The organism is Bradyrhizobium sp. HKCCYLRH3099 (genome assembly GCF_051167855.1).
Classification (GTDB): Bacteria; Pseudomonadota; Alphaproteobacteria; order Rhizobiales; family Xanthobacteraceae; genus Bradyrhizobium.
In genome coordinates this window covers 56,329-112,422 of sequence record NZ_JBNPTW010000015.1, presented here as the reverse complement: position 1 = coordinate 112,422, position 56,094 = coordinate 56,329, and the positions used below count along the sequence as shown (strand labels likewise).

The window sequence follows — 56,094 nt, the reverse complement described above, 5'->3', positions numbered from 1 at the left end:
TAGCTTTGCTGCCACGGTTTGAGCGTCTGGATGTCCCAGCGTCCCCGCTCGATCCGGCAGGCCGAGCCCTGCAGCCACCGCTCGGTCTTGCCGTTGACATAGCTCGCCAGGAAATCCCGGCAAACGCGGCCCTTCTCACCGGTGTAGGACTGCGCGATCGGCGTCACCGAGCCGCGGGCGCCAGTCTGCGGATTCTGCCAGGGCTGGCTGGAATCCTTCGTCCCCTTGGTCAGCACATCCGACGCCGCGTTCCGGGCAAAGGCGAGATCGCCCTCGGTCGGCTCGCGCTCGGGCGGCGGGCTGATCGCGCCGGTGACCTCGGCGTCCTCCATCTTGGCGAACGCCGTATCGGGCCGCGACAGGCTGCAGCCGCCGCCGCACAAGCCGATTAGAATGAGTGTCAAAGCGGTGCCGGCATGACCGATCGCGGATAGGCCAAGCCGGACCGATGCCCTATATAGGACCGGACCAGACTCGACTTGCACGCGCTTGGCCGCGGGTGAACGCAAAACTCGGACTCCCCAAAGACATGACCGACCCCACGAGCATCAAACACCAGACAACCTTAACATCCGGTACATCGGCGGATTTCACCGAGGCCGGCGAGCCGTTTGCCCTGTTTGCCGCGTGGTTTGCCGAGGCCACCAAGAGCGAGCCGAACGATCCGAATGCGATGGCGCTGTCGACGGTCGACGACAGCGGCCTGCCGGACGTGCGCATGGTGCTGATGAAGGGCTATGACGAAGACGGCTTCGTCTTCTACAGCCACAAGGCCAGCCAGAAGGGCCAGGAGCTTGCCGCCAATCCGAAGGCTGCACTGCTGTTTCATTGGAAGTCGCTGCGCCGGCAGGTGCGCATCCGCGGACTGGTGACGCCGGTGACTGACGCGGAGGCGGATGCCTATTTCGCCACCCGGCCGAAACAGGCGCAGCTTGGCGCCTGGGCCAGCAAGCAGTCGCAGCCGCTGGAGAGCCGGTTCGCGTTCGAGCAGGCGATCGCCAAGGTCGCGACCCAATACATCATCGGCGACGTGCCGCGCCCGCCGGGCTGGAGCGGCTGGCGGATCACGCCGCTGCGGATGGAGTTCTGGCACGACCGGCCCTTCCGCCTGCACGATCGCATCGAATTCCGCCGCGAGGCCGGCGGCCAGCCGTGGTCCAAGGTGAGGATGTATCCGTAAGCGCGTTGCGACCGCGCCGCCTCGTCACGTCCGCCTCGACGCCAAGCTCGATCTCGGTGCGCAGGAATCGCGCACCGAACATGCAACCCATGTGGTAAGCTGATCCCCCAGGGATCGTGAGAGACCCAATCCATGCCGAACTCCACCAACCAGCCGCGGCGCACGATGCTGCTGACCGGCGCCAGTCGCGGCATCGGCCACGCGACGGTGATCCGCTTCTCGTCCGCGGGCTGGCGCGTGCTCACCTGCTCGCGGCATCCGTTTCCCGAGGAATGCCCGTGGGGAGCTGGCCCCGAGGACCACGTCCAGGTCGACCTCTCCGATCCGCAGGACACCCTGCGCGCGATCGACGAGATCAAGCAGCGCATCGATGGCGGCGAACTGCACGCACTGGTCAACAACGCCGCGATCTCGCCGAAGGGATCGGGCGGCGCGCGGCTCGGCACCGTCGACACCGACCTCGACACCTGGAATCACGTCTTCCGCGTCAACTTCTTCGCGCCGATCATGATGGCGCGCGGCCTGATCAAGGAGCTGAAGGCCGCCAAGGGGTCCGTCGTCAACGTCACCTCGATCGCCGGCTCGCGCGTGCATCCGTTCGCCGGCGCCGCCTATGCGACGTCGAAGGCCGCGCTCGCGGCGCTGACCCGCGAGATGGCGTCAGATTTCGGCCGCGTCGGCGTGCGCGTCAACTCGATCGCGCCGGGCGAGATCGACACCTCGATCCTGTCGCCCGGCACCGAGAAGATCGTGCAGGAGCAGATCCCGATGCAGCGTCTCGGCACGCCCGACGAGGTCGCCAAGATCATCTACGTGCTGTGCACGGAGACCAGCTCCTACGTCAACGGCGCAGAGATCCACATCAACGGCGGCCAGCACGTCTGACCAGATCGGCCACGGGGCGCGCCGCCTCCCGGCGTGGTTCACGGCGGCTTGCTTCGCTCGACGATTCCAGGATGGATCCGCGAAGGCGCGATTAACGCCGCTGGCAAGCAGCGCCCGATCCGTCGGCGCCACAAACGAAAAGCGCTCCCATGAGGGAGCGCTCACCTTGTTTCGCATGTCGGTTCGTTCGCTCGGCAGGACCTGCCGGAGGGCCGGCTGGTCGAACGATCCGTTCAGCCTTTCCGTTCAGCCCTCGCACACCAGGCCGCGCAGGATCTGCGCGGCACGCCAGCGCAGGCGGTCGGTTTCGACGTTCAGGGCACTCGAGCAATCATCCTCGCGCTCGTCATCCTCCAGCTCGGCGCCGCAATAGCGGCAGGTGCGCGGGGACAACGCGTGAGCCACCACGATATCCGCGCGGCTGCGCTGGTAGTTGGCGAGCTCGATCACGTTGTTCGATGCCGTTATGCGTTTCTCAACCATTGCCGCCTCTTGGCCACCGGCGCGGATGAACGCGCCTCGAGCTCTGCCTTGCATGCCATGCGCGAATGCGCTGAGTTCATGTCATGCTCACGCTCAGACTTATCGCAGAGAAGTTTCGATCAAACGTTCAGTGTTCCCGTCAAATTTTACCTGAGGAATTGAGGCGGCTTTGCAGCGGCGTTGCAGCCGGCCTAACAACTCATTCCTGCTCCGCTTGCAGCGCGTGAGTTGTGACACCTGAAGTGCATAACGGCATACCGATTGCCGCGCGAATCAAACGACGCGGAGCGTTGATCCCGATCCTAACAAGGCGGCGTGAGTGAGGCGGCGCGCGATGCGGCAGCGACGAGATTCGTCATTTTGAAAAACAGAAACGTCGAGCTGCTCGCTGAACGCGACTGCGCTACAGCCACTTCTTGAGCTTGAAGATGTAGTACGGAACGATCGCGCAGATCAGCATCAGCACCAGCGCCATCGGATAGCCGTGCGCCCATTCGAGCTCCGGCATCATCTTGAAGTTCATGCCGTAGATCGAGGCGATCAAGGTCGGCGGCATCAGCACGACGGCCATGACCGAGAACAGCTTGATGATGTTGTTCTGCTCGAGGTTGACGACGCCGAGCATCGCGTCGAGCACGAAGGTGATCTTGCTGGCGAGATAGGACGCGTGATCCGTCAGCGACGCGACGTCGCGCTGCATGGTCTTGAGCTGCTCGCGCATGTCCTTCGACCACTTCACGCCCTCGACCACGGCCGACAGGAAGGTGACGAGGCGGCCGATCGAGACGAGGCTTTCGCGCACTTTCGAGGTGAGGTCACCCTTGCGGCCGATCGCGATCAGGATCTGCGAATACTGCTTGGCGTGACCGTGGCGCTCGTTGTTGGGCTCGAAGATCTCGTGGCTGACCTGGTCGATGTCCGCCCCGACCTTCTCGAGGATGTCGGCGCAGCGGTCGATGACGGCGTCGAGCAGCTCCATCAGCACCATCTCGCCGGTGATGCCCGGCGCGCAGCTGCGGGCCAGCTTGGCCTCGACCACCGCGAACGGCCGCGGCTGATCGTAGCGGACCGTCACCAGGCGATGACCGGAGAGGATGAAGGTCACCGCCGTGGTCCTGGGCATGTCGGTGTCGGAGTGACACATCAGGGTGGCGGTCATGTAGCGGGCGCCGTTCTCGATGTAGAGGCGGCTGGAGATCTCGATCTCCTGCATGTCCTCCCGCGTCGGCACCGCGATCCCGGCCAGCTGCTCGACCGCCCGATCCTCGGCATTGCTCGGGTTCACCAGGTCGACCCAGACCGCGTTGTCGGGCAAGGCCTGGAGATCGGCGACCGCCGCCTTCTTGAGCGAGGATTCGGAGGGGACGAACGCCGAGAACATGAACGAAACTCCGAATCGCGAAACGTGGTTGTCGGGGGCTTAGCGCCACGATGCTGCCGCCTTGTGACGCAGCTTTCCGGTTCGGTCCATCGGCTTTTCGCGCCGCCGCGCCGGACTGCCCCGCGCGGCGGAATGGGGCTTACAAACGTGCCATTCGGAGCACAGCTGTGGATGATCGGCCGAATTCTTGCGACAAAAAAGCAACAATCGCGGCGCTGCAGCGTGACTTGTGCGTGTATCGGCTGGAATCGAGATCGATTTTGACGATAATGGGACAACCGGAATCGCGATGAGGTGGTGTGGTCGCCGCATCGCAACGTCAGCTATCAATTGGAACTGGTGAGATGTCGCTGAAGGTGAAACTCGGACTCCTGGCCGCCGGCCTGATGCTCTCGGGCTGCATGCAGGCCACGACCTATGAGGCGACCAATGCCCAGGCCTTCAAGCCGAAGGACAAGGAGCTGCTCGCCAAGATCCGCTACACCAACACGCCGGTGGCCGAGCCTTATCGTCGCGCGATCGTCGACTATCACCGCAAGGAAGCGCCGGGCTCGATCGTCGTCGATTCCGATGCCCACTACCTCTATTACGTGCTCGATAACGGCAAGGCGATCCGCTACGGCATCACCGTCGGCGAGGAAGCCATGGCCTGGTCGGGCATCGCCAAGGTCGGTGCCATGACCGAGTGGCCGGCCTGGCATCCGACCAAGAGCGAGATCGAGCGCCTGGGCGTGCCGACCTTCGTGGCGGCCGGTCCGGACAATCCGATGGGCTCGCGCGCGATGTACCTCTATGCCAACGGCAAGGACACGCTGTTCCGCATCCACGGCACCAACCAGCCGGAATATATCGGCGCCTCGATCTCCTCGGGCTGCATCCGCCTGACCAACGAGGACGCGATCGATCTGTATAACCGGGTCAAGGTCGGCACCATCGTCGTCGTGCTGGATCCGAAGAAGGGCGATTCGCCCTACAAGCCGCAGATGGCCCTGCAGGGCGGCGCCACCTACGCGGCGATGCAGTAAGCGTCGCCGAACACGCGATCAAAAGCCGAGAAACGCGTTTAGCATCCTTTTCAAAGGCGCCGGTCATCCGGCGCCTTTTTGTTTTGGAGCTTCGCTGATCGCGCCCGCAGTCCTCCCGTCACGCGTTCGACAGTCGAAGCCTGCACCGCGCTCAGGACCGACTCTTGTGCTTCTTCTTGCCGCCCTTGGAATGCACCGGCGGCGGTGTGGGCGCGGGCGCGACAGGCTCGGTCTCGTCAGCCTCGGCCGCATCGCCGGGCGCCGGCTCGGCCTTGTGCTTCTCCGCCTCCGCTGCCCCCGTTGATCCGGTTCGCGCCGGCGCTGTCCCGCCCTTTCCGGTCTCCTCGGTCTCGGCCGTCTCGCGCGGCGGCGCATCGTCGGGACGCGCGGCCGGCATCAAGGGTGCCACCTTCGGCAGGGGGTCGAGCACGTCCCATTGGCAGATGCGGTAATTGCTGCGGCGCTCGGCGAGATCGAGGTGGATGTGATCCTCGTGATACCAGTCGGAGTCGGGGCCCAGCACGGTGGCGAAATGCGTGCACACCGAATGCAGCACCGTCTCGCGCAGGTCGCGCGGCTGGGTGCGGTCGGTGAGCTCGATCATGCGGCCGTCCGCCAGCTTGAAGCCGCGCACATCCAGCGCATTGGCGCGGCCGTGCTCCGACATCTGCGCGCCGGCGACGTTGTTGCGGCCGCGGCATTGGTACGAATCATAATTGTCGAGCGCGGCGATCGGGCTGCCCAGCCGGGCGGCAAGCGGAGCCAGATCGCTGCGGACCCAGTTCGCCACGGCGGCGGCCATCGTGCAGCGCATGGTCGCCGCCGGCGTCAGCGTCACGCGCCGCTTGTCCGGGAGCACCACCGCCTCGAGCCGGACGAGATCGTCGCCGCCACAGGCGCCGGGGCCTTTGATCGGCGGAATCGACGGCGCGACCGCGATCTCCTCGGTCAGCGCCACGCGACAGGCCGAGGGCTGCGGCGGCGCCGGGGTCTTCGCCTCGCGGCTGGTCTCGCTCGGCCCCTTGCCGGGCTCGTGCGCATCCTGCTCGCCCTTGGCCGAATCAGCCGGCGCATCGGCCTTGGTCCCGGCGCGCGCAGGCGCCGTCGCGGGCCGTGGCTGCGGCAGCGGTATGGTGGTCATCGCATGATCGCGGCGCGCTGCGTGGTCCGGCCCGGCATGGGCGTGCGGCGGGCCGGCGTCCCGGGAGCGCGCGGCGGCCGGACTGCCGGCCATGAGCCAGCTCAATGCGAGCGCTGCCGCGGCAGCGCTAACCATTGCCCCCGGCGCGACCTCGTGGCCGGCACAAGGCCATTTGCGCGCGCTGCGGCGCGCGCTAAAATTCACGAAACGGACCAAAAGACCCTCGCTGCCTAAAGCGAATACCACCGGAGGAACGACCTGATGCTTGGATTGATGCAAGACTGGCCCCTGCTTTGTCACCGGATCATCGAGCATGCGGCGACAATCCACGGCTCCCAGGAGGTCGTGACGCGTTCCGTCGAAGGCCCCATCGTTCGCACCACCTATCGGCAAATCCACGACCGCGCGCTCAAGGTGTCACAGAGACTGACGCGCGACGGCATCAAGCTCGGCGACCGGGTCGCCACCATCGCCTGGAACACCGGCCGCCATCTCGAGGTGTGGTACGGCATTATGGGAATCGGCGCGATCTGTCACACGGTCAATCCGCGCCTGTTCCCGGAGCAGATCGCCTGGATCGTCAACCACGCCCAGGACCGCATCGTCATCACCGACCTGACCTTCGTGCCGCTGCTGGAAAAGCTCGCCGACAAGCTGCCGAGCGTCGAGCGCTACGTGGTGCTCACCGACGCCGCGCACATGCCGGAGACGACGCTGAAGAACGCGGTCGCCTATGAGTCGTGGATCGGCGAGGCCGATGGCGATTTCACCTGGGGGACGTTCGACGAGAACACCGCGGCCGCGATGTGCTACACGTCCGGCACCACCGGCGACCCGAAGGGCGTGCTGTATTCGCATCGGTCCAACGTGTTGCATGCGTTGATGGCCAATTCCCGGGATTCGCTCGGCACCTCTGCCGCAGATACAATGCTTCCGGTGGTTCCGCTGTTCCATGCCAACAGCTGGGGCATCGCATTCTCCGCGCCCTCGATGGGCACCAAGCTGGTGATGCCCGGGCCGAAGCTCGACGGCGCCTCGGTCTACGAACTGCTCGACACCGAGAAGGTGACCTATACCGCCGGCGTGCCGACGGTGTGGCTGATGCTGCTGCAGCACATGCAGGCGCACAAGCTCACCCTGCCGCATCTGAAGATGGTGGTGTGCGGCGGCTCGGCGATGCCGCGCTCGATGATCCAGGCGTTCCTCGACATGGGCATCGGCGTGCGCCACGCCTGGGGCATGACCGAGATGAGCCCGATCGGCACGCTCGCGACGTTGAAGCCGCCGTTCCTCGATGCCGCGGGTGACGCCAAGCTCGACATCCTGCAGACCCAGGGCTTCCCACCGTTCGGCGTCGAGATGAAGATCACCGACGATGCCGGCGGTGAGCTGCCGTGGGACGGCAAGACCTTCGGCCGACTCAAGGTGTCGGGTCCCGCGGTGTCGAAGGCCTACTACAAGGTCGACACCAACATCCTCGACGGCGAAGGCTTCTTCGACACCGGCGACGTCGCGACCATCGACGCTCATGGCTTCATGCGCATCACCGACCGCTCCAAGGACGTCATTAAGTCCGGCGGCGAGTGGATCTCCTCGATCGACCTGGAGAATCTCGCAGTCGGCCATCCGGCCGTGGCGGAAGCCGCGGTGATCGGCGTCTATCATCCGAAATGGGACGAGCGGCCGCTTCTGATCGTGCAGCTCAAGCAGGGCCAGAACGCGACGCGCGAGGACATCCTGAAATACATGGAAGGCAAGATCGCGAAGTGGTGGATGCCCGATGACGTCGCCTTCGTCGACGGCATCCCGCACACCGCGACCGGCAAGATCCTGAAGACGGCGCTGCGCGACCAGTTCAAGGCGTATCGCTTCCCGAATGCGGCCGCCTGAGGCCCTGCGCCGGACGTAACACCAACGGCCCCTCCAGAAATGGCGGGGCCGTTTTCCATTCGGCCGATCCCTCGGCCGCGATCAGGTGGGAGGTCGCGCCTCTGGGATGTGCCGGGACGTTCATGAAGCTCAAGGGTGCTGGCAAAGCCCTTGAATTTGCGCCATCCCCATGGTCTCAAGAGACGGCGGCGGCGATCGACGCCGATGGCCCAACCCGGCAGTTCCTGACACGATGGCCCGCAGGTTTCACGCCCCTTATCTGTCGGAGCCGACCTCCAGCCTCGCGACCTGGACCCGCAATCTGGCGGTGTTCTCTGTCGTCGCCGTGTTGGTCTCGATCCTGATCCTGCGCTTCGACTTTCTCGAGATGAAGCCGGCGTTGGCGACGTTCTTCGGCGCGCTGGGCCTTGCCGTGCTGTCGATCCTGCTCGGGCTGGCCGCCTTCGTCGCGATCTGGCGCAACGGCAGCCGCGGCATGAGCCGGGTGCTGCTCGCCTTCCTGATTGACGCCGTGGTGCTGGCCTATCCGGCCTATCTCGCGCTCCAATACCGCAAGCTGCCGAAGATCTACGACATCACCACCGACCCGATCGATCCGCCGCGCTTCGAGGCGCTGGCGCCGTTGCGCAACGGCGACGGCACCAACACGGCGGTCTATGCCGGGCTGTATTCGGCCGAGCAGCAGCAGAAGTTCTATCCCGACATCGAGCCGGTGCAGATCGAGCTGCCGCCGGATCGCGCCTACGCGATCGCGCTGAAGCTGGTCAATCGCCGCAAATGGTTCGTGGTCGACGAGCGCGCGCCGCAGCCGCCACGCCGGGTCGGCCGCATCGAGGCCGTCGCCCGCACGCCGATCATGGGCTTCCGCGAGGACATCTCGATCCGCATCCAGCCGGACGGCGAGGACTCCCGCATCGATGTCCGCTCCGCCTCGCGCTATTTCGAGTCCGACATTGGCAGCAACGCCGCGCGCGTGACCAAGCTGATCGAGGATCTCTCGAATGCCGGCGAGGCCGAGGCCCAGAAGCCGGTGAAGAAGGTGACGCCGCCGCCGGTGGCGGCAAAGGGCAATGCCAAGACGGTGAAGAAGTGAAATGGGCGAATGGGGAGTAGCGAAATAGGGACTGACGCGCGATTCGATCGCCCCTCTTCCCTCATCGCTACTCCCTATTCGCCATTCGCTACTTCATCCGATACGTCCCCCCGATCACCGGATCTCCCTCCGTCGCGACCACGCCGCGAGCGACCAGGTCTTCGAGATGCGCCAGCACGGAATAGCCGGCGGCCGTGGTGAGCCGCGGGTCGATGCCGATATAGATGGCGCGGACCATGGTGGGGATGTCGGCCTCGCCCTTGGCGAGGCGATGCAGGATCGACGCCTCGCGCGCCTGGCGGTGGCGCATCAGGAAGCGCGTGTAGCGCGGGCCTTCGGGGATCTCGGGGCCGTGGCCTGAGAAGTACAATTCCTCCGGCCTTGCCGCGAGCCGCTCCAGCGAGGCCATGTAGTCGACCATCGAGCCGTCCGGCGGCGCGACGATCGAGGTCGCCCAGCCCATCACGTGATCGCCGACAAAGGTCGTGCTGCGCTCGCCCCAGGCGAAGGCGAGATGGTTCGCGGTATGACCGGGCGTCGCGACCGCCTCCAACTGCCAGCCCTGCCCTTCGATCACGTCGCCATCGGCGACGGTGACGTCAGGCGCGAAGTCGCGGTCGACGCCGGACTCCGGGCTGTGCTTCTCGCTCTCATAGCGGGGCCGCGAGGCGCGATGCGGCCCCTCGGCATAGACGGTGGCGCCGGTCGCGGCCTTGAGGCGCCCAGTGTTCGGCGAGTGGTCGCGATGCGTATGGGTGACGATGATATGCGTCACCGTCTCACCCCTGACAGCGTCGAGCAGCGCCTGCGCATGCGCCTCGTTGTCCGGGCCGGGATCGATGATCGCGACGTTCCCGGTGCCTACGATGTAGCTGACCGTGCCGGTGAAGGTGAACGGGCTCGGATTGTTGCAGAGGACGCGGCGAATGCCAGGACGCACCTCATCGACGACGCCCGCGACGAGCGGGAAGTTGCGGTTGAACGGAACGTCGTCATTGTCGGCCATGGCGTGCTCGTCGCTTGGTTACTCCGTCATGCCCGGGCTTGACCCGGGCATCCACGCTTTCGTGCCCCGCTAAGACGTGGATAGCCGGGACGAGCCCGGCCATGACGACGGCTTACAGCGCTCCGTCCTAATCAGAAGAACGCCTGAATGCCCGTGATCGCGCGTCCCAGGATCAGGGCGTGCACGTCGTGGGTGCCTTCGTAGGTGTTGACCGTCTCGAGGTTGGAGACGTGGCGCATCACCTGGTACTCGATCTGGATGCCGTTGCCGCCGTGCATGTCGCGGGACACGCGGGCGATGTCGAGCGCCTTGCCGCAATTGTTGCGCTTGACGATCGAGATCATCTCAGGCGCCATCTTGCCCTCGTCCATCAGCCGGCCGACGCGAAGCGACGCCTGCAGGCCGAGCGCGATCTCGGTCTCCATGTCGGCGAGCTTCTTCTGCACCAGCTGGGTGGCGGCGAGCGGACGGCCGAACTGCTTGCGGTCGAGCGTGTACTGGCGGGCGCGATGCATGCAGTCCTCGGCGGCGCCGAGCACGCCCCAGGAGATGCCGTAGCGGGCGCGGTTGAGGCAGCCGAACGGGCCCTTGAGGCCGGACACGTTGGGCAGCAGCGCATCTTCCGGCACCACGACGCCGTCCATCACGACCTCGCCGGTGATCGAGGCGCGCAGCGAGAGCTTGCCGCCGATCTTTGGCGCCGACAGGCCCTTCATGCCCTTCTCAAGGATGAAGCCGCGGATCTGGTTGTCATGCGCGGCCGACTTGGCCCACACCACGAACACGTCGGCGATCGGCGCGTTCGAGATCCACATCTTGCTGCCGGTCAGGCGATAGCCGTCGGCGACCTTTTCCGCGCGGGTCTTCATGCCCGCGGGATCAGAGCCGGCGTCCGGCTCGGTCAGGCCGAAGCAGCCGACCCATTCTCCGCTGGCGAGCTTCGGGAGATATTTCTTGCGCTGGTTCTCGTCGCCGTAAGCATAGATCGGATACATCACCAGCGACGACTGCACCGAGTTCATCGAGCGGTAGCCGGAATCGACGCGCTCGATTTCGCGCGCGACGAGGCCATAGGCGACGTAGCTCGCATTGGCGCAGCCATATTCCTCCGGCAGCGTGATGCCGATCAGGCCGAGCTCGCCCATCTCGTTGAAGATCTCGCGATCGGTCTTCTCTTCGAGATAGGCCTTGGTCACGCGCGGCAGCAGCTTGTCCTGGGCATAGGCGCGCGCGGTGTCACGTACCATGCGCTCGTCTTCGGTCAGTTGCTCGTCCAGCAGGAAGGGATCGTCCCACTGGAAGCTCGACTGGGCCGGCTTGTCCTTTGCCTGAGGGCGCGCGCTCATGAATGGTCCTTTCGCGTCTTGCTGCGCACGGGTCGCAGCGGTTGAGAGGTTAAATCCTGGAAGTTCAGCCTTCAAGCCGCTCATTCGCGACGATCTCGATGCCGAAACCCGACAGGCCCTTGTAGTCATGGGCCGACGAGGTCAGGTTCCGGATCGACGTCACGCCGAGATCGCGCAGGATCTGCGCGCCGACGCCGACCTCGCGCCACTGACGATGGCGATCGGCCTCCGCGGTATGCGGCTCCGTGACGGGCTCGACCGGAACACCGGCCGCACCGTCACGCAGGTAGATCAGCACGCCGCGACCGGCCTGCTTGAAGTGCTGCAGCACCGCTTGAATACGCTGCGGACCCGCGATCAGATCCTTCACGATGTTGGGCTTGTGCAAGCGCGTCAGCACGTTCCTGCCGTCGCCGATGCCGTTGTAGACGAAGGCGGCGTGGGTGATCGGATCGAACGGCGAGCGATAGGCAAAGCCCTGCAGCGGCCCGATCGGGCTCTCGGTCGTGAACGTCGAGACGCGCTCGATCAGCTTCTCGCGCGCCTGCCGGTAGGAGATCAGATCGGCGATCGTGACGTGCTTGAGATTGTGAGCGGCGGCGAAGCGGACGACCTGCTCGCCCTTCATCACGGTGCCGTCGTCGTTCATCAACTCCGAGATGACGCCGACCGGCGGCAACCCCGAGAGCTTGCAGAGATCGACCGCCGCCTCGGTATGGCCCGAGCGCAGCAGCACGCCGCCGTCGCGCGCGATCAGCGGGAAGATGTGGCCGGGGCGCGCGAAATCATTGGCGCCGGCATTGGGATTGGCGAGCGCGCGGCAGCAGGACGCGCGCTCCTCGGCGGAGATGCCGGTGCCGCCGTCCGGCTTGTAATCGATCGAGACCGTGAACGCCGTGGTGTGGTTGGAATCGTTGTGCGCGACCATCGGATCGAGCCGCAGCCGTCGCGCGTCATCGGCCGTGATCGGCGCGCAGACGATGCCGGAGGTGTGGCGGATGATGAACGCCATCTTGTCGGGCGTGCAGAGCGAGGCCGCGACGATCAGATCGCCCTCGCCCTCGCGATCGTCATCGTCGGTCACGACGACCATCTCGCCCTTGGCGAAGGCGTGCAGAACTTCCTGGATCGAGTCGGCCATTGCAAAGTCTCGCTGCTTTTTCCGGGGGCTGCTTTAACCGGGATCGCAGGCGCGCGCCAGAGCAGCGGAACCGCCGCTCGAAGGTCGCCTTCCCCGGGAAAAGAACTTGCCCTGCCGGGACAAGCACCCTGGTATCTGTTTAAAGTCGCGCCAATTCGAGAACAAGGGAGCCGCGCCTCATGGCCGCATTCGATTTTGCACCGCTCCTGGCGGCAGGCCTGCCGGCGCCGGCCGCACGCTGGACGGGGCTGGCCAAGTACAGCTTCGTCGGCGGCAACAATGACGCCGATGCTGTCCCTGTGGAAGGCTTGCGCGCAGCCGCCGATGCCGTGCTCGCCCGCGAGGGCCGCTCACTCGCCACCTATGGCCTCGCGCATGGGCCGCAAGGCTACCGGCCGCTGCGCGATTTCCTGGCCGCCAAGCTGACGCGCGATGCCGGCATGTCGGCCCGTGCTGATGACATCATGATCCTCTCGGGCTCGCTGCAGGGACTGGATCTCGTCAACCAGGCGCTGCTGGCGCCGGGCGACACCGTGCTCGTCGAGCAGGACAATTACCAGGGCACGCTGACGCGGCTGGCGCGGATCGGTGCCAAGCCGATCGGCATCCCGCTCGACCGGGACGGCATGCGAACGGACGTGCTGGCGACGGTCCTGGCCGATCTCAAGGATCGCGGCATCCGGCCGAAATACATTTATACCATTCCGACGGTGCAGAACCCGACCGGCACCATCATGCCGGAGAACCGGCGCGCCGAGCTGCTGTGGCTGTCACGCGCCTATGGCGTGCCGGTGTTCGAGGACGACTGCTATGCCGACCTGATCTGGGACGGTCAGCGGCCGCGCGCGATCCATGGCATGTCGGATCATGGTGGCGTGATCCATCTCGGTTCGTTCTCCAAATCGGTCGCTCCCGCGCTCCGCGTCGGCTTCCTGGTCGCGCCGTGGGAAATCATGTCGGTGCTGCTCGCGCTGAAGACCGACGCCGGCTCGGGCGCGCTGGAGCAGATGGTGCTGGCGGAATATTGCAAACAGCACTTCACAACGCATGTCCCGCAACTCGTGCGCGGGCTGCGCGCCAAGCTCGACACGCTCATGGAGGCGCTCAACGCCGAGTTCGGCACATCAGCCGAGTTCGAGGCGCCGAAGGGCGGCATCTTCCTCTGGGTCAAGCTGCCGGACCAGGTCGATGCGATGAAGCTGTCGCAGGCCGCGCTGAAGCGCGGCGTGTCGATCAATCCGGGACCGGAATGGTCGACCGACGCCGCGCATGCACGGAGCCGGCTGCGGCTCTGCTTCGCCAGCCCCTCACATCAGGAGATCCGCGAGGGCATCGCCGTATTGGCCGAGGTCTGCCATCAGGAATTCGGCGTGCCCACGCGGTCGGCCAATGTAGAGCGCGGCTGAGCGCACTGGTCACCGCACCGAGAACGGCGACTGGTACGGCCGCCCGAACGGCACACCGTTGACCACGGTCTGCACCGGCTTCAGTTGCAGCTTACCGTCACGCTTGTTGCCGCGCGTGTCGACGAAGGTGACAGGGCCTTCGACCAGATCGACGATCGCAAGGTCCGCCGGGGCGCCGACTTGCAAGGTGCCGAGCTTGGGCGTCCGGCCGATGATCTTGGCCGGCGCCGAGGTCGCCATGCTGACCACCTGCTCCAGCGAGAAGCCCATCGCCAGGAACTTGCCCATGACGTTGGGCAGGAACGGCATGCCCGGCGTGTTGCCGGAGAAGACGTGGATGTCGGAGGAGATCGTGTCCGGGGCGCAGCCGCCGGGGATCGCGACCTCCGCCACCGTGTAGTCGAAGCTGCCGCCGCCATGGCCGACGTCGAACAGCACGCCGCGCTGCTTGGCTGCGAGCGCCGCCGGCAACAGCTTGCCGCCCTGCACGATGTTGGTGAAGGCGCCGCCGATATTCGGAGCGCCGGAATAGGCGTGAGTGAGGACATCGCCGGGCCGGAGCAGATCGAGAATCTGCGACATCAGCTCGGCGGTTTCGACGCCGCCGATATGCACCATCATCCGCGCCGGCCAGCCGCACAGCTCGCAGGCCTTGATGCCGCGCTTCAACGGCTCGAGACCATGCTTGAAGATCACGTTCTCCGACATCCGCACCTTCACGCCGAGCAGGAAGTCCGGGTTCTCGGCCAGCGCCATCGCGCAGGCATCCACCTGCGCATTATCAATGTTGTAGAGCTCCGCCACCGGAAATGCCGACAGACCGTTGTTGGCGATGTGGACGAAGGCATAGATGCGGGCCCGCGACTGGGCTACGATGAAGCGACGCAGCGCAGCGATATTGTTCACGCCGGCATCACCGGCAGAGACGACCGTCGTGGTCCCCTGGAATTGCACCAATTCGTCCGGCGGAATCCCGATGGCCGAACCATAGGGATAGACGTGGCTGTGAAGGTCGATCAGTCCCGGCATCACCAGCCGGCCGGCGGCGTCGATCGACCGCAGTGCACGCTCGGCCGGTATGTCGGTCTCGATCGCCTCGACGACGCCCCAGCGAATGCCAATGTCGCGCTTGCCCCGCAGCGACTGGCTGGGATCGATGACGTCGCCGCCCTTGATCACCAGGTCGAACTTGTCGGCGGGCCCCATCGCGGCATGAGCCGGACCTGATACGGCGGCCAACGCGGCCGCTCCGGACGACAACAGGAATTTGCGGCGCGACAACGCTGGCATGATCAGCCTCCCCCATGTCTGTTTGTAGTTGCAGGCAGCATGCGCCTGGTCCGCGCCCCCAGCAAGGCTGACGCGCAAAAAATGAGACTTTGTGCCAATACATGTGCTGCTTTGCGTCGTTGACGCAGCGCATTAGGATGCGGCGGCAGTCATCCCTGCGAGACCGCATGTCCCAGATCGTCCGCACTCTCCTCGCGACCATCCTTGTCACGTGCTTCGCCGCCGCCGCTTCGGCGGACGAGACTGTCGACGTCGCACGCGCCTGGGGTCTGATCGGGACGTGGGCGGCCGACTGCAGCGCGCCTGCGGTCAAGGGCCGTGGCGCGATCATTTCCTACGAAGTCACGCCGGATGGCCGCTTGATCTATCGCCGCGACCACGATCCGTCCGATGTGAACGCAGTCACCAAGGCACGCATCGACCCCGATCAAACGCTGGTGCTGTTGATCATGCTGCCCAAGGCAAAGCAGACGCGAGAGAACGGAATCGTCCGGACATCCGACGGCGGCATCCGCTCGCTGTTCAATCGCGGTGAGGACAATAGCTACACCATCCGTGACGGCCGCTTCGTCGCCAACGGCAATCCGACGCCGGTTCTCGGGAGGTGCGGCTGACGCCGCTTGGCCGAAGCTTCGACCGCCGCCGGCGCCGTGGCCGCAAATCCAAATCTTAACGTGCGTTCAGCAACTTCGCCGAAGTTCCTGCGGAACGTTATCGCACACTTCAAGTTGACCTCGCGCAATTCATCCTGGAGGACAACATGAAGAAGCTCGCTCTTGCACTCGCCTCGCTGTCGGTCATTGCTCTCGCGGCGCCGTCGATCGCCAACGCCGAGACCGTGATCATCAAGCGCGGCGGCCACCATCACGGCTGGGACCGTTCGCGCGCCGAATACCGCATGCATCGCCACTATGGGCCCCGCTATGTCCGGCCCTATCACCGCCATCACGACCGCACGGTGGTCATCAAGCGCTACTGATCTGCTGCGCAGACAAGGAAATGGCCCCGGGAGGGGCCATTTTTCTGCAGGCAATCAGCGTGGATCTTCAGCGATCCCACTCCGGCGCGAAGCCGGGATTGACGAAGCGCTTGTCCTTCGGAAGCGCCGCAATCGTCTTGCGGTCCTCGCCGTCGAGTTGAACCTTCATCGCATCCCAATTGGCCTGCTGGCTTTCCTTGCGGCCGGCCTTGGGGATGGCCGCCACGTGGTCCTGATCCAGCAGCCACTTCAGCGCCACCTGCGCGGCGCTTGCGCCGTGCTTGCGGCCGATCGCGGCCAGCGTCTCGTCGGCCGCCGCGCGGCCCTGCGCCAGCGGACAATAGGCGACCAGCGGGATCGATTTGCTGGCCATGTAGGCCATCAGCTTCGACTGGTCGAGCATGACGTGATACTCGACCTGATTGCATGCCACCGGCGCCTGGATGTCCTCGACCGCCTGCCGCAGCAGCGCGACCGTGAAATTGGCCACGCCGATCGAACGGGTGCGCCCCTCCTCCTTGAGCCTCACAAGCGTCTCCAGCGCAGCCGGAAGATTCATTCCCTTGGCCGGCCAATGGATGAGGTAGAGATCGACGAAGTCCAGCCTGAGCTTCTTCAAGCTCGTGTCGAACGCACGACGGATCGCGTCCGGCGCGAGGTTTTCCGGCCAGACCTTTGTCGTGACATGCAATTCGGCGCGCGGCACGTAGGCTGCTGCCAGCGCCGCTCCGATCGCGTCCTCGTTGGCATACATCTCGGCGGTGTCGATGTGGCGATAGCCGAGCGCCAGCGCGCTCTCGACCGCTTCGCGGCATACGGTCCCCTGCATGCGAAACGTGCCGAGCCCGAGCTTGGGCAGACGGATCCCCTGGGTTTCGATGACGTTCATGGACTCTCCTGGACAGCGGTCGGATCACCGGCGCGGACACCGGCGACGGCGTCGATCAAACTAGATCTTGGCGGAATGCGCTCAGTCTGCGCGCGCTGCGCTTGCAAGTTCAAGCGAACCGGCCGCCGAGCTCAATCAAGATATCGGCAGATCGGTTCCGGAGTTCGGGGAGACCCTGACGGCAAGCGCCGTTCAGCGCCAGTTGCAGATGCCGCCGCTGCCGGGCTTGCACGGCCAGGTCTGAATGCGCGTATCCATCGCCTGCGCGTCGAGGGGGTTGCTGCGGCGCTGCGCGAGCTTGGCGCGCGCGGCGCCGCGCGGCCGCTCCGCCACTTTCGCCGCGCGACCTCGCCGCGTCGACGCGGCATGCGGGGTCACCGCCCCGACATCAGCCTCACCGGCCGAACGCGAGGCCAGCGCTGGGCGATCGGTCCGGGCCTCGATCGGAACGGGCTCGAAATGCGCTTCGGGGCCGAGCGGTTCAGGCGACAACACGGCCTTGGACAGATCAAGCCGCAGGAAGTCGCCGCGCTGATACGGAGTCGCGACGGTCTGGCTGGCCGTGAGCAACACGGCGCATGTGATTGTGCCGATCAAACCTCTCGTGACCATCCCCGTCCTCCGTCGTCCCGCGCGACCTCAATCGCGCGCCCCTGCTGCGAGATCCCTGTGTGTGCGGGCGATGGTCCGATGGCTCGGCGGTCCCATTCGCACATCTTGATGTTCGTTGATCGACCGTTATCAGTTCGGAGAAAAAGCTCCGGATCAGCCAGTCGTTGCGAAGATCATAGCCAAAGTTCCGTCCGCGTCTCTCATGTAGGACACACGAGCGCCATGTCCAGGCCCAAAACCGCGAGTCACGGTTACCGCTGTGCACGGCACTGGGCGCAAGCCAAATCCGTCGTATTCGACATAAGTCATACTAATCAGACGGCGCGATCTCCACGCGAAAGTGCAGCGTTTCCGCCGCCCCCGGAGCGATGTGCATCACACCGGGCTTCCTCGCGAAATCCCCATCGAACTCCATTGGACTCGCAAAGCCGCGCCAGGGCTCGATGCACAGGAACGGGGCGCCTCCGGGCTTCGACCAGATGCCGAGCTGTCGAAAATTAGCCCATGATAGTTCCAGCGAAGGTCCCTTGGTTCCGATCAAGCGAACCGAGCGACTGGCCAATTGATCGAGGATGATCGCATCCTCCTCGAATAGGCTTTCGTTCAATGAAAGAACGCGCCCTTCGATCGGCAATGGCTCGGGGCGCGCGCGCAGCAAGCCGCCCGTCAGACGCCGGATCGGCGCCGGCTCCGGTTCGGCAAAGATCAGGCGATAGCTCTCCTTCGGTTCGCCCGGGAGCAGAGGCCAGTTGAACGCCGGATGGGCGCCGAACGAGGCCGGCAATTCCTCCGCGCCGGGGTTCGCGATGTCGACCTGCATCTCCAGCGCGTCGGCCGTGATCCGGTAGGTCAATGTCAGGCTGAAGGCGAACGGGTAGCGGTCGCGGGTGGTCTCATCATCGGTCAGTCGGAGCATGCAGGCGTCGGCGCTGCGCTCCAGCCAGATGAATCGCAGGTCTCGGGCGAAGCCGTGCTGCGTCATGGGATAGGAGCGGCCGCGATGATGCAGTCGGTCGTCCTTCAGGCGGCCGACGATCGGAAACAGCCAGGGAGCATGGCGCGGCCAGGCGGGTCCCGCCTGCCAGAGCAGTTCCAGGCCCTCGGGCGTCTTCAGCGAGCACAGCTCGGCGCCGCCGGCCTTGATGGTGGCGGCGATGCCGCCGGCGCTGATCGTATGGAGGTCGTCGCTCATGTCGCAGCATCCGTGCCGGGAGATCCCGACGGGTGATGCCGGATTGGAGCGACGACGTCCAGAGCTTGTCCCGATCAGCGTTCGCCGACAAGCAGCCGGTAGCGGACCTGATCGAGAATGACGGCGAGCACCAGGAGCGAACCGAGCAGCACCATCTGCATGTAGGAGCCGATCTGCGCGATGTTCATGCCGTTCTGCAGCAGCACGATGAAGAAGCCGCCGAGCACGACGTTCTCGACCCGGCCGATGCCGCCATGCAGCGAGACGCCGGCGATGACGCAGGCCGCGATCGATTCCAGCGCAATGGTGCCGCCGAGATTGGTCTCGCCGGAGCCGACCCGCGCGGTCAGCAGCAGGCCCGCGACCGAGGCGAGCAGCGCGCACATGATATAGGCGATGAACAGCACCTTGGTGGTGTTGACGCCCGAGAGCCGCGCCGCCTTGACGTTGCCACCGACCGCCTGGATGTGCTTGCCGAGCCGGGTGCGGTTCATCACCAGCCAGATTGTAGTGGCGGCGACGATCGCGACCAGGACGGGAACGGGAACGTCGAACACACGGCCGAAGCCGAGGATATCGCCGAACTCGTAGGGCACGCCGGACACCGGCACGCCGCCGGTGAGAAACAGCGCGATGCCGGCGCCGACCGACTGCACGCCCAGCGTCATGATGAAGGGCGAGACGCCGAACACGGCAATGCCGAGTCCATTGATGCTGCCGATCACGAGCGCCGCCGCAAGCCCGGCGCAGCAGCCGAGCACGATCACCAGCCAGAGCAGGTCCGGCGGCAGGATGTGCGACAGGCTCACCATCGCGAGCGCCGAGACCACCGAGGTCAGCGCGATCGCGGTGCCGACCGACAGGTCGAAGCCGCCGGTGACCAGCGCCAGCATCTGCCCCAGCGAGACCAGGATGAGATAGACGGATTGCCGCGCGACATTGGTGAGGTTCTGCAGCGCCAGGAATTCCTTGGACACCAGCGAGAACGCGATCAGGGTGGCGGCCAGGAAGAACGGCAGCACGCCGACGCGCAGGAACAGCGCGCGCAGACCTTTGAGCAGCGCATTGGCGCGGCGCGGCGCGGCCGTGTCCTCGGCGATTGTCGTCGTTGGCATGCTCACGCCGAGCCCTCCGTTTCAGCAAAGAAATGTTTCAGGACGTTCTCTTCCGCGATCGCATCGCCGGACAGTTCGGCCGCGATACGGCCCTTGGCGAACACCAGCAGCCGATGCGACAGGTTCATCACCTCCGGCAGGTCGGAGGAAATCACGACGACGGCCTTGCCGGATTCGGCGATGTCCTTGATGAGCTGGTACAGCGCCATGCGTGTGCCCATGTCGACGCCGACCGTCGGCTCGTCGAAGATGTAGACGTCGCGGTCGTCACCGAAACCCTTGCCGAACAGCACCTTCTGCTGGTTGCCGCCGGACAGTTTCGACACAGCGCGATCCATCGCGCCCTTGGCGATGCCGACCTTGTCGCCGATCGCATCCGTCAGCGCGCGGCTGCGGCGCGGCCCCACGAAGCCGAGCGGACCCGCAACGTCGTCGCGGTCGAGCAGGCTGAGCTCGATGTTGCCGCGGGCGCTCGCGGTCATCTGCAGGCCCTCGCTCTTGCGGTCCGACGGCAGGAAGAACACGCCGTCCTTGAGCAGCGCGCGCGTCGAGGCGCCGGTGACGTCGCGGCCCTTCAAGGTCACCTTGCCGGCCTGCAATGGCTGCAATCCGATCGCCGCGCGCCAGATCCGCGATTTGCCGCTGCCGACGAGGCCAGCGCAGCCGAGCACCTCGCCGGCGCGCACCTCAAGGCTTGCGCCATGGACGCCCGCGGTGCGGATGCCCTCCAGCGTCATGACCACGGCGCCATCGGTGCGACGCGCGATCTTCGGATAGACCTGGTCGACCGCGCGCCCCGTCATCAGCTCGATCAATTCGCGCTCCGAAGTGTCGCGTGCAGACACCGTGGCGATCAGCCGGCCGTCGCGCAGGATCGAGATGCGGTCGGCGATCTCTTGGAATTCCTGGATCCGGTGCGAAATATAGATGATGCCCACGCCCGACGCAGCCGCCTTGCCGATGAAGCCGAACAGACGCTCGGTCTCGCGCTCGGTGAGCGAGGCCGTCGGCTCGTCGAGGATCAGCACGCGGGCATTGGACAAGAACGCCTTGGCGATCTCCACCATCTGCTGCTGCGCACGCGACAGGCTGGACGCGGGACGCGTCACGTCGATGTCGAAATCGAGCTCGGCAAACAGTTTGCGCGCGCCGGCCAGCATGGCGCGGCGATCCGTCAGCGGCCCGCGCATCAGCTCGCGCCCGAGATAGAGATTCTCGAACACCGGCAAGGTGGGCACCAGCGAGAATTCCTGGAACACGGTGCCGATGCCGGCCTTGGCCGCGTCGTGCACCGAATGAAAGCTCACCTCACGCCCAGCGATGCTGATCGAGCCGGTCGTGGGCCGGAATACACCGGAGAGAATGGAGATCAAGGTCGACTTGCCGGCGCCGTTCTCGCCGAACAGCACATGCACCTCGCCGCGCTCGACCTTGAGATGGACGCCGCTGAGCGCCTTGACGCCGGGAAACTCCTTGGTGATCCCGGTCATCTCGACCAGCGGTGCAGCCACATTGCTCATCGCCTGCCCCCTGCGATGCGGCCCTGCCCCGTCAGGGAGCGAAGGCAGAGCCGCATCTTTTTCCCCGCTTAGTTGAAGACGGGTTTGAAGCCGTCCGGGGGAAGGATGTTCGCCGGCGGCACCTTGCCGATATTGGCGGAGTCGACCACGAAGATCTTCGGACCGACGTGCTTCACGTAGTCCTTGCCTTCGAGGATGCGCACGGCCTGGTCGACCGCGATGCGGCCCTGGATGACCATGGAGTCCGCCGGCGCCGCCAGGATCAGGCCGCGCTTGATGCCCTCATAGACGCCGGGCGTCATGTAGAAGGCGAGCAGGTCGACCTTGCCCTTCAGCCCGCGCTCGCGGATCAGGCCCTGCGCCGCCTCGGCGGTCACCGCCGTACCGGCGACGTAGCGGATGTTGGGCGCAGCCTGTAGCGCGTCCTCGACCAGCTTGGCCTGCACCTCCTTGCCGGTGTCGCCATATTTCGGCTCCAGCACCTTGATCGCCGAGCCCTTCACCGCGTCCATGAAGCCCTTGTTGGCGGCCTCGACCCAGCCGGCGCCGGCCGGGCCCGGGAACCAGCCGACCACGACCTCGGGCGTGCCGGCCGGATGCTTCTTGGCCAGATAGCTGCCGGTCTCCGCGCCCATCGTGTAGAACGACACCAGCGACTTGGCCGAAATATCCGGCGAGGAGATGCCGTTGACGAGGTCGATCACCGGGATCTTCTTCTTGGCGATCTCGCCGATCACCTTGTTCAAGCCATCGGCCGAGATCGCGCCGATGATGACCGCATCAGTGCCCGACGCGACGCAGTCCTCGATCTGCGAGATCTGCTTGTTCAGCTCGGTGTAGCCGCCGGCCTCGACCAGGTTCATCTTGACGCCGAGGCGCTTCGCCTCCTCCGCGACGCCATAGTCGACGCCGAGCCAATAGGCGTCCTTCATGTGCGGGAACGAGACGCACAGCTTCCACGGCTTGGAGGCCTTCTCCAGCGGGACATACTTGACGTCCCACGGCTTGCCGTCGGCCGCGAACGGCGGATCGATCTTCGATGCATCATAGGGAAACCAGTCGGCGGCGTGGGCGCCGCCCGACAGCACCAGCGCCGAGGACGCCAGGAGAACACGAACCAAACTCTTCATTGAACTACCCCTTTGTCATTCAGTCTTGGAAACCCGGCATCGGCCGTCCCGCACCGAAGTGCGGTCAGGCCAATGCCGCCCGGATCTTCTGCAGAAGAGCTTTGCGATCGGCGCGCGCGGCGAGCGCGCCATCCATGTCGATCTCGACGAAACGCGTCGGCATGTTCGGCTGCAATTGGCCGATCAGGTCCATGTCGGCCGAGATGACCGTGCCGACCATGAAGTAGCCGCCGCCGGAGACGGCATCGCGATGCAGGATGATCGGCTCCTTGCCGCCGGGCACCTGGATCGAGCCGTAGGGATAGCAACTATCGACGATGTTGGAGGGATCGGAGCCCGCCCCGAACGGCTGCTCGCGCTCGACGAATTTCAGCGCCTGGCCCCCGCGGAAGCGATAGCCCATGCGGTCGGCCTCGGGCGCGACCTTCCACTGATCGGCAAAGAAGCTCTGCTGCGACTCCGGCAGGATGCGATGCCAGTACAGGCCGGGCAATACGCGCAGCTCGGCGGGATGACCCGGCTTACGGCGAAGGACCTCGGGGACACTCGCGCCCGCCTTGCCGCTCGTGGCAGCTCCGACCGGTAACTCGTCGCCCGCCGCGATGGCGCGCCCCTTGAAGCCGCCGAGCGCACCGATCGGATAGGTCGAGCGGCTGCCGAGCGCGAGCGGCACGTCGATGCCGCCTGAGACGGCGATGATGATGCGCGCGCCGCTCTTCAGATAGTCGAAGCTGAGCACCTGCCCGGCCTTCACCTCCAGCGCGGTCCAGCCCGGCTGCTCGACGCCGTCGAGCTTGATCGGCATCTCGGCCCCGGTGACGGCGATGCGCGCAGGCGCGGTGAATTCCAACTGCGGGCCGATGAAGACGGCTTCCAGACAGGCTGCGCCCTCGTCATTGCCGACGAGCATGTTTGCCGCGCGTAGTGCGAGCCGATCCATCGCGCCGCCGACGGGAATGCCGAGATGGAAATAGCCGGGGCGGCCGAGGTCCTGCACGGTGGTCGACAGGCCCGGATGAAGCACCTTGATGGTCATGCCAGCGCTCCCTGAAGCTTGGCGTTGTAGCCGGTCATGTCCTTCTGGAAATCGCGGAAGTCGAAGGTGACGTCGCGAATGATGGGCGCGAAGCGGCCGGACGCGACCTCGCCCAGCGCGTGATCATATTCGTCCTGCTGGATCGGCTTGAACTTGACGATGTCGCCGGGCCGGAAGAACACCATGAAGTCGCGCAGGTATGAGATGCTCTGCTCGGGATCGAAGATCGGCATCGGCGTGATGCCGAACATCTGGTAGCCGCCGGCGCCGCGCACCGAATAGATGCAGGAGAAGCAGCCGCCATGGCCGATCGTCAGCTTCGGCGTGTCGGTGCGCGGGCGCAGATATTTCGGCACCTGGAGCTGCTTGCCCCGCTCGACCATCTGATACATGAACGGCAGGCCGGCGACGAAACCGACCATCGAGACGAACCAGGGCGAGCCGCTATGCGCCTTGATGAAGGCCTCGACATCGGCGAGGCCGTTGACGCGCGCGGCATATTCGAGGTCGGTCGCGGTCGGGTCCTGGTGCCGCTCGCGGAAGCGCATCAAGGTCTCGTGCGTCCAGGGGTCCTGGTAGAACACCGGGATTTCGATGATGCGGGTCTTGATGACCGGCTCGGTCTTCGCCGCCGCGCTCTCGATCCCCTGCACCTCCTTCAGGATATCGTTCGGCTTGATCACATCGGGATCGAACTTGATCTGGAACGAGGCGTTGGCCGGGCAGATCTCCGTGACGCCCTTGATGCCGGCGTCGCGGATCGCATTGGTCATCGACAGGCTCTTGAAGAAGGCATCGAGCGACATCGCCTCGTCGCATTCGACGAAGAGATGCTCGTCCCCCCCGAACGAGTAGCGGGTGGTCATCAGGCGTCCTCCCTGGCGCGGGCCAGCTGCGCGAAATCGGACTCGAGCCATGGCTCGAGAAAGCGGGTATGGGTGCGTCCATCGGCGACGCTGGCATCGCGCGCGAGCGCGGCATGCAGCGGAATGGTCGTGGGGATGCCCGTGATCACGAGGCCGTCGAGCGCCGCGCGCAGCCGGGCCAGGCAGTCGGCGCGGGTCTCGCCGCGCACGATCAGCTTGCCGAGCAGCGAGTCGTAAAACGGCGGCACCGCATAGCCTTCGAACAGCAAGGTATCGAAGCGGATGCCCTCGCCGTCCGGCACGGCGAGCCGCTCGATCGTGCCGGGCGCGGGCATGAAGCCCTTGTGCGGGTCCTCGGCATTGATCCGGCACTCGATCGCGTGGCCCTGGATGCGCACGTCGTCCTGCGTCACAGAGAGCTTGGCGCCGCCGGCAATCTTCAGCATCTCCTGCACCAGGTCGATGCCGGTGATCATCTCGGTGACGGGATGCTCGACCTGGATGCGGGTGTTGACCTCGATGAAGTAGAATTCGTTGGTCGCATCGTCGTAGAGATATTCGACCGTGCCGGCGCCGCTGTAGCCGACAGCGCGGCCGAGCGCGACGGCGCTGGCGCAGAGCCGCTGGCGGACGTCATCCGGCAGCCCCACCGCAGGCGCCTCCTCCCAGACCTTCTGACGCCGTCGCTGCAGCGAGCATTCGCGCTCATAGCAATGCACGACGTTGTCGCCGTCACCGAGGATCTGCACCTCGACATGGCGCGCGCGCTCGATCACCTTCTCGATGTAGAGCCCGCCGTCGCCGAATGCCGCCGCGGCTTCACTGGAGGCCTGTGGAAACTGCCGCGCGAACTCCTCGGCATCGCCGACGATGCGGATGCCTCGCCCGCCGCCGCCGGCGGCCGCCTTGATCATCACGGGAAAGCCGATCCGCGCCGCGATCGCGATGGCCTCATCGAGATTGGTGACGCGGCCGTCGGAGCCCGGCACGGTCGGCACGCCGGCGAGCGCCGCGACCTGGCGCGCCATCACCTTGTCGCCGAGCAGCCGGATCGCCTCAGCGCTCGGGCCGACGAAGACGATGCCGGCCGCGGCCACGGCGTCGGCGAACTCGGCATTCTCGGCGAGGAAGCCGTAGCCGGGATGCACGGCGTCGATCTTGGATGCCTTGGCCGCGTTCACCACGGCCTCGATGTTCAGATAGGATTTCTTCGCCGCCGGCGGCCCGATCTCGACCGTCTCGTCGGCGAGCTGCGCCGCCAGCGACTCCTTGTCCGCGATGCTGTGCGCGAGCACGGTGCGCAGGCCCAGCGCCTTCGCCGCGCGGATGATCCGCACCGCGATCTCGCCCCGGTTGGCGATCAGGACCGAGCGCAAGGTCATGCCTCGACCTCAGCGATCACCTGACCAGCCATAACCGCATCCGCGTCATCGACCGAGAAGCGAATGTTCCTGCCGACAACGCCGGCCTTGACCTCGTGGAACGACTTCATCACTTCGACGAGGCCGATCACGTCGTCAGCAGCGACCGTATCGCCGTCGTTCTTGAACGGCGCGCTCTCCGGCGAGGGCTTGCGATAGAACACGCCAGGCAGCGGGGACTTGATCTCAGTGCTCATGGGTCAGGCTTCGCTTTGCGGTTTCTGGGGAACGATGTCGGACGGCGGCGCGATGCGGATGCCGTTGGCAATCAGCGTCTGGCGCATCGCGCTGGCGATCTCGTAGGCGCCGGGCGTATCCGAGTGGAAGCAGATCGACTCGAATTCGATGTCGATGTCGTCGCCTTCGACGGTGCGGACCTTGCCGGTCTGGCATGCGCGCAGCACCTTGTCGGCGACGCCCTGCGGATCGAGCCTCTTGCCGTGGCGGGTGAAGACGATCGAGCCGGAGCGGTCGTAGTCGCGGTCGGCATAGAACTCGCGGATGACGGGTTGCCCCGCCTCGACGGCGACGCGATAGGTCACCGAAATGTCCATGCAGAACACGAAGGAGTTCGGCGCCACCGTGCGCATCAGCTTGATGAAGGAGCGCGACAGCTGCTCGTTGGCGGCGAGCTCCATGTACAGCGCGCCGTGCGGCTTGACGTGCTGCAAGGTGCCGCCATGGCGGCGGGCGAACTCCCTGATAGCGCCGACCTGGTAGACGATGTCGTTGATCAGTTCGTCGGCCGAGCCGTCGATGCGGCGGCGGCCGAAGCCTTGCAGATCGCGATAGCCGGGATGCGCGCCGATGCCGACGCCGTGCTGGGTGGCGAGCCGCACCGTGGTGTCCATCAGATTGGGGTCGCCGGCATGGAAGCCCGCGGCGATGTTCGCCGAGCTGATCAGCTCCATCAGCTTGGCGTCCTCGGCGTCGCTCAGCCGCCAGGAGCCGAACGCTTCGCCCAGATCGCAATTGATATCGACAGTCTTCAGCGGCACGGATGCTCCCCTCACCTGGCGCCGCTCTTTCGCGCGAGATGGCGGCGGGGCGGCGGAACAGGACGTTAGGGGCACAAAGTCCCATTGAAAATTATTATTGTTGGAAACTCTTTTTCTCTTTTTTAGATTGCCGGTTGAACACGCTTTGCCCGCTGCATCCGGTCAAATAGCTGATAAAATTGACTGAATCATGCCGCCTGTTTGCGGTGCACCGTGCCCAAGGAATATTCGATTTGCTTTTTAAGATGTAAGATGGCTCCATATTCTGATCTTTGAATGGAGAATTGGGTGGCCATCAGCCTGCGCCAGATCCGCTATTTCGTCGCCACCGCCGAGCAGGGCCAGATCACCCAGGCCGCGTCGGCACTGTCGATCTCGCAATCGGCGATCACCACCTCGATCAAGGAGCTTGAGGAGATCGTCGGCGCCGAACTGTTCAACCGCTCGCCGCAGGGTATGGAGCTGACGCCGATCGGGCGGCAGTTCCTGTTTCACGCTTACGATATTCTCAACAAGGTCGAGGAAGCGACCTCGCTGCGCGTGCCGGCCGGCGACGTCGAGGGTAGCCTGACCCTCGCGGCGACCTACACCGTGATCGGCTACTTCCTTCCCAACCATCTCGAGCGGCTGAAGCGGCACTATCCGCGACTCAACATCCAGCTGTTCGAGCTCACGCGCGAGGCGATCGAGGAAGGGCTGCTGTCGAACCGCTACGACATCGCGGTGCTGCTGACGTCGAACGTACAGAATCCCGATCTCACCATGGAGACGCTGATCGGCTCGCGACGGCGGCTCTGGGTGCCATCGAAACACCGGCTGCTGCAGCGCGAATCCGTGTCGTTGCGGGACGTTGCCGACGAGCCCTACATCATGCTGACGGTCGACGAGGCCGCGCACACCTCGCTCAAATACTGGAACAAGACGGCATTCCAACCGAACGTCGTGCTGCGGACGTCCTCGGTGGAAGCCGTGCGCTCGATGGTCGCCAACGGCCAGGGCGTCGCCATCCTCTCCGACATGGTGCTGCGTCCGTGGTCGCTGGAGGGCCGCCGGATCGAGACCATCGTGCTCAGCGATCCCGTTCCGGCGATGGATGTCGGCCTCGCCTGGCGGCGAAACATCGAGTTCACGCCGGCCATGGAGGTGTTCCGCTCCTACTTCCGCCAGGCGTTTTATATTCCGACATTGCGCTAGATGCGGCGGTCGAAGCCGTCTGCAGCGTAGGCAACCCGCGCCTCATCTTCGTGCAAGTCCGCCGCTTGCCGCTCGCATTCATTCGTGTACGAATGACCAAAACCGGCTTGATGCTGCGCCGCGTGCAGGCGCAAACTGCCGCAAAACGCTTCGCCAGGAGAAGGACATCCCGATGGCCCATGACGCGCCACAAGCAACCGGTCCCAGCAAGCTGGTGATCCGCAACATCGGCCTGATGCTGTCGGGCGCGCTGGAACGGCCGATCCTGGATGCCGACACCATCGTCGCCGAGAACGGCAAGATCACCGCGATCGGCCGCTACAAGGACGTCGACACGTCGGGCGCGACGACCATCGTGGATGCCCACGGCACGACGGTCGCGCCGGGCCTCATCGACAGCCACGTTCATCCCGTCGCCGGCGACTGGACGCCGCGGCAAAACCAGAGCAACTGGATCGACTCATATCTTCACGGCGGCGTCACCACCATGATCTCGGCCGGAGAGGTGCACATGCCCGGCCGCCCGCGCGACGTGGTCGGCCTGAAGGCGATGGCGATCTTCGCGCAGCGCGCGTTCTGGACGCTGCGTCCCGGCGGCGTGAAGGTGCATGCCGGCGCGCCGGTGATCGAATGCGAGATGGTCGAGGACGACTTCAAGGAGCTCGCCGCCGCCGGCGTCAAGCTGCTCGGCGAGGTCGGCCTCGGCGGCGTCAAGGATGGCCCGACCGCGCGCAAGATGGTCGGCTGGGCGCGCAAATATGGTATCCAGAGCACGATCCACACCGGCGGTCCGTCGATCCCCGGCTCCGGACTGATCGACAAGGACGTCGTGCTGGAAGCGGGCACCGACGTGATCGGCCACATCAATGGCGGCCACACCGCCCTGCCCGACGACCAGATCCGTTGCATCTGCGAGGGCTGCAAGGCCGGCCTCGAGCTGGTGCACAACGGCAATGAACGCTCGGCGCTGTTCACCCTGCGCACCGCGCGCGAGATGAACGAGCTCAACCGCGTCATCCTCGGCACCGACGCGCCCGCCGGCTCCGGCGTGCAGCCGCTCGGCATCCTGCGCATGGTGTCGCTGCTGTCCTCGCTCGGCGACATCCCGGCCGAGATCGCGTTCTGCTTCGCCACCGGCAACACCGCGCGGATGCGCGAGCTCGATTGCGGTTTGATCGAAGTCGGCCGCTCCGCGGACTTCGTCATCATGGACAAGGCGCAACATTCGCCGGCCAACACCCTGCTCGACAGCGTCCAGCTCGGCGACCTCCCGGGCATCGGCATGACCATCATCGACGGCATCGTCCGCACCCAGCGCAGCCGCAACACGCCGCCGGCCACGAAGATCCCGGAGATCGTGGCGAAGTAAGTCGACTCTCGCTCCGCCGTCATTGAGGGCGCAGCGGTGAGTGTGCCCAGCTCGCTCGACACGAGCGGTGTCGTCCCGGCCTTGAGCCGGGATCCATACTCCGCGGCGGTCGTGGTGGGCGCGATGCCAACGACGCGCCTGCCCCAAGCTACACTCTGTGGCTCTGGGTCCCGGCTCAAGGCCGGGACGACGGCAGAGTTTGCCGCTCCTGCATACGCAAACTCGAATCATGTGAGTGCGCGAAACCATCGCCCCACCGTCATTGCGAGCGCAGCGAAGCAATCCAGAGTCGAGCATGATGCCCTGGATTGCTTCGCTGCGCTCGCAATGACGCGGTGAGTCTGGTTGCTACCGCGAACCAGAACCGTAGGGTGGGCAAAGCGGCGCCGTCAGGCGCGCGTGCCCACCTTGGCAGAGGTGGTCTTGATAAGAATGGTGGGCACGCTTCGCTTTGCCCCCCTACGAGATTTGCGCGTTGGACTACCGCAGCCGGCTCAGCAGCGACAGCAACGTCTCGCGCTCCTTCGCATCCAGCGGCGCGAGCGTTTCCTTGGAAATCGCAAGCGCCAGCGGCGCGGTCTTCTCCGCGAGTTGCTGGCCCGCACGGGTCAGGCTCACGAGAAGCCGCCGACCATCCTGCGGATCCGCGCTCGTCTCCGTGAGACCCCGCGCGGTCAGCCGGTCGATCACGCCCTTGATGGTCGCGACATCCATCGCCGTCAGGCGACCGAGCTGGTTCTGCGAGCACGGACCGGTCTCGACCAGCTTCGACAGCGCCGCCCATTGCGTCGGCGTCAGGTTGCTGCCGATGTCGCGGGCGAAGATCATGGTGTGGCGCTGCCAGACCTGGCGCAGGATGAAGCCGATCTGATCGTCCAGCACATAGGTCGACTTCGCCGGCTTCGCGGCGGTCTTCACGGCAGCTTTCGCCGCTGGCTTTGGCGAAGCCTTGGCCGCAGTCTTTGTCGATCGCTTCAGCGTGGCGCTCTTGGCCATCTCTTTCCTCGCCTCAGATCGACAGATGCGCGTCGCGAATATCAGGCCGGGCGTCGAGCTCGGCCATGGTGCCAGCAAAGCAGATGCGGCCGCGCTCGATGATGTAGGCACGATCCGAGATCAGTTTTGCAAAATGCAGGTTCTGCTCGGACACCACCAGCGACACGCCTTCCTTCTTCATCGTCAGGATGGCGTCGACCATCTGCTCGACGATCTTCGGCGACAGGCCTTCCGAGGGCTCGTCGAGCAGGACCAGCGACGGATTGCCCATCAGGGTGCGAGCGATGGTCAGCATCTGCTGCTCGCCGCCGCTCATGCGCCCGCCCGGACGGTTCTTCATCTCGCCGAGATTCGGAAACAGCTTGTACAGCTTCTCCCGCGTCCATTGCGGCGCGCCCGGCCGCGGCTTCTGCCGGCCGACCTCGAGATTCTCTTCCACCGTCAGATCGGTAAAGATTCGCCGCTCCTCGGGAACGTAACCGAGACCGGCACGGACGATCTCATGCGTCGGCGCGCTCGAAATGTCCTTGCCCTCGAACATGATCTGCCCCTCGCGCAACGCGACGAGGCCGACGATCGAGCGGAAGGTCGTCGACTTGCCGGCGCCGTTGCGGCCGAGCAACGCCACCACCTCGCCCTCGCCGACCTCCAGGCCGATGTCGAACAGGATGTGCGCGGGCCCGTAATGGCTGTTGAGATTGGAAACGGACAGCTTCATGCCGAGGCTCCCTCGCGATGCCGGGCATCGTACAACAGGCCTTCGCCGAGATAGATCGCCTGCACCTCGCGATTGGCGCGCACCTCGGCGGGCGAGCCCTGCGCGATCAGGCTGCCGCGGTTGAGCACGAGGATGCGATCGGCATGCTCGAACACGACGTCCATGTCGTGCTCCGTGAACAGCACGCCGATCGACTGCTCTCGTGCGATTTTTGCGGTGAGCCGCATCAGCTCGACACGTTCGCGCGGCGCCATGCCGGCGGTCGGCTCGTCCATCAGCAACAGCTTCGGCTGGTTGGCGAGCGCGATCGCCAGCTCCAGCCGCTTGAGGTCGCCATAAGCGAGCTCGCCGCAAGGACGCTCGGCATAGCCGGCCATGCCGACGAGATCGAGCAGGCGATCGGCCTCGCCGCGCTCGATTCCAATCATCGGGCTCCAGAAATCGAACAGGCGCCGATGATGCGAGACCAGCGCGACCTGGATGTTCTCGCGCACGGTCATGGTCGGATAGGTCGCGGTGATCTGGAAGGTGCGCCCCACACCCAGGCGCCAGACCTCGCGCGGCTTGCGGCCGGTGGTCTCCTGCCCCATCACGGTGATGCGGCCGCTGTCCGGCACGTTCTGGCCGTTGAGCATGTCGAAGCAGGTGCTTTTTCCCGCGCCGTTCGGGCCAATCAGCGCCAGGATCTCGCCGGCCTGCAGCATGAACGATACGTTGCGCACGGCGTGAATGCCGCCATAGGATTTCGACAGGCCCTCGACCGAGAGCAAGGACACACCGATACTCATTGCGCGCCCTCCATCTTGGCTGCGAGCGCGCTCGGCTTGGACGTCGCCGCACGCCGCCGATGCATGACGCTCTCGACCACGCCGACGATGCCCTTGGGGAACACCACGACGATCAGCACGATGAAGATGCCGAGCACGAGCTTCGACCAGTCGGTCTGGCTGACCAGCCAGATGTTGAGCGCCTTGTAGACGATGGCGCCGAAGATCGCGCCGGGCACCGTCTCGACGCCGCCGAGCAGCACCATGACCAGTGCGTCCACCGACAGCGAGATGCCCATATTGTCCGGGAAGACGCTGCCCTTGAGATAAGCGAACAATGCGCCGCCGATGCCGGCGGTGGTACCGGCGATGATGAAGGCCGTCCACTGGATGCGCTTGCCGTTGATGCCGATGGACTCGCTGCGGAGCGGCGAGTCGCGCATGCCGCGCAGGGCATAGCCGAACGGCGAGAAGGTGATGAGCCGCAGCACGCTGACGACGAAGGCGGAGACGCCGAGCGCGAGCCAGTAGAAGTGCGACGGCGAGGCCGCCCATTTTTCCGGCCAAAGACCGAGGATGCCGTTGTCGCCGCCGGTGACCGCGACCCATTGGAACGCGATCGACCAGACGATCTGGGCAAAGGCGAGCGTCAGCATCGCGAAGTACACGCCGGAGAGCTGCACCGCGAAGGCGCCGAACACGGCCGCGCCCGCCGCGCCCAATAGAGGTCCGAGCAACAGGCAGGCGATCATCGGCAGTCCCGCCATCTTGGCAAGGAAGGCGACGCCGTAGGCGCCAAGGCCGAAATAGGCGGCGTGGCCGAACGAGGCGAGGCCGCCGACCGCCATCAGGAAATGCAGCGAGGCCGCGAAGATCACGAAGATCGCGATCTCAGAGCCGACGGTCAGCGCGTAGTTGCCGGCGATGAACGGCAGCATTGCGGCAAATGCCAGCGCGACCAGAGAGGCAAGACGCTCGACGGAGCTGAGGGGACGCCAGGGAATGACGGTGAGGCCCGGCGTGCGGCGCGCCGGCGCCTCCTTCCTGCCGAACAGGCCCCAGGGCCGCACGACAAGCACCACGGCCATCACCAGGAACACCAGGATCAGCGAGATTGTCGGGAAGATCAGGATGCCGAAGGCGTTGAGCTCCGACACCAGCACCGCCGCGACGAACGCGCCCAAAATGCTGCCGAGGCCGCCGATCACGACGACGACGAAGACCTCGACGATGATGCGCAGGTCCATCGCGTGATGCACGGCATCGCGCGGGATCTGCAGCGCGCCGCCGAGCGCGGCGAGGAAGACGCCGACGGCGAACACCGAGGTGAACAGCCATTTCTGATTGACACCGAGCGCCGCGACCATGTCGCGGTCCTGCGTCGCCGCACGCACCAGGATGCCCCAGCGGGTGCGCTGGAACAGCAGCCACAGCGCGCCGAGCACGACGGGGCCGAGCACGATCAGGAACAGGTCGTAGCTCGGAATGTTCTGGCCGAAGAAATCGACCGCGCCTTTGAAGCCGGGAGCACGGCGGCCGACCAAGTCATCGGGTCCCCAGATCAGCACCACGAGATCCTCGACCATCAGGGTCAGTCCGAAGGTGCCGAGCAGTTGGAACAGCTCCGGCGCGTGATAGATCCGGCGCAGCAGCACGATCTCGACCAGGACGCCAATAACAGCAACCGCAAGCGCCGCGACCACGATCCCGCCCCAGAAGCCGAGCGGGCCGGACAGCCGCTCGGTGAGCGAGAAGGCCACGTAGGCGCCGAGCATGTAGAACGCGCCATGCGCGAAATTCACGATGCGGGTGACGCCAAAGATGATCGACAGTCCCGATGCCACCAGAAACAGCGAAGCCGCGCTGGCAAGGCCGGTCAGGAACTGGACGAAATAGAAGGCCATGGGCGGTCCGCGTGAGGGAGATCGTCTGGATCGAATGAGCCGCGTGGAAGCTCGCGTGATGAGCCGCAAGCGTGGGGTGAGGGTCTCGGCCTGAACCTGTAGATCAGGCGTCGTATGCCCTCACCCCGCCCGCTCTCCTCCGCGGGAGGAGGAGGCAGGAAGACGTGGAGACGACGGCGTGGCTCAGTCCTTCGGACGGAGCTTGGCGACTTCCGCGTCGCTCGGGAGATAATCCGAGCCCTTGCGGTAGACACTGTCGACCATGATGCCCTTGCCGTCCTTCAGCGCGGTCTTGCCGACGAAAGCGCCGAGCGTCGACTGGTGGTCGTTCTTGCGGAACGTGATCTCGCCGAACGGCGACGGCACGGAGAGCCCTTCGGCTGCCGCAATCAGCTTGTCGGCATCGGTCGAGCCGGCCTTGGCGAGAATGGCGGCCGCCGACTTGATGGTCTGATAGCCGACGATCGAGCCGAGACGCGGATAGTCGTTGTACTTGGCCTGATAGGCCTTCAGGAACGCGTCATGCTCGGGCGTCTTGATCGAGTACCAGGGATAGCCGGTGACGATCCAGCCCTCCGGCGTCTCATCCTTGAGTGGATCGAGATATTCCGGCTCGCCGGTCAGGAAGCTGACGACCTTGCGGTCCTTGAACAGGCCGCGGGTGTTGCCTTCGCGGACCAGCTTCACGAGATCGGCGCCGAAGGTGACGTTGAGGATCGCTTCGGGATTGGCGGCGGCGACGGCCTGTACGACAGGACCGGCGTCGATCTTGCCCTGCGGCGGCCACTGCTCGTCGACCCACTGGATATCAGGCCGCTTCTCCGAGAGCAGCTTCTTGAACACGGCCACGGCCGACTGGCCATATTCGTAGTTCGGCGCGATCGTCGCCCAGCGCTTGGCAGGCAGCTTGGCGGCTTCCTCGACCAGCATCGCCGCCTGCATGTAGTTCGACGGGCGCAGGCGGAAGGTGTATTTGTTGCCCTTCGACCAGGTGATGGCGTCGGTCAGCGGCTCGGCCGCCAGGAAGAACACCTTCTTCTGGTTGGCGAAGTCGCTGACGGCGAGGCCAATGTTCGACAGGAAGGTGCCTGCGAGCATCGCGACGTTCTCGCTCGACACCAGCTCGTTGGCTGCGGTCTGCGCGTCCGCCGGCTTGCCGCTGTCGTCCTTGGAGACGACGACGAGCTTCTTGCCGTTGATGCCGCCGGCCGCATTGACCTCCTCGACCGCGAGCTGCCAGCCCTTGCGATAGGGCTCGGTGAACGCCGGCAGCAGCGAGTAGCTGTTGATCTCGCCGATCTTGATGACGTCCTCGGCGCGCGCCGCGCCCGTCAGTCCCGCGACGGCAAGGCCCAGGCCTGCCGCAAGCATCGTTCTCCGTCGCATCCCTTCAGCCTCCAGTTTGATTTGGAATTATCGTAGACCGTCGTCGCCCTTGATCTCGGCGACCGTGAGCCCGCCGACACGCGGCAGCGGACGCCCGCTGTCGGTGACGGCGAGCGCGACCATGATCTCGTTGGCGCGTGGCGCATCGTTGATCTGCACCTCCATGCCGTCGAAATGGCTGCGCACGAAGGCCGCGTCCTTGTGCCCGAGCGGAATGTCGAGCGTGCAGCCGACGCCGCCGCGCTTCTTGGAAGACGGGATCAGCGCCGCGCCCTTGCCGAGCACCTTGCGCACCGGCGCACCCATCTTCGGATGCAGGATCGCCGCCGCATGCTCCAGCTCGCCGTCGCTGCCGACGGCCGCGGCCTTGCCGTAGCTGTGCGCGGCGGGCCCCTCAATACCCAGCGCTGCGACCGCTCGCTTCGCCAGCATCTCGCCGAGTTCCTCGCCGATCGCGATCAGCGGCGAGAGGTCCTCGACATAGCGGCCGGCGAACGGATTTTCGATCACGGCGATCGCCGCGGCGCGCCGCGTCGGCGGCGAGACGGCCTTGCCCATCTCCTGATGGACCTCCTCGACCACGGTCACGATCTTGCGGATGACGGCGCTCATCGTCGGCAGTTCCTCATGTTCCAGCCCAGCATGGATCAAACCTCACGCCGCCGCCGCCCGCAACCGGGACGGACTGATGATCTCGATCGGACGCGGACCGACCACACGGATAGCCCCGCCGAGCTGCAGGACGGCGCCTTCGATCAGACCATCCGCCAGCAGGGTCAGCGCGGCTTGCTCGCCAGATACCAGCGCGGTCGCGATGTCAGCATCACAGAGGTCGCCGACCTCGCATGTGACGAGCCGATGACCGAGATCGCTGTCCGGCTGCAGCTCGCAGGCGGGACGGCGGACAACGGCGGAATGCTCGGGCAGATCGACCGCATTCCCGATGACCGTCGCTGCGGCGTCGGCCTGCGCGGCGCTGCGCGCGAGCACGGTCACGGCATCGGCGATGCCGAGCGAGAAGCTGCGGCCATGACGGCCGGAGGTCGCAACGCCTCGAATTCCATCATTCGCGCGCAGCGTCATCCGGCGTAGGGTTCCGGCGCTGTCCGGCCGATCCATCAGCCCGACACTGAAGGTCGCTGCGTCACGCAGATGCAGCGCGATGTCGCCGCCATTGTTGACATAGGCGCGCGTCAGCTTCGCTGCGCGCAGCATCACGCCGAGGATCTCTTCCGCCACTGCGCCAGCGACGGCCGCCATCGGCGTGATGAACATCTCCGCCGCAAACGGCGCCACCGCCGTGTGCATGCGACGGGCAACGACACCGGTCAGCGAGCAATCCCGATCGGCGGCCTTGCGCAGCTCCCGCAGCTCCGAACAGAGCTCATCGAGCAGACCCGTGAAACGCTCCGCGGCAGCCTGGTAGGCGATGCGGATTTCGGCCTCCGGACCGTCGGCGCCGATAATCAGATCGATCGGGCCGTCCTGCAGATGCAGACGCCGGTCCGGCAACAGCGCGATCTGGGGCTGACGGCTCATGCGCCCTGCCCCGGCCAAGGTAGCTGCCGGATATCCTTGCTGACATCCCTCAATGTCGCGAGCGGCTGGACGTAGTCCATGTGGCCGCCGAGCGCCTCATAGTCCGACAGCTTCATCGTGAACTCGATCGGCGCCACCAGCGCCGGCGTCGGGACGTAGCCGAAGGCACCCGCCGGCATCTGCGTCACGTCCACCATGTAGGTGATGCCGCCGCCGGGCCAGACATAGACCGGCGCGCCGCCCGAGGTGACGCGCGTCAGCGCATCCTTGACCGAGCGCGTCAGCCGCACCGGATTGTCGGTGACACCCGCGCGCAGCGAGCCGCCGGCACCGGCCATGAAGAGCACGGTGCACAGCGCCGGCTCGCAATTCTCCTGAATGCGCTCGACCGAGAATTGCAGCTCCGGCGGCATCTCGCGCTGCACCGGCTTCAAGCTATCATCGAGCACATAGTAGCCGGCATGCTCGCCGGTCGTCGACACCATCAGCAGCGTCGTGCCTGGCTTCGCCGTCTTCGGATCGAACGGGCCGAGGATGGACAGCGGATCTGAGATGTCGGTGCCGCCCCAGCCGGTGCCGGGCTGCGCGACCTGGAAGTAACGGCCCGGTGTCGAACGCCGCCCTTTCATCTTGATTCCGGTCGCGGGGATATCGAGCAGCTTGCCGGCCTGGTGTTCCGACAGCACGCCGGTGATGTGATCGTCGACCACGACGACCTCGTCGACCTTGCCCTGCCACTGCTTGGCGAACATGCCGATCGTCGCCGAGCCGCAGCCGACGCGCATGCGCTCTTCCTTGACGCCGTTCACAACAGGCGGCTGCCCGGCCTGAACGATCACGCTGGCGCCGCCGTCGATGGTGAGCTCGACCGCCTTGCGGTTGCTGAGATCCATCAACGCGTCGCAGGTGACGCGCCCCTCCTTCTTGGAGCCGCCGGTCAGGTGATGCACGCCGCCGAGCGACAGCATCTGCGAACCGTATTCACTGGTCGTGACGTGCCCGACCGCCTCGCCGTCGACGCGCACGGTCGCCGCCTCCGGCCCGAGATAGCGGTCGGTGTCGATCTTCACCTTGACACCGCAGTAGCTGAAGATGCCCTCGGTCACCACAGTGACCATGTCGACGCCCTCGACCTGCGACGACACGATGAAGGGCGCCGGCTTGTAATCCGGATAGGTCGTGCCCGCGCCGATCGCGGTGACGAACAGCTCCGGCTGGTGCACGATCTTGCCGTCCCAGTCACCGCTGGCCTGAAACGGCACCAGCTTGCCGCCATGCGACACCGTCCGTTCCAGCAGGATGTGCGGATCGACGCGCACCAGCACGCCATCCTGATTGGCGTAGCGATCGCAGGCGCCGGCCGCGCCCGGCTTGATGTAGCACATCACCGGACAGGCATCACAGCGGATCTTGTCCCCTGCAGCGTCGCTCGCCGTCTCAGTCACCATGCGAAGGAGCCCATCTTGAAGCAGAGGCGGCATAACGCCGCCCGCCACGGCAATTCGTTCGTATACGAATGATGTCGCGCACCTCCGGCGACTGTCAAGCGCCACCGTGCCCGAAAAGCGGGTTTGCCGGATAATCGATCAGTTTGCCCTGCACAATGACGACAAATCGTGCATACGCTGCACCGCGAAACGCGGTACTTGCATGTTAGTACACAAACGATAGGCTCCCGGCGATCGCGATCGCATCCTCGTTAACGATACCACAGCGGACGACAGAAGGGCATGACGCCAGCACCGATTCGGCTGACCGTGAACGGACAGACGCATGACGTCGCCGTCGCGCCCAACACGCCCCTGCTCACGGTGCTGCGCAACGACCTCGCCCTGAACGGACCGAAATATGGCTGCGGCCTCGGTGAGTGCGGCGCATGCACCGTGCTGATCGATAGCCGGGCCGCGCGCTCCTGCGTCATTCCGATCGAAGGCTGCGCCGGCCGCAGCGTCACCACACTCGAAGGGCTCGGCTCGCGCGAGACGCCTGATCCGGTGCAGCAGGCCTTCATCGCCGAGCAGGCCGCGCAATGCGGCTATTGCCTCAACGGCATGATCATGACGACCAAGGCGCTGCTGGCGATCAAGCCCGACCCGTCGCTCGACGAGATCAAGCAGGCGCTGCGCTACAATCTCTGCCGCTGCGGCGCCCATGTCGAAATTCTCCGCGCAGCGATGCGCGCGGCCGGCCACACGCTCGAGGCGCTGGACTGATGGCCGAGCATCTCACTCCCACGGCCGCTGATCCGCGCGGCACGCTGAGCGTCGAGCGCCGCGTCGCCGACGGCTCGTCCGAAACCTTCATCAGAATCACCGCGGCCGGCGAGGTCTCGGCCTTCAACGGCCACGTCGATCTCGGCACCGGCATCCGCACCGCCCTGGGACAGATCGTCGCAGAAGAGCTCGACGTCTCCCTCGCGCGCGTGATCGTCGTGCTTGGTGATACCGCGGTCGTGCCCAACCAGGGTGCAACGATCGCCAGCGAAACCATTCAGATCACCGCCGTGCCGCTGCGCAAGGCGGCCGCGCAGGCGCGCGCCTTTCTGCTGGCGAGGGCAGCGGCTCAACTGATCCTCACCGCCGAGGATCTGACCGTCGAGGACGGACTGGTCCGCGGCCCCAACAATCGCGTGCTGAGTTATGGCGAGCTGATCGGCGACGACACGATCCGCCTCGAACTCGCCGACGACGTCGCCGTCAAATCCGTGGACAACTATCAGGTCGTCGGCCGCTCGGTGCCGCGCGTCGATCTTCCGTCGAAGGCAACAGGCGAACTGACGTACGTGCACGACGTGCGCGTGCCCGGCATGCTGCATGGCCGCGTCATTCGTCCACCTTATGTCGGGGTCGATGCCGGCCCGTTCATCGGCACCAGCCTGATCGGCGTCGACAAAGGCTCCGTACGCGACGTGCCCGGCCTGGTCGACATCGTCGTGATCGGCGATTTCATCGGCGTCGTCGCCGAGCGCGAGGAGCAGGCGATCCTGGCAGCCGAGCGGCTGCAGGTAACTTGGAAGCCGGTGCCGACATTGCGCGATCTCGATGACGTCGAGAACGCGCTGCGCGCCAATCCATCCGAGCCGCGCCGGCTGCTCGACAAGGGCGACGTCGATGCCGCCATCGAAGGCGCCGCGAAGCCGATGCGGCGGACCTATCTCTGGCCGTATCAGATGCACGGCTCGATCGGGCCGTCCTGCGCGGTCGCCGATGTTCGCGACGGCCACATTCGCATCTATTCGGGCACGCAGAACCCCCACCTCCTGCGCGCTGATCTCGCCAAGCTGATCGACTGCCCCGAACACCAGATCGAGCTGATCCGGTTGGAGGCCGCCGGCTGCTACGGTCGCAACTGCGCCGACGATGTCACCGCCGATGCGCTGCTGCTGTCCCGCGCCGTCGGCCGCCCGGTGCGCGTCCAGCTGACGCGCGAGCAGGAGCATGTGTGGGAGCCGAAGGGCACCGCGCAGCTGATGGACGTCAATGGCGGCCTCAACGCCGACGGCTCGGTGGCTGCCTATGAGTTCGCCACGCGCTATCCATCGAACGGCGCGCCGACCCTGGCGCTGCTGCTCACCGGCCGCATCGCGCCGGAGCCGGCCGTGTTCGAGATGGGGGACCGCACCGCGATCCCGCCCTACGACTACGACCACATGCGCGTCACGGCGCATGACATGCCGCCGATCGTCCGCGCCTCCTGGATCCGCGGCGTTTCGGCGCTGCCCAACACCTTCGCGCACGAATCCTACATCGACGAGCTCGCCGCCGAGGCTGAGGTCGATCCGATCGAATACCGGCTGCGCTATCTCAAGGACGAGCGCGCGCGTGACCTCGTAAATGCGGTTGCCGAGCGCGCCGGCTGGACACCGCGTCCGGTGCGCCAGGAGAAGACGCCGGAGAATGGCGTCGTGCACGGTCGCGGCTTTGCCTACGCACTCTACGTTCACAGCAAGTTTCCCGGCTATGGCGCTGCGTGGTCGGCGTGGATCGCCGATGTCGCCGTCAACACGACGACCGGGGAAGTCAGCGTCACGCGTGTGATCGCCGGCCAGGATTCCGGCCTGATGATCAATCCGGACGGCGTGCGCCACCAGATCGAAGGCAACGTCATCCAGTCCACCAGCCGGGCGCTGATGGAGGAGGTCCCGTTTGCGCGCGGCAAGGTGGCGGCACGGGAATGGGGCGCCTACCCGATCATCACATTCCCCGACGTGCCCAAGGTCGACGTGCTGATGCTGCCGCGGCCGGATCAGCCGCCGCTTGGCGTCGGCGAGTCCGCGTCGGTGCCGAGCGCCGCTGCGATCGCCAACGCAATCTATGACGCCACCGGCGTTCGCTTCCGCGAACCGCCGTTTACGCCGGAACGCATTTTGAAAGGCCTGCGCGGCGAACAGCTCGAGCCCGCCAAGCCACAGCCGCTGCCTACTCCGAACAGGCCTGCAGCCACTTGGATCAAACCTTTCGCCAAGCGCGGCGGCCTGATCGCAAGCGCGGTCGCGGCCTGTGCCGCGGCCATCGGCGTCGCGACGGCCGTGCTGCCGTGGCGCGCCATCGCGCCGATCACGCGTCCTGATCCCTCGGTCTATTCCGCAGCCACGATCGCACGCGGCGAGGCGCTCGCGGCGCTCGGCAATTGCGCCGTCTGCCACACCTCAGATGGCGGCCTGATCAATGCCGGCGGCCGCGCGCTGGAGACGCCGTTCGGCACGATCTTCAGCACCAACATCACGCCCGACGTCGAGACCGGCATCGGCGCCTGGTCCTACCCCGCCTTCGAGCGCGCGATGCGCGAGGGCGTGCATCGTGATGGACGGCAACTTTATCCGGCGTTTCCCTACACGCATTTCGCGCGCACCAGCGACGCCGATCTGCAGGCGCTGTACGCCTATCTGATGGCGCAGCAGCCCGTGCGGCAGCAAAGCTCGGACAATCAGCTGCGCTTTCCGTTCAACCTGCGGCCGCTGGTCGCCGGATGGAATGCGCTGTTTCACGGCACTGGACCCTTCAAGCCCGATCCGACCCAATCAGAGCAGTGGAATCGCGGCTTCTATCTCGTCGAAAGCCTCGGCCATTGCAGCGCCTGCCACTCGCCCCGCAATGCGCTCGGCGCCGAGCAGCGCGATGCCTATCTCGCCGGCGGCTTTGCCGATGGCTGGGAAGCGCCGGCGCTGACCGCGCTCTCGTCAGCGCCGATCCCGTGGACCGAGGACGAACTCGCCACCTATCTGCGCACCGGCCAATCGCGGTTCCACGGCGTGGCCGCCGGACCTATGGCGCCGATCGTCAAGGATCTCGCAACGCTGCCCGACGCGGACATCCGCGCGATGGCGACCTATCTTGCCTCCTTCCAGCAAGCCGCTCCCGAGCCTGCGAAACTGGAAACCCTTGCCGCAGAACTCGAAACGCGCACCAAGGTCACGTCGGCATCGTCCCCAGCCGCACGGCTCTATCTCGGCGCCTGCGCGGTCTGTCACGAGGTCGGCGGACTGCCGCTGTTCGGCAGCCGTCCATCGCTCGCCCTTAACAGCAATCTGCACAGCACGACGCCGGACAATCTGATCCAGGTGATCCTGCACGGCATCATGAAGCCGGCCTCTTCCGACCTCGGCTACATGCCGGCGTTCAAGGACCATCTGAGCGACGCGCAGCTCGCCGAGCTCGTCTCCTATCTCCGCGGGCAGTTCGCCCCGGACAAGCCAGCCTGGACCGACGTGGATGCTGCCGTCAGCCGCATCCGGTCGACCACGCCGCATTGAGACCGACGATGCTACCGGCGCTGGCGCCAAGACCACCACCCTGACGCGCATTCGGGCAGCCTTCTGCACCTAATTTCGCCTTGCAGCAGACGCCTTGCCGCTTTTAGAATTTGGCACTACGTTCCAAAAAATGGAACAAACGGTATCATCATGAGCGCCCTGACCAACGCCATCGACATCCTTCGCTGCTTCTCGACCTCGCGGCCCGACCTCTCCTTCGCCGACGTCCAGGTTCTGACCGGCAAGCCGAAGAGCTCGACCTCACGCCTGCTCCGCTCGCTCCGCGATTGCGGCCTGCTCGAGCAGGACCCGCACACCCGCCGCTATCGCCCGGGCCTGCTGACCTTCGAACTCGGCCGCCTGCACCGCGCCCATGACGACCTGCTGGCCATTGCCGAGCGCGAGCTGCGCGATGTCTGCGCGCGTACCGGCCACACCGGCTACATCGCGGTGCTCGACGGCTATCAGCAGGTGGTGCTGCGCATCGTCCCCGGCTCCAACCCGCTGCGCGTCGTCAACCCGCCGGGCCAGCGCACGCCGGCGATCGTCACCTCCAACGGCCGCGCGATGCTGGCGCGCCTGTCGGACCAGGACATCCGCGCGCGCGTGCCGCTCGACTATCCCAAGGTCCCGGCTAACTCGCCGCAAAACTTCAACGAGCTGATGGCGCGGCTGAACGAGATCCGCCGCACCGGCATCTCGGACGCCGCCGACGAAGCCATCGAGGGCGTGGGCTCGCAAGGCTTCGCGCTGTCGAGCGGCGAGAGCGGCGAATTGATCGGCATCGCCGTCTCCTATTCGGTGCAGGCCACGACCGAGATCGAGCGCGCCAATGTCCGCCGCGAGCTCAACGCCATGGCCACGAAGCTGCGGCGCGTGACCGGCGATCCGCTGGGCCAGACCATCGAGCAATTGGCCGGGCTGGCCTCCTGATGCCGAGCAAAAGCGCGCCGCGCGTCAACAGCCTTGCGCTGTTGATTCTGCCAAGCGCGCTGCTGTTCGCATTGTTCTTCTTCCTGCCGATCGGGCTGATGGCCGTCATGAGCGTGCTGACGGGAAATCCCGTCGTCATGCCCAATGTCGGCTTCACCACCAAGCACTACGCCCGCATGGGCAACGACAGCTACTATCTTGAGGTGATCTGGACCACGCTCCGCATTGGCCTCTGGACCACGCTGGTCGCGCTCGTGATCGGCTATCCGCTGGCGCATTGGATGGCGCGGATCAAGAGCCGCACCGGTCATGCGCTGCTGCTGATGGCCGTGCTGGCGCCGATGCTGACCGGCATCGTCGTGCGCACCTTCGCCTGGATGACGCTCTTGTCCGACAAGGGGGTCATCAACCAGACGCTGACCTCGCTCGGGCTGATCACGAAGCCCTTGCAGCTGATGTACAACGAGACCGGGATCGTCATCGGCCTCGTCCACATCTACGTGCCGTTCATGGTCCTGACCCTGACCGGCGTGATCGGCCGCATCGACGAGCGGCTGGAGCAGGCGGCGGAAAATCTCGGCGCCAGCCCCTGGCGCGCCTTCGTCGAGGTCACCCTGCCGCTCAGCCTGCCCGGCATCCTCGCCGGCTCGCTCTTGGTGTTCGCGCTCGCGATCAGCGCCTATGTCACGCCGATCCTGCTCGGCGGCTTCCAGATCATGACCCTGCCGATCCTGATCTATCAGCAGATCTCGGCGAACTTCAACGTCGGCTTCGCGGCTGCGCTCGGCATGGTTCTGCTCGTGATCTCGCTGTCGCTCGTCATTGCTTACAACCACGTGCTCGGCCTCGTCTCGGGCCAGCGCGAGCTGCAGTGAGGCCGGCGATGACGGGTCTCGCGTCCCCGCAGCAGACACCGCTGGCTCGCCCGATCGAGCTTGCGGCAGCCTCTGCCCTGCGGAGCCAGGCGACGCCGCGGCGATGGGGGCGCCGATTGTACTTGGCGGCGAACATCGCGGTCCTGATCTTCCTGCTGACACCGATCGCGATCGTGATCGTTTTCGCGCTCAACCCCACGCCGTTCATCCAGTTTCCGCCGGTCGGCGTGTCGCTGCGATGGTTCGAGAAATTCTTCGCCTCGCGCGACTTCATGCATGCGCTGTTGTTCAGCCTCGAAGTCGCCGCGATGACGACGATTGCCGCGACCGTGCTCGGCGCGTCCGCCGCGCTCGCCATTGCCCGCGGCAACCTGCCCGGCTCGCGGCTGATCGTGGCGACCATGCTGTCGCCCCTGATGCTGCCGGCGATCCTCACGGGACTCGCGCTGTTCCAGTCCTACGTGCTGCTCGACGTCGGCCGCCCCGTCTGGGGCTTGATCGCAGGGCACACGCTGGTGACGATCCCTTACGTCGTCCGCACGACCCTTGCCGTGCTGCATAATTTCGACGTGCGACTCGAGGAAGCCGCACAGAACCTCGGCGCCAGCCCGACCAGGACGTTCTTCGAAGTCACGCTGCCGCTGGTGAAGCCCGGCGTGATGGCCGGCGGGATCTTCGCCTTCATCGTGTCGTTCGACCAGTTCCCGGTGTCGCTGTTCCTGGTCGCACCCGGCAGCGAGACCCTGCCGATCACGCTGTTCAACTATCTCAAGTTCGACCTCGACGGCACCATCGGCGCCGCCTCGGTGGTCTCGATCCTGCTCTCCTTCATCGTCGTCATCGCGCTCGACCGCACCGTGGGCCTGCGCTCCACCGTCAAACTCTAACGGAGACTTCTGGCATGACCGCCTCATCGCGTCGCTTCCCCCTGAGCCGCCGCCGGCTGCTGACCGCGGCGGCCTCGCTCGGTGCCGGTGTCATCGCGGCGCCCTATGTCGCGCGCGCCGAGGAGCCGGTACTGAACATCACCGGCTGGGGCGGCAAATGGGGCGACGTGATGAAGGCCGAGATCGGCCCGGCGTTCGAGGCCAAGTTCAAGTGCAAGCTCAAGACCGACACCGCGCTGCCGTTCCTGCCGAAGCTGCAGGCCAGCTCGCGCTCCGCGCCGATCTACGACGTGCTGCACACCAACTCCAACGAGCAATGGGCGGCCGTCGAGATGGGCCTCGTCGAGCCCAAGGTCGATCCGAAGCTCGTGCCCAACATGGCGGACGTCTATCCCTACGCCGTCAGCGACAAGATCGTCGGCGTCTGCATTTTCACCAGCGCAATCGGGCTGGGGATGCGCACGGACAAGGGCTATGCCAACATCTCCTCCTGGAAGGAGATGTGGGACGCGAAATACAACGGCGTGCGCGGCGGCTACGTGATCCCGGTCAACAGCCTGGGCCAGGCCTTCCTGATGATGTGCGGCACGCTCTACGGCAAGGGCCAGACCGATCTCGACGCCGCCTATGCCGCGCTGGAGAAGCTGAAGCCGATCAAGCTCGTCGACTTCACCGGCGCGATGGAGAAGCTGTTCCTGTCGGGCGAAGTCGGGCTCGGCGTCATCCATGATTCCGGCATCTATCGTTACGACGGCCAGAACCAGCCGATTGACTTCATCACCCCGAGCGAGGGCGTGCTGTCGCTGGAGCAGGTGCTCAGCATCACGCCCGGCAGCAAGATGAAGGAGCTCGCCAACGCCTATATCAACTACATGCTGCGGCCCGAGGTTCAAAAGCGCCTCGCCGAGACGGTGTGGTACTCGCCGGCGAACAAGAAGGTGAAGCTCGACGCCAAGTACGACGCGAAGCTTCTGACCACGCCGGAGAAGGTCAGCAAGCTGATCCAGGTCGACTGGAAGTGGTACAACGCGCAGAAGGACGAGATCGACAGCCGGGTGAACCGGATCTTCCGCGCATGAGCGCAGCCATCGAGATCGCCTCGGTCAGCAAGATCTATGACGGCGGCGTTCGCGCCGTCGACACCGTCGCCATGGACATCCGGCCGGGCGAGTTCTTCTCGCTGCTCGGCCCTTCCGGCTGCGGCAAGACCACGACGTTGCGCATGATCGCGGGCTTCGACAGCCCGAGCACCGGCGAGATCCGTCTCGACGGCGCCGACATCACCCATGTGCCCGCGCACAAGCGAGACATGGCCATGGTGTTCCAGAACTACGCGCTGTTTCCGCACCGGACGGTGGCCGAGAACGTCGCCTTCGGCCTGCGCATGCGCAAGGTCGACAAGGCAACGATCGCCGCCAAGGTGAAGGCCGCGCTGGCGATGGTCGAATTGTCCGGGATGGAGGATCGCCGGCCGGCGCAGCTCTCCGGCGGCCAGCAGCAGCGCGTTGCGCTGGCGCGCGCCATCGTCATCTCGCCGCGCGTGCTGCTGTGCGACGAACCGCTCGGCGCGCTCGACAAGAAGCTGCGCCAGCAGATGCAGTTCGAGCTGAAGCAGTTGCAGAAGAACCTCGGCGTGACGCTGGTGTTCGTCACCCACGACCAGGAAGAGGCGCTGGCGATGTCGGATCGCATCGCGGTGATGAATGCCGGTCGCGTCGAGCAGATCGGCACACCGGTCGAGATCTACGATCAGCCGCGCACGCGCTTCGTCGCCGACTTCATCGGCGACACCAATGTTTTTCGCGGCCAGCGCGTGACCGTGGACGGCGGCCCTGGGATCGCCGTCGGCAATGGTCTCGTGCTGCCGCTGCCTCGCTCGGTCACTCCAGTCGATGGCGACGTTCTGTCGGTCGCGCTGCGGCCGGAGAAGATCACGGTGTCCCCAGCCGATCAGGCCGACGCCAAGAGCGTGTCGGCGCGTGGCACGGTCGAGAGCAGCAACTTTCTCGGTGGTGCCGTGCTCTACCGCGTCGTTCTCGACGGCAGCCAGCGCGTGCTGGCGCAGCAGCCGAATTCGGGAGCCGGTCCGCAGCATACGCCTGGCCAGGCCGTTGCGCTCGGCTGGCGGCCGGCCGATCTCGTCATTCTCGAGGATTGATATTTTGAACGTCATGCTTTCATCCCCGTCTCCCGCCCACCTCACCCAGCGGCGCATGGGCATCGTCGTCATCGGCCAAAGCCCGCGCCCGACAATGGAGGCCGAGATCGCGGCGGTGTTGTCGCCAGGGATGACGATCGAGCTGCGCGGCGCGCTCGACGGCATGAGCCGCGCCGAAATTGACCAGATCCCACCGCTCGATGGCGCCGACGCGCTGTTCACCTTGCTGCCGAACGGCGACAATGTGCGGCTCAGCAAAAAGGCCGTGGAAGCCCGCGCCAATACGCAGCTCGCGAAGTTTCGCCAGGAAGGGATCGACGTGGTCATGCTCGCCTGCACTGGCGAGTTTCCGAACCTCACGCCGGAAGGCCTCGTGATCCTGCCCTCGGCCGTCCTGCACAAGATGGTCGAAGCCGTGTTGCCGAAGGGCCGGCTCGGCGTGTTCTCGCCGCTGCCGGAGCAGACAGCGCTGATCGCCAAGAAGTGGCAACGTGCTGGCGTCGAGGTCGTCGGCGTCACGCTGCAGCCGGGCTCGGATGACGCCACCGTCGATGCCGCGGCGCGCGAGATGGCGGCCAGGCAGCCCGATCTCGTCGTGCTCGACTGCATGAGCTATTCCAGCGCCAACAAGGCCCGCGTGCGTCGGCATTATCCGGGCCCCGTGATCCTGTCGATCGCAGCGGCCGCGCGCGTGGTCGAGGAGCTGGTGTCGTGAGCGAGGTCGAGATGAAGACGATCAGCCTCGATGACATCGAGGCGCTCGCGGTCGGCGCCTGGATCCTCGGCACCGGCGGCGGCGGCAGTCCCTATCTCGGCCTGCTCAATCTGCGTCGGCTCTATGCGGAAGGGCATCGCGTGCAGCTGATGTCGCCGCTGGATCTCGGCGACGACGACTGGGTCGCGGTGGTCTCCAACATGGGCGCACCTCTGGTCGGCCAGGAGCGGCTCGCCGACAGCCGCAGCATCGCGCGTGCCGTGCGGATGCAGGAAGAGATCAACGGCTTCAAATTTCGCGCCGTGATGTCGGTCGAGATCGGCGGCGGCAACGGCATGCAGGCGCTGATGGCGGCGGCGCATCTGAACATTCCGGTCGTCGACGCCGACTGCATGGGCCGCGCCTTTCCCGAAGCGCAGATGACGTCGGTGGCGATCGGCGACCTTAAGCCGTATCCCTGTACGCTGTACGATCCGCGCGGCATCGAGGCCGTGGTGACGAAGGTGCCCTCCTGGAAGTGGATGGAGCGCGCCAGCCGCAAGATCTGCGTCGAGATGGGCTCGATTGCCTCGACCAGCAAGGCACCTCGCACGGGACGCGAGGTCAAGGACTGGGGTATCCACTTCACCACGACAAAGGCAATTGCGATCGGCCGCGCCGTGAACGCTGCCAACAAGAACCACCAGGACCCGATCGCGGCGATCCTCGATTGCGAGGGCGGCCAACGGCTGTTTACCGGCAAGATCGTCGACGTCGAGCGCCGCACCACCGAGGGCTTCCTCCGCGGCTCTGCCGTCATCGAGGGCAGCGACGCCGATCGCGGCACGCAGCTCAAGCTGTCGTTCCAGAACGAATGGATCGTGGCCTGGCGCGATGATCAGGCGATCGCGATGTCGCCCGACCTGATCTGCGTTCTCGACAGCGTCAACGGCCACGGCATCGGCACCGAGACCGTGCGCTACGGTCAGCGCGTCACCGTGATTGCCCTGCCTGCGCCTGCCGTGCTGACCAGCCCGCGCGGCCTCGACTTCGTCGGCCCCCGCGCCTTCGGTTACGACCTCGATTTCCGGTCGCTGTTTGCGACCTCTGGAGCCTAGTGAATGAAGCGGATTGGTATTGACGTCGGTGGCACCAACACCGACGCGGTCTTGATTGCCGACGACAAGGTCGTCCACTCGGTCAAGGCCGCGACCACCGCCGACGTCACCTCCGGCATTCTCGCCGCGCTGAAGGCGCTGCGCGAAAATCCCGCGGCGGCCGTGCCGGTCGATGCGGTCGTGATCGGCACCACGCATTTCATCAATGCGGTGGTGCAGCGGCGGCATCTGCACAAGATCGGCGCGATCAGGATCGGCATGCCGGCCTCCGCCTCGCTGCCGCCGTTCTGCGACTGGCCGGCGGATCTGGCCGAGCTCGTCAGCGGCGAGACGTTCATGCTGGAGGGCGGTCATGACTATGACGGTCGTCCGTTCATGCCGCTCGACACCAACGGACTGAAGGCCGCCGCGCGGACGATCAAGGCCAAGGGGCTGCGCTCGGTCGCTGTCGCCTCGTCGTTCTCGCCACTCGATCCGAGCTGCGAGATCACGGCGCGCGAGATCTTCGCCGAGATCTGCCCTGAGGTCGCGGTGACGCTGTCGCACGACCTCGGCCGCATCGGACTCCTCGAGCGCGAGAACGCCGCCCTCCTCAATGCGGCACTCCATGATCTCGCCGTCACCACCGTCGCCGCCTTCCGCAAGGCGATCGCCGATTCCGGGATCGATGCGCCGTTGTTCCTGACGCAGAACGACGGCACCGTGATGCAGGCGGAGATCGCGACCGCGTTTCCGGTCATGAGCTTCGCCTCCGGCGCCACCAATTCGATGCGCGGCGCCGCATATCTCTCCGGCCTCGACGACGCCATGGTCGTCGATGTCGGCGGCACCACCTCCGACATCGGCCAGCTCCGCCACGGCTTTCCGCGCGAGGCCAATGCCGTGGTCGAGGTCGGCGGCGTGCGCACCCTGTTCCGCATGCCCGACCTGCTCTCGATCGGCCTCGGCGGCGGCAGCCACGTCGCCGAGGAGCCGGTCCGCGTCGGGCCGGTCAGCGTCGGATATCGGCTGACCTCCGAGGCGCTGGTGTTCGGCGGCGACCAGCTCACCGCGACCGACATCGCGGTCGCGGCCGGGCTGATCGACATCGGCGACCGCGCGCGCGTCGCGCATCTGCCGAAAACCCTGATCGACGCCGCGCTCGCCGATGCCCATCGCCAGCTCGAGGGCGACATCGACCGGATGAAGACCGAGGCCGGCGACGTGCCGCTGCTCGCGGTCGGCGGCGGCGCGTTCCTGGTGCCGGAGCGGCTCGCCGGCATTTCCAACATCGTCCGCGTCCCGCATGGCGACTGCGCCAATGCGGTCGGCGCCGCGATCGCGCAGGTGTCGGGCGAGGCCGACCAGGTGTTCCGCGACCTGACGCGCGACGAGGCCATCGCGGCGGCCCGCGGCATCGCCGAGGACCGCGCCGTGCAGGCCGGCGCCGAGCGCGGCACGCTCAAGACCGTAGACGTCGAGGACATGCCGATCGCCTACCTCCCCGGCAATGCGCTCCGCGTCCGCGTTCGCGTCGCCGGCGCCATCGCTGAGCCCAGCATCGGCGCGGCGGCGTAGCTCATGCCAGCTCCGGCAGCCTGATCACGCCGGCCTCGGCGCCTTCGGCCCTGGCGGCCGCCATCGAGCCGCCGAGGTCGATGCCGCGGCAGGCGCTGTCGATCACGATCGCCTCGAAGCCGAGCCGGCGCGCATCGACGGCCGAATAGTGCACGCAGAAATCGGTCGCGAGCCCGACCAGGACAACCCGCTTCAAACCGCGCTCGCGCAAATAGCCGGCAAGCCCGGTCGGCGTCGTCTTGTCGTTCTCGAAGAACGCCGAATAGGAATCGATGCTGCTGCGAAAACCCTTGCGGATGATCATCTGCGCCTTGTCGATCGAAAGCTCCGGATGGAATGCCGCGCCCGGCGTGCCCTGGATGCAGTGATCCGGCCACAGCGTCTGCGGCCCATAGGGCATCGTGACGCTCTCGAACGGTCCCTTGCCGGGATGGCTCGACGCGAACGAGCTGTGGCCCGCCGGATGCCAATCCTGGGTCAGCACGACATGATCGAACATCGCGCTGAGCCGGTTGATCACCGGCACCACCGCGTCGCCGTCGGCGACCGCGAGCGCGCCGCCCGGACAAAAATCGTTCTGCACATCGATGATGAGCAGCACATCCTCGTTGGTCTTGATCTGCATCCCTGTCTGCACCCCTGTCACGAAGCTTCGCCCAGGATGGCCCCGGCCCGCGGCGATCTCAAGCGGCAAGCACCGATCCGCTCGTCCAAGTCCAGCCCCTCCATTTTGGAATCCCTGCCCTGCAGGCCGAGCCTGGAAACGCCGGAGGATTCATGGATTCTCCCAGGCTGGAGAGAGCCGATGCCACCTGCCAACACGCGCCGCCAAGCGATCCCAAATCTCGAGCGCTGGGCGTTCGGCATCCTGCGCGATGCCGGCGCCGTCACCGAATGCGAGGAGCATGGCTGGATGCGAGAGCGAGGCGATCCAGATGCGGTGGCCCGGGCGCGTCGCACCGCCAGCGACGATCCGCCGCGCGGCGTCTGCAGTTCGGAAGCAATCGCTGCGATCGAGGATGTCCTCAGCGCGATCGGCGACACCTGCCCTGATTGTTCGGCCGCGGACGAACCGGAAGAGTCGCCACGATTCAAATAAGTGATTCCGCGCCGGCCCAAAGATGTCCTAGCCTGACCACTCAACCGCAGGGCTATCACATATGGCGATCGATGTGTTGGGCCCGTCTCTAGCCCGGGCATGACGGTGTGGGGACAGTTTCGCGACAAACCCAGATTGGCCCTCAGCGAGAGTCCTGCGCTCAACCGGGAGACGTCGTCGTGCTGAAACGTCCTGCCCAATGGCTCATCCGCAAGCCTTGCCCGACCTGCGGCCGCCCGCTCGCAATTCGTGAGCGGCAGCATGAGGCGATCTCGGGCGGGAAGGCAGATGTCGGACTCTCCGCGACCGTCCGGCCGCGCGAGCCGGTCTGCCCCGTCTGCGACGGCCCCGATCCGCTCCGTTCGCCCAAGGCACTCGGCTGGGCCAGGGGATCGCTTCGGCCGCCGCAGCGGCCGAAGCTGACCTGACGCTAACGCGCGAGCTTGCGCGTCACCTTCTTGCGGCTGTTGCCGACCTTCTTGACGGCCTTCTTCACGGCCGATGCCGACCGTCCGGTCTTCTTGGCCTCGTAGCGCACTTCGTAGTCCTGTCCGCCCGCGACGCGGGCACGGTCCTGCTTGCGTCCGCGTGCTGACTTCGCCGTCGTGGTCTTCTTCTTTGCTGCCATGGTGCATCTCCTTGTCAGCGCGCAACGCGCAACTCGGCGAGGCAGTTCCGCTGACAGCACACATCGCAGCGCTCACCCCAGATCGAACTTCACGCCCTGCGCCAGCGGCAGGCTGCGTCCGTAGTTCACGGTGTTGGTGGCGCGGCGCATATAGGCCTTCCATGAGTCGGAGCCGGACTCGCGGCCGCCGCCGGTCTCCTTCTCGCCGCCGAACGCGCCGCCAATCTCCGCTCCTGACGGCCCGATATTGACGTTGGCGATGCCGCAGTCGGAGCCGCGCGAGGAGACGAACAGTTCGGCCTCGCGCAGATCGTTGGTGAAGATCGACGACGACAGGCCCTGCGGCACCGCATTGTGCAGCTCGATCGCGGCATCGAGATCGCGATACGGCATGACATAGAGAATGGGCGCGAAGGTCTCGCGCTCGACCGGTCCTGCCTGCGCGGCGATCTCGACCAGCGCCGGCCGCACATAGTAGGCCCCGTCGAGACCGCCGACGCTGACGCGCTCGCCGCCGAACACCCGGCCGCCATGATCCTTCGCGGCGCTCAGGGCGTCCTGCATCGCGTCGTAGGCGCCGCGGTCGATCAGCGGGCCGATCAACGTGCCCGGCTCCAGCGGATTGCCGATCGCGACCGACGCATAGGCCTGCTTCAGCCGCGGCACGAGCTGCTCATAGACATCGGCATGCACGAACAGCCGGCGCAGGCTGGTGCAGCGCTGGCCGGCGGTGCCCATCGCGGCGAAGGCGACGGCGCGAAGCGTGAGATCGAGATCGGCGGTGGGCGTGACGATCGCGGCATTGTTGCCGCCGAGTTCGAGGATGGCGCGGGCAAAGCGGCCGGCGAGGCAGGCGCCGACGACGCGGCCCATCGCGGTCGAGCCGGTCGCCGACACCAGCGGCACGCGCGCGTCGTCGACCAGCATCTCGCCGACGGCGCGGCCGCCGAGCAAAAGGCCCGCGAGCCCATCCGGCGCCTCGCCGCGGAAGCGCTGAAGCGCCCGCGCCAGCAGCGCGTCGGTCGCGAGCGCCGTCAGCGGCGTCTTCTCCGAGGGCTTCCACACGACGCTGTTGCCGCACACCAGCGCGATCGCCGCATTCCAGGCCCAGACGGCAACCGGAAAATTGAAGGCCGAGATGACGCCGGTCACGCCCAGGGGATGCCACGTCTCCATCATGCGGTGCTCGGCGCGCTCGGTCGCGATGGTCAGGCCGTAGAGCTGGCGCGACAGGCCGACGGCGAAGTCGCAGATATCGATCATCTCCTGAACCTCGCCGAGGCCCTCCGACACGATCTTGCCGGCCTCGATCGAGACCAGCCGGCCGAGCGCGGCCTTGTTGGCGCGCAGCTCCTCGCCGAGCAGCCGCACCAGCTCGCCGCGCTTGGGCGCCGGCAGCAGCCGCCATTGCAAAAAGGCTGCATGGGCGCGAGCGATCACCGCGGTCGCGTCGGCCTGCGTGTCGTCGTGCACCTGCGCCAGCGCCTCGCCGGTGATCGGTGAGCGCGCGGTACGGGTGCCGCCGCGCAACCGCTCCGGGGCGACGCCGAGCGACGTCAGGATGTCCGTGGTTTCGGCGGCGAGGCTGAAAGAATGTGCTTGCGACATATGCAACTCCGGATTTGTCCTTCGCGCCGATGCGCGCGAGACGACAGGATCGGTCGTTCGAGATGGCCTCCCATCTAGATCAAATTCCGCAGCAGTGCGAGGGCTGGGCGCTGGGCGATCGGCCGTTGGCGGGCCGGCTGCGACGCCCTGGCAAGTCCGCTTTCCCTGGCAAGCCACCTTCCAAAAGCGCCTTTCACCATCGCGCTTGACACCGGACTGCGACGCTCGACCCGCGCCACATGGGGCCGTTGCTCGATCATCACACCGGTTGGCTCGCCACGCCTGGCCTCGATCCCTCGCGCGTCAGCGCGGTCCCGCGACGCTGATGCGCCCGGGCTGATGAGATCGACGGCCCCTCGGACAATCACGAGGGCGCAGGGAATGCCGGGCGCTGGCCGCAACCCATGGCCCGCCTGCAAACAAAAGCAGGCGGCAGTCACCACAGGTTCAGCCGAACTCCGCTTGAGTTCAAACGGTCGTCGCAACACTGGATCGTTTTTGTTGTACCGATGACAGTAATTCGTCAAGCGCCTCGGCTGGCGTTTTCCAGCCCAGGGTCTTTCTCGGTCGGCCGTTGAGAGCCTCTGCAACCGCGGCGATCTCACCGGCACTATAGACACTCAGGTCTTCGCCTTTTGGGAAGTATTGCCGCAGCAGGCCGTTGGTGTTCTCATTCGTGCCCCGCTGCCACGGGCTGTGCGGATCGCAGAAGTAAACTTGAATGCCCGTATCGATCTTGAGACGACTGTGCTGAGCCATTTCGGCTCCTCGATCCCAAGTTAGCGAACGCCGCAGTTCTTCAGGCAGGGTGATGATGGTCCGCATGATCGCATCGCGCACGGCCTCGGCCCCGTGGCCCGAGAGCGCCGGCCCGCCCTTGGCACGGAGAGCCTCGCCATACCCCAGCAGTCGAGGGAGGTGCAGCAGCATCGTAAAGCGCGTCGTGCGTTCGACCAGCGTGCCAATTGCCGAACTCTCGCTGCCGACAATCAGATCTCCTTCCCAATGGCCTGGCACGGCCCGATCTGCTACCTCGGCAGGACGCTCGCTGATCATGATCTCCGGCGTGACAAAGCTTTTGTCCCGCTTACCCGCACGGGCCCTGGGCACCCGTCGCACACGTCCGCTGCGCAAGCAGGTCGTCAGTTCATGGCGGAGAGCCCCACGGCCCTGAACAAAAATAGCTTGATAAATGGCCTCGGGGCTGATGCGCATGGTCTCATCATCCGGAAAGTCGATCGGCAGGCGTCGGGCAATTTGCTCGGGGCTCCAGGCCTTCTTCCATCGCCGATCCTTGCACGTCTCTGATGACCGATGGTCCTTCCGAACAGCACGGCCACGCGCTTCGTCTGGCAGCGCGACCACACCGGAAAGCCGTTCTTCCACATAAGCCCGCAAGGCGACGTTAGACGCAAGCTTCGCCGGCTTGGGGCGACGGGCTGAGCGATCGGCATGCCACTGGGCGGTTGTCGCCCGATAGGCCATCCTGCCACCGTGAGTGGCCGCGTTGCGATCGAGTTCGCGGGAAATGGTCGAGGCAGTTCGTCCCAGCCGGCGGCTGATCTCCCGCATCGAATGGCCTTGCGTATTAAGAAGCGCGATCTCCTCGCGTTCCGCAAACGAAAGGTATCTCGCCGACAGTGGCTTTGACGACGGCCTGAAAATCGAGGGGGGCATACCACCTGCCTTCCGGAATAATCTGTATCCGGCGTCAGGGGGCACTCCGGCTTCAAGCGCAGCATCTTCGCTGCTCAGCCCTCTGGCAATCGCCTGCCAAAATCGTTGCTGTTCAGCCCGACCGGCAACGGGTGGACGTCCCTCAGAGCCCAGCCGCGCACGGGTCGATCTCTTCCTTCGAATGGCCATCGCAATCTCCTAATTCTGGAG

The 56,094-nt window shown here is 65.8% G+C and carries 53 protein-coding genes (1 of these 53 only partly in view); 22 read left to right on the top strand and 31 right to left on the bottom strand.

The window, feature by feature from the left end; all coding sequences use genetic code 11:
• Positions 1-404, bottom strand: the 5' portion of a protein-coding gene (locus ACQR1Y_RS24935; RefSeq protein WP_434878725.1) for an RT0821/Lpp0805 family surface protein. The gene continues 1 nt to the left of window position 1, outside the view; only the first 404 of its 405 coding nucleotides appear in the window; the start codon lies at positions 402-404; only part of the stop codon is in view: it crosses the left edge, with 2 bases visible at positions 1-2.
• Positions 405-529: 125 nt separating this feature from the next.
• Here ACQR1Y_RS24935 and pdxH point away from each other — a divergent pair, with 125 nt between their 5' ends.
• Together pdxH and ACQR1Y_RS24925 are read left to right on the top strand one after the other, a co-directional pair.
• Complete coding sequence (gene pdxH, locus ACQR1Y_RS24930) at positions 530-1,180, top strand: pyridoxamine 5'-phosphate oxidase (protein ID WP_434878726.1); 651 nt, start codon at positions 530-532, stop codon at positions 1,178-1,180.
• 132 nt (positions 1,181-1,312) lie between these two features.
• A complete protein-coding gene (locus tag ACQR1Y_RS24925; RefSeq protein ID WP_434856913.1) occupies positions 1,313-2,065 on the top strand; it encodes an SDR family NAD(P)-dependent oxidoreductase in 753 nt (250 codons plus the stop codon).
• A gap of 246 nt (positions 2,066-2,311) precedes the next feature.
• Here the strand turns inward: ACQR1Y_RS24925 and ACQR1Y_RS24920 are convergent, their stop codons facing one another.
• Both ACQR1Y_RS24920 and ACQR1Y_RS24915 read right to left on the bottom strand, forming a co-directional pair.
• Positions 2,312-2,548, bottom strand: a complete 237-nt coding sequence (locus tag ACQR1Y_RS24920) for a hypothetical protein (protein ID WP_434856914.1) — start codon at positions 2,546-2,548, stop codon at positions 2,312-2,314.
• Positions 2,549-2,951: 403 nt separating this feature from the next.
• Entirely contained in the window at positions 2,952-3,929 is a 978-nt protein-coding gene (locus tag ACQR1Y_RS24915) for a magnesium transporter CorA family protein (RefSeq protein WP_434856915.1), read from the bottom strand.
• A gap of 344 nt (positions 3,930-4,273) precedes the next feature.
• Between ACQR1Y_RS24915 and ACQR1Y_RS24910 the strand changes: the two genes are divergently transcribed.
• Complete coding sequence (locus ACQR1Y_RS24910) at positions 4,274-4,954, top strand: L,D-transpeptidase (protein ID WP_434856916.1); 681 nt, start codon at positions 4,274-4,276, stop codon at positions 4,952-4,954.
• A 151-nt stretch (positions 4,955-5,105) separates the two neighbouring features.
• Here the strand turns inward: ACQR1Y_RS24910 and ACQR1Y_RS24905 are convergent, their stop codons facing one another.
• Positions 5,106-6,230: an extensin family protein gene (locus tag ACQR1Y_RS24905; protein ID WP_434878727.1), complete on the bottom strand. Its 1,125-nt coding sequence runs from the start codon at positions 6,228-6,230 to the stop codon at positions 5,106-5,108.
• A 126-nt stretch (positions 6,231-6,356) separates the two neighbouring features.
• On the opposite strand from ACQR1Y_RS24905, the gene ACQR1Y_RS24900 reads away from it, so the two are divergent.
• Complete coding sequence (locus ACQR1Y_RS24900) at positions 6,357-7,985, top strand: fatty-acid--CoA ligase (RefSeq protein WP_434878728.1); 1,629 nt, start codon at positions 6,357-6,359, stop codon at positions 7,983-7,985.
• A 232-nt stretch (positions 7,986-8,217) separates the two neighbouring features.
• Positions 8,218-9,078 carry a DUF1499 domain-containing protein gene (locus tag ACQR1Y_RS24895; protein ID WP_434856919.1) on the top strand — a complete coding sequence of 287 codons (861 nt, stop codon included), beginning with the start codon at positions 8,218-8,220 and terminating at the stop codon, positions 9,076-9,078.
• 88 nt (positions 9,079-9,166) lie between these two features.
• Here the strand turns inward: ACQR1Y_RS24895 and ACQR1Y_RS24890 are convergent, their stop codons facing one another.
• The 3 genes from ACQR1Y_RS24890 to ribB all read right to left on the bottom strand — a co-directional run bounded on the left by ACQR1Y_RS24890 (position 9,167) and on the right by ribB (position 12,571).
• Positions 9,167-10,084 carry an MBL fold metallo-hydrolase gene (locus ACQR1Y_RS24890; RefSeq protein WP_434878729.1) on the bottom strand — a complete coding sequence of 306 codons (918 nt, stop codon included), beginning with the start codon at positions 10,082-10,084 and terminating at the stop codon, positions 9,167-9,169.
• Between the two features lie 131 nt (positions 10,085-10,215).
• Positions 10,216-11,430, bottom strand: a complete 1,215-nt coding sequence (locus ACQR1Y_RS24885; RefSeq protein ID WP_434856921.1) for an acyl-CoA dehydrogenase — start codon at positions 11,428-11,430, stop codon at positions 10,216-10,218.
• Positions 11,431-11,494: 64 nt separating this feature from the next.
• A complete protein-coding gene (gene ribB / locus ACQR1Y_RS24880; RefSeq protein ID WP_434878730.1) occupies positions 11,495-12,571 on the bottom strand; it encodes a 3,4-dihydroxy-2-butanone-4-phosphate synthase in 1,077 nt (358 codons plus the stop codon).
• A gap of 179 nt (positions 12,572-12,750) precedes the next feature.
• Here ribB and ACQR1Y_RS24875 point away from each other — a divergent pair, with 179 nt between their 5' ends.
• The gene (locus ACQR1Y_RS24875; protein ID WP_434878731.1) at positions 12,751-13,977 is read left to right on the top strand and encodes a PLP-dependent aminotransferase family protein; all 1,227 of its coding nucleotides are present in this window, start codon (positions 12,751-12,753) and stop codon (positions 13,975-13,977) included.
• A gap of 9 nt (positions 13,978-13,986) precedes the next feature.
• Here the strand turns inward: ACQR1Y_RS24875 and ACQR1Y_RS24870 are convergent, their stop codons facing one another.
• Positions 13,987-15,267: an amidohydrolase family protein gene (locus ACQR1Y_RS24870; protein ID WP_434878732.1), complete on the bottom strand. Its 1,281-nt coding sequence runs from the start codon at positions 15,265-15,267 to the stop codon at positions 13,987-13,989.
• Between the two features lie 167 nt (positions 15,268-15,434).
• On the opposite strand from ACQR1Y_RS24870, the gene ACQR1Y_RS24865 reads away from it, so the two are divergent.
• Both ACQR1Y_RS24865 and ACQR1Y_RS24860 read left to right on the top strand, forming a co-directional pair.
• Positions 15,435-15,881 (top strand): hypothetical protein, encoded by a 447-nt coding sequence (locus tag ACQR1Y_RS24865; protein WP_434878733.1) that lies wholly within the window; start codon positions 15,435-15,437, stop codon positions 15,879-15,881.
• 146 nt (positions 15,882-16,027) lie between these two features.
• On the top strand, positions 16,028-16,246 hold the full coding sequence (locus ACQR1Y_RS24860) for a hypothetical protein (protein ID WP_434856926.1): 219 nt from the start codon (positions 16,028-16,030) through the stop codon (positions 16,244-16,246).
• A gap of 67 nt (positions 16,247-16,313) precedes the next feature.
• Here ACQR1Y_RS24860 and ACQR1Y_RS24855 read toward each other — a convergent pair whose 3' ends face one another.
• The 11 genes from ACQR1Y_RS24855 to ACQR1Y_RS24805 form a co-directional block, all read right to left on the bottom strand.
• Positions 16,314-17,135: an aldo/keto reductase gene (locus ACQR1Y_RS24855; RefSeq protein WP_434878734.1), complete on the bottom strand. Its 822-nt coding sequence runs from the start codon at positions 17,133-17,135 to the stop codon at positions 16,314-16,316.
• A 192-nt stretch (positions 17,136-17,327) separates the two neighbouring features.
• On the bottom strand, positions 17,328-17,747 hold the full coding sequence (locus tag ACQR1Y_RS24850) for a hypothetical protein (RefSeq protein WP_434878735.1): 420 nt from the start codon (positions 17,745-17,747) through the stop codon (positions 17,328-17,330).
• 310 nt (positions 17,748-18,057) lie between these two features.
• Positions 18,058-18,939, bottom strand: a complete 882-nt coding sequence (locus tag ACQR1Y_RS24845; RefSeq protein WP_434878736.1) for an aldose 1-epimerase family protein — start codon at positions 18,937-18,939, stop codon at positions 18,058-18,060.
• Between the two features lie 74 nt (positions 18,940-19,013).
• Complete coding sequence (locus tag ACQR1Y_RS24840) at positions 19,014-20,060, bottom strand: ABC transporter permease (protein WP_434878737.1); 1,047 nt, start codon at positions 20,058-20,060, stop codon at positions 19,014-19,016.
• Complete coding sequence (locus ACQR1Y_RS24835) at positions 20,057-21,574, bottom strand: sugar ABC transporter ATP-binding protein (RefSeq protein WP_434878738.1); 1,518 nt, start codon at positions 21,572-21,574, stop codon at positions 20,057-20,059. Before ACQR1Y_RS24835 ends, ACQR1Y_RS24840 begins: the two co-directional genes overlap by 4 nt.
• Positions 21,575-21,642: 68 nt before the next feature.
• Positions 21,643-22,704 (bottom strand): TMAO reductase system periplasmic protein TorT, encoded by a 1,062-nt coding sequence (gene torT / locus ACQR1Y_RS24830; RefSeq protein WP_434856932.1) that lies wholly within the window; start codon positions 22,702-22,704, stop codon positions 21,643-21,645.
• Between the two features lie 64 nt (positions 22,705-22,768).
• On the bottom strand, positions 22,769-23,740 hold the full coding sequence (locus ACQR1Y_RS24825; RefSeq protein WP_434878739.1) for a biotin-dependent carboxyltransferase family protein: 972 nt from the start codon (positions 23,738-23,740) through the stop codon (positions 22,769-22,771).
• Positions 23,737-24,606 carry a 5-oxoprolinase subunit B family protein gene (locus ACQR1Y_RS24820; protein WP_434878740.1) on the bottom strand — a complete coding sequence of 290 codons (870 nt, stop codon included), beginning with the start codon at positions 24,604-24,606 and terminating at the stop codon, positions 23,737-23,739. The genes ACQR1Y_RS24825 and ACQR1Y_RS24820 overlap by 4 nt, the downstream gene beginning before the upstream one ends.
• Positions 24,606-25,988, bottom strand: coding sequence for an acetyl-CoA carboxylase biotin carboxylase subunit (locus tag ACQR1Y_RS24815; RefSeq protein WP_434878741.1), 1,383 nt, complete (start codon positions 25,986-25,988; stop codon positions 24,606-24,608). Before ACQR1Y_RS24815 ends, ACQR1Y_RS24820 begins: the two co-directional genes overlap by 1 nt.
• A complete protein-coding gene (locus ACQR1Y_RS24810) occupies positions 25,985-26,224 on the bottom strand; it encodes an acetyl-CoA carboxylase (protein WP_434878742.1) in 240 nt (79 codons plus the stop codon). The genes ACQR1Y_RS24815 and ACQR1Y_RS24810 overlap by 4 nt, the downstream gene beginning before the upstream one ends.
• Positions 26,225-26,227: 3 nt before the next feature.
• Positions 26,228-27,025, bottom strand: coding sequence for a 5-oxoprolinase subunit PxpA (locus ACQR1Y_RS24805; protein ID WP_434878743.1), 798 nt, complete (start codon positions 27,023-27,025; stop codon positions 26,228-26,230).
• Between the two features lie 288 nt (positions 27,026-27,313).
• On the opposite strand from ACQR1Y_RS24805, the gene ACQR1Y_RS24800 reads away from it, so the two are divergent.
• Positions 27,314-28,219, top strand: coding sequence for a LysR family transcriptional regulator (locus ACQR1Y_RS24800; RefSeq protein WP_172180054.1), 906 nt, complete (start codon positions 27,314-27,316; stop codon positions 28,217-28,219).
• 172 nt (positions 28,220-28,391) lie between these two features.
• The gene (locus ACQR1Y_RS24795; RefSeq protein ID WP_257165888.1) at positions 28,392-29,588 is read left to right on the top strand and encodes an amidohydrolase family protein; all 1,197 of its coding nucleotides are present in this window, start codon (positions 28,392-28,394) and stop codon (positions 29,586-29,588) included.
• 480 nt (positions 29,589-30,068) lie between these two features.
• On the opposite strand, the gene ACQR1Y_RS24790 is transcribed toward ACQR1Y_RS24795, so the two are convergent.
• The 8 genes from ACQR1Y_RS24790 to ACQR1Y_RS24755 all read right to left on the bottom strand — a co-directional run bounded on the left by ACQR1Y_RS24790 (position 30,069) and on the right by ACQR1Y_RS24755 (position 38,346).
• Positions 30,069-30,584: a MarR family winged helix-turn-helix transcriptional regulator gene (locus ACQR1Y_RS24790; RefSeq protein ID WP_434856939.1), complete on the bottom strand. Its 516-nt coding sequence runs from the start codon at positions 30,582-30,584 to the stop codon at positions 30,069-30,071.
• 13 nt (positions 30,585-30,597) lie between these two features.
• The gene (locus ACQR1Y_RS24785; protein ID WP_434856940.1) at positions 30,598-31,302 is read right to left on the bottom strand and encodes an ABC transporter ATP-binding protein; all 705 of its coding nucleotides are present in this window, start codon (positions 31,300-31,302) and stop codon (positions 30,598-30,600) included.
• On the bottom strand, positions 31,299-32,090 hold the full coding sequence (locus ACQR1Y_RS24780) for an ABC transporter ATP-binding protein (RefSeq protein ID WP_434856941.1): 792 nt from the start codon (positions 32,088-32,090) through the stop codon (positions 31,299-31,301). Before ACQR1Y_RS24780 ends, ACQR1Y_RS24785 begins: the two co-directional genes overlap by 4 nt.
• Positions 32,087-33,973, bottom strand: a complete 1,887-nt coding sequence (locus tag ACQR1Y_RS24775) for an ABC transporter permease (RefSeq protein WP_434856942.1) — start codon at positions 33,971-33,973, stop codon at positions 32,087-32,089. The genes ACQR1Y_RS24780 and ACQR1Y_RS24775 overlap by 4 nt, the downstream gene beginning before the upstream one ends.
• Positions 33,974-34,156: 183 nt before the next feature.
• On the bottom strand, positions 34,157-35,359 hold the full coding sequence (locus ACQR1Y_RS24770; RefSeq protein WP_434878744.1) for an ABC transporter substrate-binding protein: 1,203 nt from the start codon (positions 35,357-35,359) through the stop codon (positions 34,157-34,159).
• A gap of 27 nt (positions 35,360-35,386) precedes the next feature.
• Complete coding sequence (locus tag ACQR1Y_RS24765) at positions 35,387-35,971, bottom strand: amino acid synthesis family protein (RefSeq protein ID WP_434856944.1); 585 nt, start codon at positions 35,969-35,971, stop codon at positions 35,387-35,389.
• Positions 35,972-36,013: 42 nt separating this feature from the next.
• The gene (locus tag ACQR1Y_RS24760; protein WP_434878745.1) at positions 36,014-36,898 is read right to left on the bottom strand and encodes a UPF0280 family protein; all 885 of its coding nucleotides are present in this window, start codon (positions 36,896-36,898) and stop codon (positions 36,014-36,016) included.
• Positions 36,895-38,346: a 6-hydroxynicotinate reductase gene (locus ACQR1Y_RS24755; protein ID WP_434878746.1), complete on the bottom strand. Its 1,452-nt coding sequence runs from the start codon at positions 38,344-38,346 to the stop codon at positions 36,895-36,897. Before ACQR1Y_RS24755 ends, ACQR1Y_RS24760 begins: the two co-directional genes overlap by 4 nt.
• A 282-nt stretch (positions 38,347-38,628) precedes the next feature.
• Here ACQR1Y_RS24755 and ACQR1Y_RS24750 point away from each other — a divergent pair, with 282 nt between their 5' ends.
• The 10 genes from ACQR1Y_RS24750 to ACQR1Y_RS24705 all read left to right on the top strand — a co-directional run bounded on the left by ACQR1Y_RS24750 (position 38,629) and on the right by ACQR1Y_RS24705 (position 50,872).
• Complete coding sequence (locus tag ACQR1Y_RS24750; protein WP_434856947.1) at positions 38,629-39,111, top strand: (2Fe-2S)-binding protein; 483 nt, start codon at positions 38,629-38,631, stop codon at positions 39,109-39,111.
• Positions 39,111-42,650 carry a molybdopterin cofactor-binding domain-containing protein gene (locus ACQR1Y_RS24745; protein ID WP_434878747.1) on the top strand — a complete coding sequence of 1,180 codons (3,540 nt, stop codon included), beginning with the start codon at positions 39,111-39,113 and terminating at the stop codon, positions 42,648-42,650. The genes ACQR1Y_RS24750 and ACQR1Y_RS24745 overlap by 1 nt, the downstream gene beginning before the upstream one ends.
• Before the next feature lie 150 nt (positions 42,651-42,800).
• Positions 42,801-43,583, top strand: a complete 783-nt coding sequence (locus ACQR1Y_RS24740) for an IclR family transcriptional regulator (RefSeq protein ID WP_434878748.1) — start codon at positions 42,801-42,803, stop codon at positions 43,581-43,583.
• Positions 43,583-44,458, top strand: a complete 876-nt coding sequence (locus ACQR1Y_RS24735; RefSeq protein ID WP_434878749.1) for an ABC transporter permease — start codon at positions 43,583-43,585, stop codon at positions 44,456-44,458. Before ACQR1Y_RS24740 ends, ACQR1Y_RS24735 begins: the two co-directional genes overlap by 1 nt.
• Positions 44,459-44,466: 8 nt before the next feature.
• On the top strand, positions 44,467-45,345 hold the full coding sequence (locus tag ACQR1Y_RS24730; protein ID WP_434878750.1) for an ABC transporter permease: 879 nt from the start codon (positions 44,467-44,469) through the stop codon (positions 45,343-45,345).
• Between the two features lie 14 nt (positions 45,346-45,359).
• Positions 45,360-46,424, top strand: coding sequence for an extracellular solute-binding protein (locus tag ACQR1Y_RS24725; RefSeq protein WP_434878751.1), 1,065 nt, complete (start codon positions 45,360-45,362; stop codon positions 46,422-46,424).
• Positions 46,421-47,503 (top strand): ABC transporter ATP-binding protein, encoded by a 1,083-nt coding sequence (locus tag ACQR1Y_RS24720; RefSeq protein WP_434878752.1) that lies wholly within the window; start codon positions 46,421-46,423, stop codon positions 47,501-47,503. The genes ACQR1Y_RS24725 and ACQR1Y_RS24720 overlap by 4 nt, the downstream gene beginning before the upstream one ends.
• 13 nt (positions 47,504-47,516) lie before the next feature.
• The gene (locus ACQR1Y_RS24715; protein ID WP_434878753.1) at positions 47,517-48,218 is read left to right on the top strand and encodes an AroM family protein; all 702 of its coding nucleotides are present in this window, start codon (positions 47,517-47,519) and stop codon (positions 48,216-48,218) included.
• On the top strand, positions 48,215-49,315 hold the full coding sequence (locus ACQR1Y_RS24710; protein ID WP_434878754.1) for a DUF917 domain-containing protein: 1,101 nt from the start codon (positions 48,215-48,217) through the stop codon (positions 49,313-49,315). Before ACQR1Y_RS24715 ends, ACQR1Y_RS24710 begins: the two co-directional genes overlap by 4 nt.
• 3 nt (positions 49,316-49,318) lie before the next feature.
• Entirely contained in the window at positions 49,319-50,872 is a 1,554-nt protein-coding gene (locus ACQR1Y_RS24705) for a hydantoinase/oxoprolinase N-terminal domain-containing protein (protein ID WP_434878755.1), read from the top strand.
• A 1-nt stretch (position 50,873) separates the two neighbouring features.
• Here ACQR1Y_RS24705 and pncA read toward each other — a convergent pair whose 3' ends face one another.
• On the bottom strand, positions 50,874-51,497 hold the full coding sequence (pncA, locus tag ACQR1Y_RS24700; RefSeq protein ID WP_434878756.1) for a bifunctional nicotinamidase/pyrazinamidase: 624 nt from the start codon (positions 51,495-51,497) through the stop codon (positions 50,874-50,876).
• 36 nt (positions 51,498-51,533) lie between these two features.
• Between pncA and ACQR1Y_RS24695 the strand changes: the two genes are divergently transcribed.
• Together ACQR1Y_RS24695 and ACQR1Y_RS24690 are read left to right on the top strand one after the other, a co-directional pair.
• The gene (locus ACQR1Y_RS24695; protein WP_434878757.1) at positions 51,534-51,971 is read left to right on the top strand and encodes a hypothetical protein; all 438 of its coding nucleotides are present in this window, start codon (positions 51,534-51,536) and stop codon (positions 51,969-51,971) included.
• Between the two features lie 179 nt (positions 51,972-52,150).
• On the top strand, positions 52,151-52,399 hold the full coding sequence (locus ACQR1Y_RS24690) for a hypothetical protein (RefSeq protein WP_434856959.1): 249 nt from the start codon (positions 52,151-52,153) through the stop codon (positions 52,397-52,399).
• A 2-nt stretch (positions 52,400-52,401) separates the two neighbouring features.
• Here the strand turns inward: ACQR1Y_RS24690 and ACQR1Y_RS24685 are convergent, their stop codons facing one another.
• From ACQR1Y_RS24685 to ACQR1Y_RS24675, 3 genes are all read right to left on the bottom strand, one after another.
• A complete protein-coding gene (locus ACQR1Y_RS24685; RefSeq protein ID WP_434878758.1) occupies positions 52,402-52,599 on the bottom strand; it encodes a DUF3606 domain-containing protein in 198 nt (65 codons plus the stop codon).
• Between the two features lie 72 nt (positions 52,600-52,671).
• Positions 52,672-54,207: an L-piperidine-6-carboxylate dehydrogenase gene (amaB, locus tag ACQR1Y_RS24680; RefSeq protein WP_434878759.1), complete on the bottom strand. Its 1,536-nt coding sequence runs from the start codon at positions 54,205-54,207 to the stop codon at positions 52,672-52,674.
• 468 nt (positions 54,208-54,675) lie between these two features.
• Positions 54,676-56,073, bottom strand: a complete 1,398-nt coding sequence (locus ACQR1Y_RS24675; RefSeq protein WP_434878760.1) for an IS30 family transposase — start codon at positions 56,071-56,073, stop codon at positions 54,676-54,678.
• Positions 56,074-56,094: the final 21 nt, after the last annotated feature.

Bases quoted from the DNA above. Each gene is read 5' to 3' on its own strand.
- pdxH (WP_434878726.1), top strand. From the start codon at position 530: ATGACCGACCCCACGAGCATCAAACACCAGACAACCTTAACATCCGGT.
- ACQR1Y_RS24925 (WP_434856913.1), top strand. From the start codon at position 1,313: ATGCCGAACTCCACCAACCAGCCGCGGCGCACGATGCTGCTGACCGGC.
- ACQR1Y_RS24920 (WP_434856914.1), bottom strand. From the start codon at position 2,548: ATGGTTGAGAAACGCATAACGGCATCGAACAACGTGATCGAGCTCGCC.
- ACQR1Y_RS24915 (WP_434856915.1), bottom strand. From the start codon at position 3,929: ATGTTCTCGGCGTTCGTCCCCTCCGAATCCTCGCTCAAGAAGGCGGCG.
- ACQR1Y_RS24910 (WP_434856916.1), top strand. From the start codon at position 4,274: ATGTCGCTGAAGGTGAAACTCGGACTCCTGGCCGCCGGCCTGATGCTC.
- ACQR1Y_RS24905 (WP_434878727.1), bottom strand. From the start codon at position 6,230: ATGGTTAGCGCTGCCGCGGCAGCGCTCGCATTGAGCTGGCTCATGGCC.
- ACQR1Y_RS24900 (WP_434878728.1), top strand. From the start codon at position 6,357: ATGCTTGGATTGATGCAAGACTGGCCCCTGCTTTGTCACCGGATCATC.
- ACQR1Y_RS24895 (WP_434856919.1), top strand. From the start codon at position 8,218: ATGGCCCGCAGGTTTCACGCCCCTTATCTGTCGGAGCCGACCTCCAGC.
- ACQR1Y_RS24890 (WP_434878729.1), bottom strand. From the start codon at position 10,084: ATGGCCGACAATGACGACGTTCCGTTCAACCGCAACTTCCCGCTCGTC.
- ACQR1Y_RS24885 (WP_434856921.1), bottom strand. From the start codon at position 11,430: ATGAGCGCGCGCCCTCAGGCAAAGGACAAGCCGGCCCAGTCGAGCTTC.
- ribB (WP_434878730.1), bottom strand. From the start codon at position 12,571: ATGGCCGACTCGATCCAGGAAGTTCTGCACGCCTTCGCCAAGGGCGAG.
- ACQR1Y_RS24875 (WP_434878731.1), top strand. From the start codon at position 12,751: ATGGCCGCATTCGATTTTGCACCGCTCCTGGCGGCAGGCCTGCCGGCG.
- ACQR1Y_RS24870 (WP_434878732.1), bottom strand. From the start codon at position 15,267: ATGCCAGCGTTGTCGCGCCGCAAATTCCTGTTGTCGTCCGGAGCGGCC.
- ACQR1Y_RS24865 (WP_434878733.1), top strand. From the start codon at position 15,435: ATGTCCCAGATCGTCCGCACTCTCCTCGCGACCATCCTTGTCACGTGC.
- ACQR1Y_RS24860 (WP_434856926.1), top strand. From the start codon at position 16,028: ATGAAGAAGCTCGCTCTTGCACTCGCCTCGCTGTCGGTCATTGCTCTC.
- ACQR1Y_RS24855 (WP_434878734.1), bottom strand. From the start codon at position 17,135: ATGAACGTCATCGAAACCCAGGGGATCCGTCTGCCCAAGCTCGGGCTC.
- ACQR1Y_RS24850 (WP_434878735.1), bottom strand. From the start codon at position 17,747: ATGGTCACGAGAGGTTTGATCGGCACAATCACATGCGCCGTGTTGCTC.
- ACQR1Y_RS24845 (WP_434878736.1), bottom strand. From the start codon at position 18,939: ATGAGCGACGACCTCCATACGATCAGCGCCGGCGGCATCGCCGCCACC.
- ACQR1Y_RS24835 (WP_434878738.1), bottom strand. From the start codon at position 21,574: ATGAGCAATGTGGCTGCACCGCTGGTCGAGATGACCGGGATCACCAAG.
- torT (WP_434856932.1), bottom strand. From the start codon at position 22,704: ATGAAGAGTTTGGTTCGTGTTCTCCTGGCGTCCTCGGCGCTGGTGCTG.
- ACQR1Y_RS24825 (WP_434878739.1), bottom strand. From the start codon at position 23,740: ATGACCATCAAGGTGCTTCATCCGGGCCTGTCGACCACCGTGCAGGAC.
- ACQR1Y_RS24820 (WP_434878740.1), bottom strand. From the start codon at position 24,606: ATGACCACCCGCTACTCGTTCGGGGGGGACGAGCATCTCTTCGTCGAA.
- ACQR1Y_RS24815 (WP_434878741.1), bottom strand. From the start codon at position 25,988: ATGACCTTGCGCTCGGTCCTGATCGCCAACCGGGGCGAGATCGCGGTG.
- ACQR1Y_RS24810 (WP_434878742.1), bottom strand. From the start codon at position 26,224: ATGAGCACTGAGATCAAGTCCCCGCTGCCTGGCGTGTTCTATCGCAAG.
- ACQR1Y_RS24795 (WP_257165888.1), top strand. From the start codon at position 28,392: ATGGCCCATGACGCGCCACAAGCAACCGGTCCCAGCAAGCTGGTGATC.
- ACQR1Y_RS24790 (WP_434856939.1), bottom strand. From the start codon at position 30,584: ATGGCCAAGAGCGCCACGCTGAAGCGATCGACAAAGACTGCGGCCAAG.
- ACQR1Y_RS24785 (WP_434856940.1), bottom strand. From the start codon at position 31,302: ATGAAGCTGTCCGTTTCCAATCTCAACAGCCATTACGGGCCCGCGCAC.
- ACQR1Y_RS24780 (WP_434856941.1), bottom strand. From the start codon at position 32,090: ATGAGTATCGGTGTGTCCTTGCTCTCGGTCGAGGGCCTGTCGAAATCC.
- ACQR1Y_RS24775 (WP_434856942.1), bottom strand. From the start codon at position 33,973: ATGGCCTTCTATTTCGTCCAGTTCCTGACCGGCCTTGCCAGCGCGGCT.
- ACQR1Y_RS24770 (WP_434878744.1), bottom strand. From the start codon at position 35,359: ATGCGACGGAGAACGATGCTTGCGGCAGGCCTGGGCCTTGCCGTCGCG.
- ACQR1Y_RS24765 (WP_434856944.1), bottom strand. From the start codon at position 35,971: ATGAGCGCCGTCATCCGCAAGATCGTGACCGTGGTCGAGGAGGTCCAT.
- ACQR1Y_RS24760 (WP_434878745.1), bottom strand. From the start codon at position 36,898: ATGAGCCGTCAGCCCCAGATCGCGCTGTTGCCGGACCGGCGTCTGCAT.
- ACQR1Y_RS24755 (WP_434878746.1), bottom strand. From the start codon at position 38,346: ATGGTGACTGAGACGGCGAGCGACGCTGCAGGGGACAAGATCCGCTGT.
- ACQR1Y_RS24750 (WP_434856947.1), top strand. From the start codon at position 38,629: ATGACGCCAGCACCGATTCGGCTGACCGTGAACGGACAGACGCATGAC.
- ACQR1Y_RS24745 (WP_434878747.1), top strand. From the start codon at position 39,111: ATGGCCGAGCATCTCACTCCCACGGCCGCTGATCCGCGCGGCACGCTG.
- ACQR1Y_RS24740 (WP_434878748.1), top strand. From the start codon at position 42,801: ATGAGCGCCCTGACCAACGCCATCGACATCCTTCGCTGCTTCTCGACC.
- ACQR1Y_RS24735 (WP_434878749.1), top strand. From the start codon at position 43,583: ATGCCGAGCAAAAGCGCGCCGCGCGTCAACAGCCTTGCGCTGTTGATT.
- ACQR1Y_RS24730 (WP_434878750.1), top strand. From the start codon at position 44,467: ATGACGGGTCTCGCGTCCCCGCAGCAGACACCGCTGGCTCGCCCGATC.
- ACQR1Y_RS24725 (WP_434878751.1), top strand. From the start codon at position 45,360: ATGACCGCCTCATCGCGTCGCTTCCCCCTGAGCCGCCGCCGGCTGCTG.
- ACQR1Y_RS24720 (WP_434878752.1), top strand. From the start codon at position 46,421: ATGAGCGCAGCCATCGAGATCGCCTCGGTCAGCAAGATCTATGACGGC.
- ACQR1Y_RS24715 (WP_434878753.1), top strand. From the start codon at position 47,517: ATGCTTTCATCCCCGTCTCCCGCCCACCTCACCCAGCGGCGCATGGGC.
- ACQR1Y_RS24705 (WP_434878755.1), top strand. From the start codon at position 49,319: ATGAAGCGGATTGGTATTGACGTCGGTGGCACCAACACCGACGCGGTC.
- pncA (WP_434878756.1), bottom strand. From the start codon at position 51,497: ATGCAGATCAAGACCAACGAGGATGTGCTGCTCATCATCGATGTGCAG.
- ACQR1Y_RS24695 (WP_434878757.1), top strand. From the start codon at position 51,534: ATGGCCCCGGCCCGCGGCGATCTCAAGCGGCAAGCACCGATCCGCTCG.
- ACQR1Y_RS24685 (WP_434878758.1), bottom strand. From the start codon at position 52,599: ATGGCAGCAAAGAAGAAGACCACGACGGCGAAGTCAGCACGCGGACGC.
- amaB (WP_434878759.1), bottom strand. From the start codon at position 54,207: ATGTCGCAAGCACATTCTTTCAGCCTCGCCGCCGAAACCACGGACATC.
- ACQR1Y_RS24675 (WP_434878760.1), bottom strand. From the start codon at position 56,073: ATGGCCATTCGAAGGAAGAGATCGACCCGTGCGCGGCTGGGCTCTGAG.